The organism is Halopiger aswanensis (genome assembly GCF_003610195.1).
Lineage (GTDB): Archaea > Halobacteriota > Halobacteria > Halobacteriales > Natrialbaceae > Halopiger > Halopiger aswanensis.
Window position 1 is genome coordinate 1 of sequence record NZ_RAPO01000002.1, and the last position, 54,427, is coordinate 54,427.

A 54,427-nucleotide genomic window follows, 5' to 3' on the forward strand; every position below is an offset into this window, starting at 1 on the left:
CGAACGGGTCCAGGCGCTAACTGGACTACACATACACACGGTCAATCAACCGATATTGGCATGATCACGGTTCGATTCCGTGAATCGGCGTTAGGCGGCCACAGCGGCGAGGTTCCTCCCGTACCCATCCCGAACACGGAAGATAAGCTCGCCTGCGTATCGGCAACTACTGGAGTGGGCGACCCTCTGGGAACGTCGATTCGCCGCCCCACTCATACTTCATCTTAAGCCTCGTCGAGCGACAGCAGTGTCGCTCGGCGGGGCTTTTCGTCTTTTATACGCAGAGTACAGCGGCTGTTCGACCTGTATTATACAATAGGTGTACTCGCAACATCCGAGAGTTACAACTACTCGGTGTCGATCGAGTACCGAAAATGTCGCCCGGAACACTAACGTCCAGCCTCATCCCGTGGCGGCATGCCGCGTCAGCTGGCTAACCCTCGTGCCGGGCGGATGGCTGTGAGCCATCACCGGTCGGTGGAACGAAGTGATCGTTCCGGTGTATTGCGTGCCTGGGTTCGCCGTACTGTCATCGCACCCGAATGGGTTCACTCGGACGGGGACAAAGGCACGCACTCCTGCTAGGGCTGCACGTCGTTTAAACGTTTTCTGCGAGGGATGGCTTTCGTCCACGTTCGATACGGCGCATCTCACTTCGCAAGAGTGGCTTCGCCGAAAATAGTCCCACCGACTGATATTTGATACTGAGTCAAAGAACGGAGAAGAAAACCAGATTCGACTGCTACCGACAGTTAGTAGAAGTACTCGTCTTCCGGGAGTTGTACGTAGCGACCGTCACGGTACTGGAACTTGCGTTTCTTGTAGCTCGCAAGCAGTTTCGTCGCGCCCAGGCCGGCGGAGTAAGTGCGCGAGAACAGCGAGTCGTTACCGTTCTCACCTTGCATCTGGTTGATGATATTAAAGGCGTGGTCCCAGTCGTCGGGCTGGTACTCCTCGACGATGTCCGCAAAGGCGACGTTACGCAGGATTTCGTCGCCGATCGCGCGCTTCCAGATGTCGTTATAGTTCTCGAGCGAGTCGGTTCCTGCCAGTCGACCGGCGATCTTGCCCGTGCGGACGGCAACGTGGTAGCCGCCCTCGTGGAAGGCGGAGGTGGTACCCATTGCGCCGCCGGCGACGGCGATGTTCGCGCCGACGGGGGAGTCGATCGGGCGCGTCGAGGAGATCGGATAGGTTTCGGTTCCCTTAGATTTGCCGCGGTCCTCGACGATCGGGATGTCCGCCTCGATATCATACTCGTCGCCGTACTCGCGCTCGAGGAGGCGGCGGATGTACTCCGATCCTGAAGGAAGTTGGTCGTCGTCGCTGTCGAGCAGTTTGTAAGCGGCGGGGTTATCGACGTCCTCGAGTTCCATCCCGATGGGCATCGTCAGGCCGACGCGGGCGACCGTGTCGTCGTTGGGGAAGACCCAGGGGTAAGCGGTTTCGCCGGGCATGTAGCCCCACCAGAACTTGAGTCGGTCTTTGAACTCGTCGAACAGCTCGGGGGGGAAGTCCCGATACTCCTGGTAGGCAATGTGGTTCGCTTCGGGCGGCGAGAGGTAGTCGGAGACGCTCCGGCCGGGGGCCGTGAACTGATCGAGCGCATCGAGGGTGATTCGGCGCTGCGGGCCGTCCGCGAGGATGACGTACTGGGCCTCGAGTTGCTCGCCGTTCGAGAGCGTCAGCGTGTGGGTCGGCCCCTTCGGACTCGAGGCGCGGAGGTCGGTCTCGAGGTCCGTAACGCTCGTGCCGACGCGCAGGTCGGCACCGGCGTCTTCGGCGCGCTCGTAGAGCCAGTCGTCCATCCGGGCGCGGTGGAAGGTGTAGCCGAACTTCGGATAGGTAGCGTCCATCCCCGTCGTCGAAATCTCGACGGCGCTGTTGGGGCCGATGAACTCGGTGGCCTCGAGTTCCCGGAGGATGACGTCGTCGGGAATCTCCCGATAGTCAAAGTCCATGATGTCGATCCAGTAGTCGAGCATGCCGGCGGCGTCGGTGGAGTCAGGGCCGAGGTCCTCGCGGTCTTCCCGCGGGACGCCCTGTTCGAAGAGCACCGTCTCGGCGCCGTGGGCGGCTGCCCGCTCAGCTGCGGACGCACCCGCGGGGCCACCGCCGACGATCGCGACAGCAACGCGTTCCATACACCAGTGGCACTCAGTGGGGCGTATTAAACCGCATGAAATTCGCGGCGACGGAGAGTTTCGGCTGCTCGCGAGCGGGTCCCGAATCGACTGGTCGAACATTCGTCGATGCGCTATGATCGTTCCTCGAGAGCGCTCTGTCTGGACACTTGCGGACTCGAGTACGCTACCCTGCCGAACCGTCGTTGCAGTGCGACATCGGATCTGGGATGAACGTTTTTGACGGTTCCCCTCGAGACCACGACCGGGAACATGAGTGAACGCGACAGCGATGGCGACGGTGACGACGAAAGCGACGCCGACGTGCTCGTTCTCCGGCGGGGAACGCACGGCGTCCCGGTCGAACAGTACGCCGCGGCGATCCGCGAGCGGCTTCCCGATCGGACCGTGCGGCTCGCGCGAACGCCGGCCGAGGAGCGCGAGGCGATCCGCAACGCCCAGTACGTCACCGGAATGACCCTCGAGGAAGATCTCCTCGAGGGCGCAGAGCACCTCGAGGTGTTCGCCTGCGCGTACGCGGGCACCGGCCACCTGCCGATGGACCGACTCGAGGAGCGGGGCGTGACGGTAACGAACGCGTCGGGCGTGCACGGGCCGAACATCGGCGAACACGTGCTCGGCGCGATTCTCCACTTTACCCGCCGGTTCCACGTCGCGGAGCGCAGACAGCGCCGCCGGGAGTGGCGCCACTACCAGGCCCACGAACTCGCGGAGTCGACCGTAACGATCGTCGGCCTCGGCGCGATCGGGCAGGCAGTCGCGGAGCGCCTCGAGCCCTTCGACGTCGAGACGGTCGGCGTCCGCTACACGCCCGAGAAGGGCGGGCCGACGGACGAGGTGATCGGATTCGAGGGCGACGCGTTCGACGACGCACTGGCACGGACGGACTACCTCGTGTTGGCCTGCCCGCTGACCGAGACGACCCGCGGGCTGGTCGACCGCGAGGAATTCGTGACGATCGATCCCGAAGCGGTGCTGGTCAACGTCGCTCGGGGGCCGGTCGTCGATACCGACGCGCTCGTCGAGGCGCTGCGCGGGAATCAGATTCGCGGGGCCTCGCTGGACGTGACGGATCCCGAGCCCCTGCCGGAGGAGCACCCGCTCTGGAACTTCGGGAACGTCCAGATCACGCCGCACAACGCCGGACACACGCCGAAGTACTACGATCGGCTGGCTAATATCGTCGCCGAGAACGCCCGCCGGTTCGACGAGGGCGGGTCGGGCGCAGAGTTTGAGAATCAGGTCAGTTTCAGTTCCTGAGCGCGAGCGAGACCGGTACGCGACTGCGATCGGAGTACTAGGAGACGACACCGATCTCGCGTGTACCTTTTTGACGCCACACCGCCAAGCGCCGGTATGATTCAGGGACTCGATTCCGCTCGTGGATCGCTTCCGAACGATGCGACGCCGATGCACGGAGAGGGTCGTCGATGACGCTCTCGTTCGACGGGACGATCGTCGTCCCGGTTGGGGATCCCGACGATGGAGAGCGGACCGCGGCGGCGCTGGCCCCTTACCTCGAGCCGACGAGCACGGTTGTCATCATCAACGTGATCGAGAAGGCCGGGGGCGCGCCGGACAAGGCGTCGATGGAACAGCGCGAGGAGTACGCCGAAGAGATATTCGATCGCACGCGAGAACCGTTCGCGGAATCGCCGGCGTCCGTCGAGACGGCGATCCTGTACGGTACCGATGTTGTCGACCGTATCTTCGCAGAAGCGACGGATCGAAACGCTGACGCCGTCGTCTTCGTTCCACGGGAGGGGAGCCGCTTCGTCGAGTTGCTGACCGGGAGTGTAGCTCGTCGACTGGTGAAGGAGGCGTCGATGCCGGTCGTCGCGCTGCCTCGCGGCGTATCCGAAAACTAGCGGTAGAGTGCCGTCGATGGCTTCGGGTTACGCCACGGTTGCGCTCTCGAGTGACTCCGTCTGGGCCAGCAGTTCCGAACCGCGGTCGCGGAGGGAGACGGTGTTCGCGTCGATGTCGAAGTCGACGGCGCCGGCGTCCGCCAGTTTCGGAACGTGAACGTGGCGAAGCGAGATCTGGACGCGTCGACGCGTCCCGAGGAGCGCATCGCCCCACTCGGCGAGTCGGCTGCTCGGGTGCGCTGCGTCCCGGTCGCCGCCCTCGCGTTCGATCGTCAGGTGGTCGGCGAGTTCGGCGAGTGCAACCGGTGACTCGTTGTCGGCCAGATATCGGAGGACAGCACGGCGGTGTGGGTCGGCGAGTGCGCCGAACGACTCCGTCTCGCCTGTCTCGTCGGGTTCGGCGCCGTCGGAAACTGTAGTATCGGCGTCGGCGCCGGGTGTCGACAGGGATTCGGCGTCGGAAACCACGGGGATCATACCTGCTGTTGGGGGGGTTCGTACTTGTGCCCGCCGCCAAAGTGTGCAGGGTGGTCGACGGCGCCGATCGCTCGAGTCGGATTCGACGGTCACCGAACAGACAGCACAAAGAGGACGAATGCGCCCGAAACCGCAGCTGGCCGCGTTAGCCTCGAACGCGTTAGATGTAGCCGTTCTCGAGCAGCAGTTCGCCGTTCAGGACGCTGGCGCCGGCGGCGCCGCGGATCGTGTTGTGGGCCAGGCAGTTGTACTGCAGGCCGAACGGCGACTCCTGAAGGCCGCCGGCGGCGATGGCCATCCCGTCGCCGAGCGTGCGGTCCATCCGGGGCTGGGGCCGGTCCGGTTCCTCGAAGACGTGGATGAGCGGGTCGGGCGAGGACCGCAGATCCAGCGAGGGGTACTCGCGCATGGCCTCGGCGGCCGCGTCCGCGGTCAGGTCGTCCTCGGTTTCGACCCAGACGTTCTCGAGGTGGCCGTCGATGGTCGGGATGCGGTTACAGGAGGCCGAGACGGCCATGCTGTTGTGAGAGAGTTCGGCGCCGTCGAAGTCGCCGAGCAGCTTGCGCGACTCGGTCTCGAGTTTGTCCTCCTCGCTGCCGATGAAGGGGATGGCGTTGTCGATGATCTCCATCGAGGTGACGCCGTCGTAGCCCGCGCCGGAGACGGCCTGCAGGGTCGAGACGTGGACCTTCTCGAGGCCGTACTCCGCCAGCGCGGCCAGGGTCGGGACGAAGGTGATCGTCGAGCAGTTGGGGTTCTTTACCATCGCGCCGTCCCAGCCGCGCTCGTCGCGTTGGACCTCGAGCAGGTCGAGGTGGTCGGCGTTGACCTCCGGGATGACGAGCGGGATGTCGTCGTCCATCCGGCCGTTCGAGGAGTTCGAGGAGACGACGTAGCCGGCCTCGCAGAACGGCGGCTCGACCTCCGCGCCGACGCTCGAGGGGAGCGACGAGAAGATGAGGTCGACGTCGTTGGGGACGTCGTCCGGGTCGGTCTCCCGGACGGTCATCTCCGCGACGTCCTCGGGAATGGGACTGTCGACGCGCCACTTGGCGGCCTGTCTGTACGTCTTCCCGGCACTGGATTCGCTCGCGGTCAACGCGGCGATTTCGAAGTCCGGGTGGGGGTCGAGAAGCTGAATCAGTCGTTGTCCGACGGCACCGGTTGCGCCGAGTACGCCTACTCGTACTGCCATTTTCCCGTATTCCGAGTTGAGCCCGCAAAACCGTTTGGGTTTTCGTCTCATTCCCATGATCGAATATCAGGTTCGAGCTCGAACTCCCCGGACGGCGCCGCTGGCCGGCGTCACCGGAGCGTATAGAAGAAATTAAGAAAACGGAGCGCCACCGACGAACAAATGCATCACCGACAGGCCCAGTCCGGAACCGCCGTTGGACGGCCGGCTGACTGCCCTTCGAGACACAGCCGGGACTCGATCTCAACCTCGACTACAACCGATCGCCGATCGGCGGGGTGGTCCCGATGACGAGCGCGACCACGAGTTCGGCTGACTCGGGGCTGTTCGATACGCCCTTTAGTATCGGCGCGGCCGTCGTCGCCCTCCTGTGTTTCCTCGTCGGGATCTTCATGGCGTGGACCGGCTATCAGGGTGGTACGCTTCCGGTCGCCGGGACAGAACTGAACATCGTCACGGGCATGGCCGGCCTCATGATCACCGCGTTCTTCGGCGTGGTCGCGCTTTTCGCCGCGATCTACATGGAACCCGGCTTCGATCACTGATCCGTTCTCGACCGCTGCTCTTTCGGTCTCGCTCGCCGTTCCGTTTTTCTGCTCGGTTTCGACTCGGTTTCGACGCACTCGCCATCGTCATCTCTACCCGTTCGAGACGGTGATGGCCCACTAGTGGAAGTGAAAGCGTTCGAGCCGTGCTCGTGAGAAAGAACAAGCGACAAACGATCGGCTCACCAGTTGCTCGAGGTCGAACTGGTGATGCTGGTGAACTCGAGACAAGACAAAACGCTGCCTTACGCGGTCGCCTGCGAACCCTTCTTCCGCGTCACGTAGCCTGCAATACGGTTCCGAACGCCCTTGGACTCGACGTTCGTGAGTTTCTCGACGCTGTCCTTGTTCTGTTCGAAGTCGGTCGTGAACGCGTCCGGGTACCGCTCCAGGAGGAGGTTCCCGGTCTTCTTGACGTAGGCCGGTTTGATTGCCATGTGGGGAGGTTCCGTCCAGAGGCTCTTAATCCCTTTCTCTTGTTCGTCCGCGGAGCCCGCCCTCTCGACGGTCCACGGGAGTCGCGATATCCAGGACCCGTCTGCGGCCGTGACGCGTCCCTCTCGAGTCCGAACCCGACCGCTCGATGCGAGCCGTGCACTGACGTCGGCCGCCGACTCGGATAGTTTCTTGCCAACGCCCCGTTCGAACACAGCTACTGGTGTTCGAATTTAAATAGGATGGGCAGGGAAATGGGGGCGATGGTCTTACACTTCAAGGAAGCAACGAGCGTGTACAGGAAGACGCTCCCGTACGTCCTCCTGCAGTTCGGTATCGGTGTCGTGTTTGCACTCTTCGGGATCGTTTACCTCAGCCTCGTCGCGTGGCTGGGCGCCAGATTCCTGTGGGGCGACGGCGGCACGAGTCTGCTCATCGTTGCGCTGGTGATGCTGATCGCGCTGGCGTCTTTCGCGTACGTGTGGCGACTGATACAGAAGTACGCCCTCTACATGGTCAAGACCGGCCACATCGCCGTCATCGCACACATCGTCACGGAGGACGAAGTGCCGGAAAACCAGATCAAGTACGGGATGACGCAGGTCGGCGAGTACTTCAAATCCGCCAGCGGCCTGTGGGTCGCCAGCGAAGTGATCGACGCGGTGCTCAAACAGTTCAACAGGGCGGTCGCACGGCTCGAGAAGATGATTCCGGTCCCGATCCCCCAGCAGTTACAGACGCTGGTAACGATCGTCCAGAAGTCGATCGTTCTGGCGGTCCGCTACCTCGACAACGCGATCATCGCGTACATGTTCGTCGACCGTGACGAGAATCGCTGGAAATCGGCCCGCGACGGACTCGTCCTGTATGCCAAGACCTGGAAGATGGTGCTCGGTTCGACGCTGGTGATCGTCGTGGGGATGTACATCCTCTCGTTCGTCCTCCTGTCGCTGCTCGCGCCGGTCTCCGTCGCACTCGACTTCCTCCCGACCTCGCTCGAGATGATCTCGTGGCTGCTGGTCGGCGGGATGGTCGCCGTCGTCCACACCGGCGTCGTCAAGCCGTGGGTGAAGACGGTCGTCATCACGACCTTCCTCATCGAGCAGCGCGACGAGACGCCCGACAGCGAGACGATGGTCTGGATCGCCGAGCGCTCCGAGAAGTTCCGCGAAGTGGTGACGAAAGCCGAAAACAACGACCCGCTCGGCGACGAGCAGTCGGAGACCGGCGGCCGGACCGAGGTTCCCGAACCGACCAGCTAACGTCCCGGTCGAGCCGTCGAAATCGAATCGGCTCGAGGTCCCCAAGCTCCCTCCGTCACCAGTCTTACTCGGCGGTCACCAATCGGCACACTCGCGAACGCGCTCGAGCGCGGCGCGCTCCCGTGGACCGCCGGCGCGCTCGACGACCGATTCGCAGTACGCGAGCCGCTCGCGGAGCTGATCGTCGTCGTAGCCGACTACGCCGAGCCGGGAAGCGGCGACGGTAGCCTCGACGACGGCGCCGAACCCGCGGTTAATCGTCGGCACCGTCTCGCGCTCGATCGCGGACTCGAGCGGGCGGAGACGCCACGCCACCCACTCAGTTCCGTTCTCGGTTCCGCGGTCGATCGACTCGACGGCGACCCGCGTCCAGGCGGCCGCCGACTCGAGGACCGGCGCTTCGTGTTCGGAGATCGAGAGCGCGGCGTCGACGAAGGTGACGGGGTCGTCGACAAACTGGACGTAACCCTCGCCCTGGCGGCGGAAGTTGCGGCGGGTGCGGGTGTTGCCCCACGTTTTGGCGGTCGCCGTCGGCGGCTTCGAGGCCGCCCCGGAGTCGCTGTCACCGTCCTCGTCGCCGGTGAATACGCCGAGTGCGGCGGCGTTCCACAGGCCGTTGGGTCCGAGCGTCGTCACGACGGTTTCGGTGACGCCGGTGAGGTCGACGGGCCACCCCCCGGCTCCGTCTGCAGCGGCTCCGGCTCGCTCGTCGGGTCCGTTGCCGCTCATAGCTCGAGCACCCCGCGCTCGAGCGCGATGAACAGTCCGGCCGCAGTAATGTCGGCCGTCGTTCCGGGGTTGATTCCCCGGTCGACGAGTTCGTCCCCGAAGCTCTCGACGGCCTCGCGGTCGGTCTCGAGCGCCCGCCGCTCGTGCAGTTCCGCGGCGCGCTCTTTGACCTCCCCCGCCACGTCCTCGCCGTGTTTGTCCGCGACGAGCGTGTCGGGGCGCTCGGCGAGCAGGGTGAGGAAGACTGCCGCGGCCCGCTCGAGCGGCGGGCCCTCGGCCTCGGCCAGCCGTTCGGCTGCGCCGAAGGACCGCTCGAATCCCGTCACCCACTCCCGGGCGACGTCGTCGCCGGGGACGCTGCCCGCCATTATATCAAGCAGCGTCAGACCGCGCTCCTCTAAGGCCGGCACGGCGTCGGCACCGCGGCGGACGTCGAGCGGTTCCAGATCTTCGGGGGGATCGGCGACGAAGACGTCGACGTGTTCGAACGCGCGGTAGAAGGCGGCGGCGTCCGCGACGGTCGTGTCCTCGACGACGGCCTCGACGACCGGCTGGGAGAGGTCGTCGCCCGCAGCCTTCGTCAGGGGCACGAGCAGCAACAGTGCGCCGAACTGGGTGTTGCCCCCGCCCTGGGCTGACATTCCCTCGACGGCGCGCTCGAAGGCGGGCCCGACCGCCGCACCCTCGGCCGCCATCTCGAGGCCCCGCTGGGCGCCGACGGTTCCCGCGAGGAAGTGGTCGAACCGCAGGTCCGCGAGGTCGCGGTGGCGGTCGACGTTCCCCGGCTTGGGCGTGCCCGCGACCTCGAGCAGGAGCGCCAGTTGGGCGTGTTGGGCTGGCGTTCGCGTTCGCATGTGTCGTATACCCGCCACGTGGTGGCGCGGCGGCTTAGGGTTACGGTTCGACCGGGCGGGGCCCCGTCGTCGACGCCGCGTTCGGTTCCGGATCACTACCCCTAAACCGCCGCTGGCCCAAGTGCCGGCGATGAGTGATACGGCGGCGGACTCGGCGTGGCGCCTCCCCGACGACCGCGAGGCCGTCCGCGCGGCGCTGATCGAGTGGTACGAGGACGACCACCGCGACTACCCCTGGCGCCGAACCGACGACCCCTACGAGATCCTCGTCAGCGAGGTGATGAGCCAGCAGACGCAACTCGACCGCGTCGTCGCGGCCTGGGAGGAGTTCCTCGAGCGCTGGCCGACGACGGCCGACCTCGCCGACGCCGATCGAGCGGACGTCGTCGGCTTCTGGACGGACCACAGCCTCGGCTACAACAACCGGGCGAAGTACCTCCACGAGGCGGCCCGGCAGGTTGAGGACGAATACGACGGCGAGTTTCCGGAGACGCCCGACGAGCTGCAGGAGCTGATGGGCGTCGGTCCCTACACCGCGAACGCGGTCGCAAGTTTCGCCTTCAACAACGGCGACGCGGTCGTCGATACGAACGTCAAGCGAGTGCTCTACCGGGCGTTCGACGTGCCGGACGACGACGCGGCCTTCGAGGAGGCCGCGGGCGAACTCATGCCCGAGGGCCGATCGCGAGTCTGGAACAACGCGATCATGGAACTGGGCGGGGTCGCCTGCGAGCAGACGCCGAAGTGCGACGGCGCGGGCTGTCCCTGGCGCGAGTGGTGTGACGCGTACGCCAGCGGCGACTTCACGGCCCCCGACGTCCCCACGCAGCCCTCTTTCGAGGGGAGCCGCCGCCAGTTCCGCGGACGCGTCATCGGTACCCTGCGGGAGTACGACGAACTCGAGCTCGACACGCTCGGCCACCGAATCCGGGTCGACTACGCGCCGGACGGCGAGTACGGCCGCGAGTGGCTCGAGGGCCTGCTTTCCGACCTCGAGGACGACGGACTTGTCGAAACTGACGAGCGCGACGGGGAGTTCGTGGCGCGACTGCGCCGGTAGCTCGGTTGGGTCGAGAGTCCGGCCAGGACGACGATCGTGACCGATCACCGAACGTCCGAACTCGAAGCCCGCGAGAGCAGGTAGACCGCGACGAGCCCGAGTGCGATGTCCAGCCCGGCAAGAACGAGGACGCCGGGGACGACGCCGTTTAACGCCCCGTCGAACCAGGCCACCTCGACGACCGTCATCACGTCCCTGTCGAGCATGAGCGACCGGGCGGCGTCGACGCCGTAGGTGACGGGGTTGAACCGGGCGAACGTCTGGATCCAGCCGGGCAGCGTCTCGAGCGGGAGGAAGGCGCTCGAGAGGAACAGTAGCGGAAACTGGAGGAGGTTCGCGCCGATGATCGTCGACTCCTGATCGCGGGTGAGGATCGCCAGGGCGTTCGAGAACGCGATAAACCACAGCGAGAACAGGATGCCGACCCCGATGATCCCGAGCGCGCCGGTGAGTCCCGTCGCGATCTCCGCACCCAGCAGAACGCCGAGGCCGAGGATGATCGCGACCTGCACCGCGATCCGGAACACCTCGGCGGCCGTTTTCCCGACGAACACCGCGGTGCGGTTCATCGGGGAGACCAGCACCTTCTCGAACATGCCGTTCTCGATGTCGTTGACCAGCCCGATCCCGGAGGTGACCGCGGCGGCCAGCGCGACTTGGATCGCGATCGCGGGGACGAGGTACGTCTCGTAGCCGATCCCCGGAATGCCCCGGTTGACCGCGTCGCCGGCGACGTTGCCGAACACCTCGGTAAACAGGATGAGGAAGATGATCGGCTGGACGAGCGAGACCACGAGGACGAACGGGTTCCGGACCGCCTTGAGATTCCACCGCTTGAAGTTCACCCAGACGTCGCCGAGGAACGTGTTTGCGGTTCGGTCGACGGTGGCGGTGGCGCCGCCGGTCTCGGTTGCCCCAGCCGTCTCGGCGCCGCCGGGGGTCGCCGCCGCATCCCGCGAGTCCGCCCCGCCGGAGTCCGGCGGACTCATCGCGACACCTCCCCGCGGAGGATCTCAGACTCCGTGTCCGCCTCGAGCCCCTCCCCGGTGATCGCGAGGAACACGTCGTCGAGCGTCGGCGAGCGGACGTTGAAGCCGGTGACGGTCAACCCCGCGTCCCGGAGCGCGACCAGCAGATCCGTCCCGCGCTGGCGGGCCGCCTCGGCGGTCACGCTGACGCCCTCCTCGGTCACCGTCACGGTCGCGTCCTCGAAGCCGTCGAACTCGCGGGCGATCTCGGCGGCCCGGTCCCGCGCCGAGCGGCCGCCGTCCAGTTCGAGGTCGAGCACTTCGCCGCCCACCCGGCGCTTGAGCGCCGCCGGACTCCCGTCGGCGACGATTTCACCGTCTAAGATGACCGCCAGTCGGTCACAAAGCTGGTCGGCCTCCTCGAGGTACTGGGTCGTCAGGAAGATGGTCGTGCCCCGATCGTTGATGTCCCGGAAGTAGTCCCAGAGTCGGTTTCGCGCCTTCGGATCGAGCCCGGTCGTCGGCTCGTCGAGGAAGACCAGCGGCGGCCGGTGGACCAGCGCCGTCGCCGCGTCGAGGCGCTTTTTCATTCCGCCGGAGAACTCGTCGGCTCGCTTGTCGGCGACGTCGGTGAGGTCGACGAGATCCAGCAGTTCGGCGACGCGGTCGGCTCGCTCCCCGCGGGGGACGCCGTAGGCCTCGCAGGCGAACTTCAGGTTCTCTTCGGCGGTGAGTTCGGGATCGACGCTCGTCTCCTGGGCCATGTAGCCGATCGACTCCCGGATCTTTCGGGGCTCCGACTGCACGTCGAACCCGTTGACCCGAACCTCGCCGTCGGTCGGCGAGAGCAGCGTCGCGAACACCTTGATCGTCGTCGTCTTCCCCGCGCCGTTGGGCCCCAGAAAGCCGAAGAACTCGCCCTCGGGGACGGTCAGATCGACGCCGCTGACGGCCGCGGTCCCGTCCGCGTAGACCAGCCGCAGGTCGTCGACGTCGATCGCCGGCGGCTCTCGTCCTCGTTCCTGTCCCCGCGCGTCGGCCTCGAGGGCGGCGTCGGGCCGGTTTCTCGTCTCGTCGTCACCGCCTCGAGCGGCACCGTCCGGTCGATTCGATCCCATACCGTCTCTACGGGGCGTGTGGCAATAGACTTACAGCTTCGAATCGTTCAGGTTACTACGAAATTCGAAATTATGACCGATGGCCGACTTATGGTCGATGTTCGACGCCGTCAGAGTTCGTACTCGAGCGCCCAGTGGTGGAGGTGGCCGAACACCGGAAACAGTGCCGCGGCCCGCTCGGTCGGCTCGTACTCGACTCGGGGCGGAATCTCGTCGTAGGACTCCCGGTTCAGCAGGCCGGCGTCGGTCAACTCCTGCAGCCGCGCCGAGAGCGTGTTCGGCGCGATCTCGAGGTCGTCTTCGAGGTCGCTGAATCGCAGCGGGCCGTCGGCGAACGCGAACGCGCTCAGGACGGCCATCGCGTGGGCCTTCCCGAGCAGGTCCAGCAGTTCCGCAACCGTTCGTTCGACCTGCCGTCGTTTCGCCGGCTCGAGCGATTCGCGAAGTTCGACGGCCTCCTCCCGGGAAAACCGCGATTGCAGTTCGAGCGCGTCTGGCGGGTCGCTCATGTCGCGTCCCGCTACGGGCTCGAGAACGTAATACTTGCACGGTTGTATTATTGTCTGAGCGCCGCTCGCGGCGCCAATACTTCGATGATTCGAAGTTGCAAGTATATGCGTTCTCGAGGCGTAGAATCGGCCATGCGTCTCACCGTATTCGGCGCGTCCGGGCGGACGGGCGAACCCCTCGTCGAGCAGGCGATCGATCGCGGCCACGAGGTCGTCGCCTTCGTCCGGTCGCCGGAGAAGCTACAGGTGGAGTCGCCGTCGCTGACGGTCGTGACCGGCGACGCCTACACCGGCGCGGGCGTCCCGGCAGCTGTCGACGGCGCGGACGCCGTCGTCTCCGTTCTCGGCCAGACGAGCGCGGGCCCGGACGATCTGCTGACCGTCGCGGGAGACAACGTCGTCGACGCAATGGGCGAGGCGAACGTCGATCGGTTCGTCACCCTCGTCGGCGCCGGCGTTCGCGAGGAGGGCGAACGCGTCTCGCTGTCGGGAAAGGTGATGGGTGTCCTCCTGAAAGTCCTCGCTCGAGACGTCCTCGAAGACGCGGCCGAACACGTCGACCGCGTCCGCGCGACGGACCTCGACTGGACGGTCGTTCGCGCACCGCGGCTGACCGACGCCGAGGGGACGGGCGAGTACCGAGCCGGGAATCTCGATCTCGGCTTCGAGTCCATCCCGCGGGCCGACGTCGCCCGGTTCGTGCTCGACTGCCTCGAGGACGAGCAGTTCGTCCGAAAGATGCCGAAGGTGGGACCGCATGACGGCTGACGTGACCACGGTCGATTCCGCGGCGGACTCGAGGCGGTCGTTCCCGATCCGCGCGGCGATCGCGACCGTCCTGTCGGTCGTCGTGAACGTGGGCATCGTCGCCGCGGCCGGCGCGTTCGACGTCGCACCCGGGTTTCAGGCGCTTACCGTTCCGCCGGTCGCCTTCCTCTCGGCCGTCGGCGCGATCGGGGCCGTCCTCGTCTATCTGCTGCTTCGTCGGGTATCGTCCAGCCCCGATCGGACGTTCAGGCGAGTCGCAGTAGCCGTGCTGGTCCTCTCATTCCTCCCCGATATCGGGCTGCTGTTCGCCGACGAGACGGCGACGCCGCTCGGCGTGGGACTGCTGATGGCGATGCACGTCACGGTCGCGGCGATCTGCATCGGACTGCTTCCCGGGGGTGGTCCCCGACGATGAGCCACACCGTCCTCGTCACCGCGGCGAGCGGGACGGTCGGCCGACACGTCGTCGAAACGCTGCTCGAGAGCGACGCGGTCGTGAAGGCGGGCTCTCGGAATCCGCACAGGGCCGGCGAACGGCTATCGGGGCTCGAGGGACTCGACGGTGTCCTCCTCGAGCGTGGCGACGACCCGTTCGTCGAGTTCGATTTCGAGCGGCCAGAGACCTGGGGATCCGCGCTGGACGGCGTCGATTCCCTTTTTCTCGTCCGCCCACCCGGCGTCGCCGTGGACGACCTGACGGCGTTCGTCGACGCCGCGGTGCGGGTCGGCGCCGACCGGATCGTCTACCTCTCGACGCTCGGCGCCGATCGGAACGTCCTGCTGCCACACCACCGGATCGAACGCCACGTCGCTGCGTCGGGTGCAACGTATACCCTCCTCCGGGCGTCGTTTTTCATGCAGAACCTCCACGAGGTGCACGGTCGGGATATCGTCGAGCGCGACGAGATCTTCGTCCCGGCGGGCGCCGGCGGGACGAGTTTCGTCGACGCCAGAGACGTCGGCGAAATCGCCGCGCGCGTGCTCGCCGAGTCCGGGTCGGAATCTGGGTCGCGATCGGCCCACCGAAACGTCGCCTACGACGTAACGGGAGCGGACGCGCTCACTTACGACGAGGTCGCCGCCGCGTTCTCCCGCGTCTTGGATCGGCAAGTAACGTACGCGGATCCCTCGATTCCCACCTTCGTCGCCCGAATGCACGCTCGCGGGCACCCGATCGGATTCGTGCTCCTGATGGTCGGCATCTACACGACGGCGCGACTCGGCCTCGCCGATCGCGTGACCGACGACGCGGCGCGGCTCCTCGGTCGTCAGCCGAGAGGGATCGAGGAGTACGTCGCGGATTACGCCGACGAGTTCCGCTGAGACGAGACTGCGAGGGCCGAACGGGAAACGAGCGACGCGAGCGAACCGCCGCCGACCGTCACCGGTATATTTCACGCTCGCTCGCCTTAGTAAAGCTACGATGGACGGAGACGTTCACATCGCCGCCGTCTGTGGCAGCCTCCGCGACGCGAGCGCGACGCGTCTCGCCCTCGAGCGCGTCCTCGAGGCCGCGGCCGAGGGTGGCGCAACGACCGAACTGATCGACTTGCGAGAGTACGACCTGCCGACGTTCGATCCCGATCGGGATCGCGAGGACGCCGGCGACGCCGCGGCGCTCGCGACGCGACTCCGCGAGGCCGACGCGATCGTGCTGGGGACGCCGATGTACCACGGCTCCTACTCGTCGCCGCTGAAGGCCGCGCTCGACTACTGCGGGTTCGACGAGTTCCGGGACAAGACGGTCGGACTGCTCGCGGTCTCGGGCGGCGCCTTCCCGGTGACGGCCCTCGAGCACCTCCGATCGGTCTGCCGAGCGTTGAACGCGTGGGTCCTTCCCCACGAGGTCGCGATCCCGAAGTCCCACTCGGCGTTCGAGGACGGGGAGTTCGTCGATCCGAGCCTCGAGGAGCGGACCGCGACGCTCGGCCGCCGCGTGGTCCAGTACGCGACGATCGAACCGGACCCGGACTCCTTCGAGAGCGACCAGAACGTCGGTGCCGAGGGGAAATAGTCGGGGTCAGGGGCAGCGCTCGAGCAGTCGCTGGAACCGGCGCTGGTGGGCGAGGAACGCGAAGCACCCGAAGACCACGACGCCGATCTGGACCGCCTCGATTCGAACGATCAGCGTTGCGACTTCGACCGACAGCGGGGGCGACGTGATCGACCAGTCGACGAACCAGGCCGCCGAGAGCAGCGCCGACGCGCCGAGTGCCAGCAACACAGCCGGAACGATCGGCACGAACGAGCAGTGGCGGATCGAGCGCCGGCCGAACGCGCGCCGCTCGAACGTGAACTGGCAGGTGAGGAGGACGGTGAGCGTCCCCGTCGCGAGTGCGAGTCCAGCCTGGCCCCCGATGCGGTCCGCGACGAACAGCCAGAGGACCCAACACGCCGTCAGCAACGTCGCAGCACCGAGGCGGCGCGGTTCGAGCAGATCCTGTAGGTGGTTGACCGTCGCCCCGAAGATGCTCGCCCTGAGCAGGGCGCCACAGAAGAGGATCCCCAGACCGGCGAGTGCCGTCGAGGTCGTCCGAGAGCCGGCGACGAGGCCGAACCAGAGCCCGACGGCGAGCGTTTCCAGCGCCGCAGCCGACAGCGCTGCGGTGATCCCCACGACGCGCTGGCGGGTGGTCCGGCCGAGCACGCCGGGCTGGCGAATGACGCTCATACTCAGCCACTCAGCGACGTCGGGTTTCGTTATGCGACTCATTACTGGACCGAACGGTCAGCGTTCACGAATTTATAGGGCAGAAATACGACGTTTACGCGACCAGTTTGTCCCACGCGGCGAGCGATTGAGTGACTGACGGCGATGGTCTCGTCACGCCGACACACCATTCGATTAGAATATTCGACTGAGCTGCTCGCTCGTTTAGCAGAACTGGTGGCGCTTCCATCCCGAGTACGCCGTGATCGGTCGTACACGGTCTTTCATGCCTCGGTACGTGTTGATCCGCCAGCTGGCGATACTGTACCGGCGAGCGTTCGGTGGGCGACAGTATCGCCGTCCCGGCTCGTTATCGATCGGTTACGACCGTCGCTCGTTCGCGTAGCGCGCTCGTAACTGCTCGTTAGGCACTCAAAATCGTTGAAACGTTGGGTAGAATTATGTACGGCGGTGTGGTCGTGGATGATTATGCCCGAAACGGAACAACAAGACAAGTCGCTGTCGGAGATCGTCGTCAAGGAAGCAGTCGGGAAGGGGCTGGACTCTCCCCTCCGAGACTCTATTCTCGAGGCCGTCGAGGAGGCTGACGGCGGCCGAGGTGGCGGTCGATTCCCGCTTGCCGGCGCCGTCTTCGGTCTGGGTGCGGCGCTCGGCTTCCTCGCGGGGCGGCAGTCGACGGAGTTCGAGGAGTCGCCGCTCGAGGACATCGAGGAGCCCGAAATCATCGAAGACGTGACGGAACGAGCCGAGTCCCAGATGGTGAGCGACGAAACCGAGACCGAAGCGGAGACCGAAAGCGAGGAGATGGAGGGCGGCTCTCGCCTGCCGCAGCTGCTGCTCGCGCTGGGCGTCATCGCCGGCGCCGTCTTCCTGCGCCGTCGGATGGGCGGCGAGGAAGAAGAGGAGTGGGAGCCGATCGAGGAGTTCGAACCGGCGACAAGCGGCGAGGAAGACGAATCCGAGGCGGAAAGCGAGGAAGCGGAAGCCGAGGAGGAAGAGAACGAGACCGAAGAAGCCGAAGAGGAGTAACGCGACACCGCTTTCGTTCTCGGTCTCTCGCTCGCGCAGTTACGGCCGTTCTTTTGGACGCGACAGTTCGTCGGTGACGAAGGAGCTAAGGGGGCGACGCCGACAGTGTGAACGCAATGGAGACGACCCACCGCGTCTTCGTCGGTGATGCGCGCGATCTGTCGGCCGTCGACGACGAGTCAGTCGAACTCGTCGTCACCTCGCCGCCGTATCCCATGATCGAGATGTGGGACGACCTCTTCGCGGAGCTCGATCCCGCCGTCGAGGACGCTCTCGAGGCCGGCGACGGCCGCCGGGCCTTCGAGGCGATGCACGCCCAACTCGACCGGGTCTGGGACGAACTCGAGCGCGTCCTCGTCGACGGCGGCATCGCCTGCGTCAACGTCGGCGACGCGACCCGCTCGGTTGACGGCAGTTTCCGCGTCTACCCGAACCACGCGCGGGTGCTCGAGGCCTTCGAGTCCCGCGGGTTCGATCCGCTACCCGACGTGCTCTGGCGCAAACCGGCCAACAGCGCGGCCAAGTTCATGGGCAGCGGGATGATCCCGCCGAACGCCTACGTTACGCTGGAACACGAGTACATCCTGGTGTTCCGCAAGGGCGGGGAGAGCCGCGAGTTCGAGCCCGGCGCCGATCGGCGCTACGAGGCCGCCTACTTCTGGGAGGAGCGCAACCGCTGGTTCTCCGACGTCTGGACCGAGGTGCGAGGCGAACTGCAGGCCCTCGAGTCGCCCGACGACGACCTCCGGGAGCGGTCGGCGGCCTACCCCCTCGAGATTCCCTACCGGCTGATCTGCATGTACTCGGCGTACGGCGACACCGTGCTCGATCCGTTCTGGGGGACCGGCACGACGACCTTGGCGGCGCTATGTGCGGGTCGCGACTCGATCGGCTACGAACTCGAGGAGGCCTTCCTCGAGGTGTTCGAGCAGCAACTCGACGACGTCCCGGGGCTGTCGCGGTCCGTCGGCCGAACGCGCTTGGAGCGCCACCGCGAGTTCGTCAGCCAGCGCCGCGCGGAGGGTTCCACTTTCGACTACGACGCCGAACACTACGACACGCCGGTCGTGACGAAGATGGAGCGGAATATCCGACTCCGCGAGATCACCGACCTCGAGGCGCTCGCGGTCGACGACGGGAGCGACTATCGCGCGACCCACGAACCGCTGTCGCTGGATTGAGTCGTCTGCCGTCCCGAGTCCCTGTAGGGAACGCCGTCGCTAGCTGGCGGTCGCTATCGAGGGCTCGCGCCGATGATTCACTCAGTCGAGAATCCGTGAATCCGGTGTCGGATCGAACGGTGCGTCGGAGGGACGCTCCGTAACGGTCACGTCGATCCCGTTCGCGTTCCCGATCTCGACTTCGACTCGATACGTCCGATACGTAAACTCGACCCTCGAAGCGGCGCCATCGAACTGGCCGCCATTGCTGCACAGCGAGTCCGCCAGCGTATCAAGCGCGTCAGGATCGAGTACGTCGTACAACGGTGGCTCGAGGTCCGCGGGATCGACACCCTCTGCTGCTGCGATCGCTTCTACAACGCGGACACTCGGTTGCTCCCCCGGTTCCATACGACGTGCTGTTGGCCGTCGACACATAAACCCAGTGATGGTTTTCTGACGCGCGTCTGCCGTGCGTCAGACGTGCGGCTGACGAACGTGTCGCGATAGTATCGAGTGGCGAGTGTCCTCGAGAATGGCCGTGACTGCTCGAAACCGCTATCTCTAGCTGTCAGCAGCGACACGTAGCGCTACGACTCGCCGTGATCGTCACAACAACTGAGGAAGATGGCATGCCCGGGGAGGGCTCCGAACCCTCGATCTCCGCATGTCCCAGGTTCGAGGCTCGGCGGTCCTCGTGGGGGACACGGAGGCTTCCAAGGCGTACCGCACCGAATCTCTGAACCCTATGAGTGCGGCGCTATGTCCAGCTAAGCCACCCGGGCTCATTTCCCGGTAGTGGCGTCGTTCTCTTTAACCTTCTCATTCGAATTCGGCATGCAACGTGGACCCACGGATTTATCACAGGGCCATACGAACTACCGCGACATGAGCGTTCCCGGTATCGTCCAATCTACTCTCGGCGACGAGGAAATCGCGGCGCGAGTCTCTCTCGGCAGCGAAGACGAACTCTTCATCACCTCCTCGAGTACCCTCGTCTACCGGTCCGACGGACTCCTGCGCGACGAATCGGTCGACGAATACCCTCACGAAGCCGACCGCCTCACGCTCTCGGAAGGGCGGCGCAAGACCAAGTTCTCCCTCGAGTATCCCCTCGAGGGAACGAAGGAATTCACGGTGCCGTCGGGCAAGACCGACGCGGTGTTGCACCCGGTTCTCGCCGGCGTCCTGAACGGTAACGACATCACCGAACCCGGCGAAACCGTCGCCAAGACCTACCGCTTCAGCGAACTGACGCTGATCGTCACGAGCGAGCGGCTGGTCAAACACATCGGCAGCGCCGTCTGGGACGAGGACTACGAGGAGTACCACTACGAGGACGTGACGAACCTCTCCTTCGAGGACGGCAGCGTCGCAACCCAGATCGTCCTCGAGGTCGACGGCCGCCCCCAGCGGATCAAAGCACCCAACGAGGAGGCCAACGACCTCCGCGAGCGCCTCCAGCGCGCGCTCTTTGATTACCACGACGTCGGCTCGCTCGAGGAACTCAACGAGTCGATCGGACTCGACGACGCGGAGGACGATCGCGGCGACAGCGGGGGGACGATGGAATTCGGCTCCGGCGTGGATCCGCTCAACGCAGACCCGCCGGAACTCGACGATCAAGAGGGGGGCCGCACGGCGACCGGCGATGCGGGTGCGGACGAAGCCGTCGTCGACGCCGCTGCGAGTTCCGAAACGAAAACGAACGCGAACGCACGCGGGGACGCGGACACGGACGCAAGCGCAACCGAGTCGAGCGTCCCTGACTCGATCGACGTCCGGTCTGACCGACGGGACGACGCGAGCGGCGCCACTGCGGCTGAATCGGCCTCTGAGACCAGTACCCCGTCCGAAGCGGTCGACGACGATGCCGATCCGTTCGTGGAGGCAACGGAGTCGCTCAACGACGATGCGGCGACCGATGCGACTGCCACGCAGCGTCGCCAGACCCAATCCGCCGAAACCGCCGACACTGCCACCAGCGCCGACTCCGCCGCGCAGTCGTGGGCGTCCGACGAGTCGACAGCTGAGGCCCCGGCCGACAACCCGGCATCGACCGCGGCGGATCCGGAAGTCCTCGAGCGCCTCGAGGCGCTCGAGACGGCCGTCGAGCGGCAAAACGACGTCATCGAACAGCAGCAACGGACGATCGAGCAGTTGATCGAAGAGTTGCGGCAGGGCCGATAGTCCCGGGAGTCGAGGCGTCGATCATCGACTCCAGGTAGAAGTGCCAGTGTCGATTACAACGGCCTCACGCCGCGGTTCGTTCCTCTCTCGACGATCCACAGTTTGCACCTCGTTATCGAGTGCATGGCCGATTTTCTACCGCAGTCCGGTTCGACTTCACACGCTACGTTCGGGAATCGACTGCTAGTCACTCGCGTCCCGTTACCTTCCGGATGCACGAGGAGCCGAACGGGCCTATCTCGCCCGCCTCGAGATCGATGAAGTAGCCGGTCGAAAGCCCCGACCCGCAGCGCTGGCAGGTAAAGTCGCCTTCCTTGGTGATCACGTCTCGGTCGAAACTGACGTACTGGCGGCTCTTCGGCCGGACGATACCGTCCTCGCGGTCGATGATGCCCCGCAGTTCGGCCTCGTCGAGGATCGTTCGGGTCACCGTCGGATCGGCCGTGATCGCTTCGATCCGATCGACGACGTCGGCCAGCGAGAGCGACTCGTGCTCGAGCCGCTCGAGGAGCGCGAGGCCGAGTTCGACGCGGTCGTCGAGCTCGCCGTATCGGCTACTCGCACTCGCGTCCGTCGATTCGTTCGTGGCCGCGCTCGCGTCCGTCCTCGTCTCGTCAGTGGTGTTCGCGGTTGCGTCTTCCGCCCCGTCGACGCGGTCGCCGTCACGATCCATCGATGAGTGGTGTCGTGCCGTGCCGAATAAACGTTGCGTCGTCCGGCAGTTCCGAGCGGAAACCGGAGACACAAAGGCTTCAATACTCGCGTGAGAACTCGAGGCGATGTCGACGTTGCCCGGCTCGTCTTCCCCGCTGCGCGCTCGGGTTCTCCTCGGGCTGCTCGCGGTCGCCGCGATCGTCACCGCGGGCGTGCTCGTCTCCCCCTCGAGGGCGCTCGCGACCCTCGAGTCGCTGGCAGCCGATCCGCTCTTGTTCGGGCTCGTCGTCGCCGCCGTCTACCTCGTGCGGCCGCTGCTCGCCTGGCCGACCACGCCGCTGTCGGTCGTCGTCGGCTACGGCTACGGCATCGCTCTCGGCGTGCCGATCGCGCTCGGGGGAATTCTCGTGACCGTGCTTCCGGTCTTTTTGGTCGTTCGACTGCTCTCGGAACCGGACAACGGCACCACGGAAGCCGGTGCCAACACGGACGCGGGACGAGAGGCTGTCGGGGCCGGCACGCTCGAGCGGGCGCTCCGCCGGACCGACGCTGCCGTCGATCAGTACTACGAGACAGCGGGGCCGACCCGCGGCGTGATCGTATCGCGGTTGGCGCCGATCCCTTCGGACGCGGCGACGTGTGCCGCCGCGACGAGCGACGTCCGACTCCACCAGTTTCTCCTCGGGACGGCGATCGGCGAACTCCCCTGGACGATCGCCGCGGTCGTCGTCGGCGCCTCGGCGGCGACGATCACGACGGCCGGCCTCGGCGATCTCGGCCTCCAGCTTTCGATCGGCTGCGGAGCCGCGGCGCTCCTCCTGCTCGCGGGGCCGCTCTATCGCATCGTCCGGACTCGAGTCGGCACTACCGATGCGGGATCCGGCCGAGCGAACGGCTAATCGGTTGGAACCCGCTTCTGTCCGGTCGCTACCGGAGAAGTCGTGCCGTTACGTCGAGTCCGACCCCGACTGCGATCCGGCCCGGGAATCGGTTCCGGGGCCCGTGGTGGTTCCGTTGCCATCGTCGTCGGTTTCGTCCCCGTTACTGCCCTCGCCGCCGGACGAGTCGCTCGAGCGTCGTCCGCCGGATCGGGACTGTCGTCGGTCGCTCGCCGCGTACCGCTCGCGGTCCTTCGCGTTTTCCTTCTCGAGGAAGCTCGGCCGTCGAACGCGGTCGGTACTGTCCGAGGGGAGCGTGTCGATTCGGATCCCCTGCAGGGACTGGGGGAGACCCGTCTTATCGTCGAGATCGAGTTGCTCGTCGTCGCTCGCCTCGGCCGCGCCGGCCGGGTCCGCCCAGAGGTCGAGTTCGTTCTTCTCCGTGACGAGTTGCGTCCAGATTTCCCGCGGGCTTCCCTCTCCCTCGAGTTGGCGGACGTGCTGGCGCCCCTTCTGGTAGGCGAGTTCGGCGAAGCTCCGGTCGTAGTTCGTGTCGGTCGCCGCGCTGATCCGCTCGAGTTCGCCGGGGTGGTCCCTGCCGAGCGCTTCGGCGACGCCGAGCGCGAACGCCCGCCAGAGGACTTCGTCGCGGTCCTCGAGGGTCTCCCAGTCCGTCCCGAAGGTACGTTCGTACATGGTCAGGACTGGATCTTCTCGTTCGGATCGACGCGCAGGCCGCGCTCGGTGAACTCGATCGGGCGGATGTCGCAGTCGATCTCCGTCCCGCGCATCTTGATGATCTGGACGCCGCGGGTCATCCCACCGGACTCGAGGTAGTTGTGCATGAAGATGACCCCGTGGGAGAGGTAGTGGCCGTCCGAGTAGGAGGTCGGATCGGTCATCTCCGAGATCAGCAGAACGGTGGCGTCGGCGCGCTTGAGCTTCGTCAGGAACGTGACGAGGTCGCCGACCTCGTCGGAGAAGTAGTACTCGAGCAGCATCGTCGAGTCGATGACGATCCGGTCGATTCCCTTCGACTCGATGAACGAGACGAGTTTGTTCGAGAGGTTTTCGACGCTGCCCGGTCCGTCGCTGCTACCGCGACCGGACGAGGAGGCGAAGAACCGTTTCGTCTCGCTCTCGAAGACGTCCATGAACTTCATCTGGCCGGAGCTTACCGCCTTGTCGAACCCGAACTCGAAGTTCGTCATGTCGCTGACGAGCTCCTGTTCGGACTCGTGCATGCTCACGTACAGCGCGGTTTCGCCCTCGAAGACGCCCTTGGTGAGAAACTGCGAGCAGAACGTCGTCTTGCCGCTCCCGGGCGGTCCGCTGACGATGTACAGGCGGTCCCGTAACAGGCCGCCGTCCACCAACTCGTCGAAGCCCGGAACGCCCGTGGAGAGTCGCATCGTCGAACACAGGGTTCGTGTCGGATAAATAGATTCTGGCAGGTCCCCGGCCCGTATTAAGCGCTCTGGCCGTTGACTCACCCGATCTTGCCGCCTCTCGCTCGAGACGGTGCTCGATCACGGCACCGATTACCAGAACGTATCCGCACAGTCGTAGATGACGCCGTGTTGCGGGCAGACGTACTTGCAGTGGCGTTTGTACATCGGCTGCTCGCAGTGGGGACACGGCCTGCCGCCGACCTCGTCACCGTCACCGGTCCCTGCGCTGCCGTCCGTCATACTCTCGCGTTGGATAGCCAGCAGGTAAGTGCTTCGCGTCCGCGAATCACGAGCAGCGCCGCCGAACACCAGTGCAGCGAGAGAAAACGGAGAGAAATCGCCGCTAGCGACGATGTCGAACGCCGATCAGCTTAACACTCGCTCCAGCCACAGGACTCGCAGGTCTTGCAGCCTTCGGAGTAGTACAGCGACAGCGAGCCGCAGTCGGGACACTCGGGCGACTCGCCGGCGTCGATGAGGTCCTGGGTCGCATCGTCGTCGGCGCTGGACCCGCTCTTGGCGGCCGCGCCGCCGTCGGTCTTGGGCCCGTCGTAGGTCGCTTCCGCGTCCGCGTCGGTCGACTCCTCGAGCGTCGCCTGCGTCGGGTACGGCTTGTCGATCTCGTCCTCGAGGTAGCGCCGCATCGCGGTGCCGATGGCGTCCGGGATGGACTGGATCTGTTCGCCCTTGTCCCAGGCGACCTTCGGCGAGCGAGTACCGCAGAGTTCGTCGACGATCTCCTCGGGGTCGACGCCCGAGCGCAGCGAGGTCGAGATGACTTTCGCCAGCGCCTCGGTGAAGGAGTTCGTGAAGCCGCCGGAGTGGCCGATGTTGGCGAACAGCTCGAACGGCTGGCCGGTCTCGGGGTCCTCGTTGATCGTCACGTAGACCTTCCCGTAGCCGGTGTCGATGCGCTGGCTGACGCCCTGAAGAGCGTCGGGGCGCTCGCGCTTTTCGGTGAAGTCGACCTGAATCGGTTCCTCCGCGTCGTCGGCGAACGAGCCGACGTCCTCCGCGAGAACGTCCTGCACGTCTTCGTTCTCGAGGAACTGCTCCAAGCCGCCGAAGACGTCCTCGATCTGCTCGACGAGCGCCTCCGCGGCTTCGGTCTCGTCGGCGAAGTCGGTGTTCTTCGCGCGGGTCGTCAGCACCTGCTTGCTGCGGGTGCCGTCGCGGTAGTAGGTGACGCCCTTGCCGCCGTGCTCGTAGATGTACTCGAAGACGTCCTTGGCGTCCTCGAGCGTGGAGTCGTTGGGGGCGTTGACGGTCTTCGAGATGGCGGAGTCGACGCCCTGCTGGCAGGCAACCTGCACGCCGGCGTGGTCCTTCGCCGAGAGGTCGCCGGTGGTGACGAACAGTTCGCCGATGGCGTCGGGCACCGTCGAGAGCCCCTCGACGCCGTTGAACTGGTTGGTCGCCATCTGCTCCTGGGCCTCCTCCTTGACGGCCTCGACGTCGATGTCGTTGTCCTCGAGGACGCGCAGGAAGTAGTCGTCGAACTCGACGAGCATCTCGTCGCCCTGGACGTCGTCGGAGACGTTCTTGTAGTAGGCGACGTTGTAGATCGGCTCACAGCCGCCGGTGGTGTTGCCGACCATGCTCGTCGTGCCGGTCGGGGCGATGGTCGTCGTGTTGTGGTTCCGGATCGGGAACCCGTCCTCCCAGTCCTCGGCGTCGAGCCCGGTCTGGTGTTCGAACCACTCGCGGTACTCGGTCGGGTTCGCGTACTTGGACTTGTTCCACTCGTCGAAGCTGCCGCGTTCCTCGGCGAGTTCGTGGGAGGTCCACTTCGAGGTGTGGTTGATGTGGGTCATCAGCTGGCGGGCGACCTCGTTGGAGGCCTCGCTGCCGTACTCCATGCCCAGCTGGATGTACAGCTGCGCCAGACCCATGATGCCCAGCCCGATCTTGCGCATCTCTCGGACCTTCTCCTCGATCTTCTCGACCGGGAAGTCCGACATGGTGACGACGTTCTCGAGGAACCGGGTGCCCATCTCGATGCGGCGGTTGAACTCCTCGAAGTCGACGGCCTCCTCGAGGAAGGCGTCGACCGCGTCCTCGAGGGTGTCGTACTCGTCGCCGTGCTCGTCGTACCAGACGCGCCAGTCCGGCGCCTCCAGGTCCGCGAGCGTCGAGAGGTTGATGTGCCCGAGGTTACAGGCCTCGTACTCTTCGAGGGGCTGCTCGCCACAGGGGTTCGTCGCGAGGATGCGGTGGTCGGGGTGTTTCTCGACGTCGAAGGAGTGTTGTTTGTTGACGCGCTCGAGGTAGATGACGCCGGGTTCGCCGTTCTCGTGGGCGCCCTCGACGATGTCGTCCCAGAGTTCCTCGGCCGGGATCGACAGCTCCTCGCCGACCTCGACGTACTCGCCGAGGCCGAACATCTCGTAGAGTTCCTTGGTCTCCTCGGTGGCGATGTGGGGCTCGCCCGTGCGCGGGTTCGTGAAGGTGAACTCCTCGTCGTTCTGCAGGGCCTCCATGAAGTCGTCGGTGATGCCGACGGAGATGTTGAAATTCGAGAGGTGGCCCTCGACGGCGTTACGGAGGTGCTTCGGCACGCGGCCCTCGTCGTCGATGAGTTCGCGAGCTTCCTCGAGAGCTTCCTGGAAGGAGGTGTGCGTGTAGTCGTCGGGGTCGTTCAGGCGCAGCGTCTCGGCCAGCGAGACGTCCTTGTTCTTGGCGTGGATGAACTGGATGACGTCGGGGTGAGAGACGCGCATGACGCCCATCTGGGCGCCCCGACGGGCGCCGCCCTGGGCGATCGTCTCGCACATCTGGTCGTACGTGCGCATGAACGTGATCGGGCCCGATGCGATACCGCCGGTCGAGCCGACTGCGTCGCCGTAGGGGCGCAGACGCCAGAAGGCGTATCCCATGCCGCCGCCGCTCTGGAAGACCTGTGCGGCCTCCTTGGCGGTCTGGTGGATGTCGTCGATGTCGTCCTCGGGGGAGTCGACGAAACACGCCGAGAGCTGCTGCAGCTCGTCGCCGGCGTTCATCAGGGTCGGCGAGTTCGGCATGAAATCGAGGTTCTCCATCATGCCCTGGAACTCGTCGGCGACCTCCTCGACGTGGTCGCGGATCTCGTCGGGGAGTTCGGGGACGACGGTGTCGTAGGCGAACTTGTTGACGTTGTAGATAGACAGCGTGGTCTCGTCGTCGTCCTCGGCCGTCGTCCCGGCGCCGAACACTTCCGCGGCGAGTTCGTCGCGTCGGGGGTGGTCGGGCTTGAGCTGGTCGGGCGTGACCGTAATCTCGACGTCCTGCTTGCGCGCCTCGAAGACGGCCTCCGCGAGCGCGATGTTCTTTCCGACGCGCTCGAAGAGATCCTCCTGCTCCTCGATCAGGTCGCCGTCCGCGTTCTTTCGGAGGTAGCGGGCGGGGAGAATGTTGTGATAGGCGTTGCCGGTCAGTCGATCCTCGAGCGTGTCGCCTTCGGTTCGCTTGATCGGCAGGGTCAGTTCTTCCGCGGTGAGTTCGTGCTCGCTCATGCGCGCACCACCTCGTCGCTATACCGCCGCCGCGCGTCGATTCTGGCGTAAATCCGAGTCCTGGCTCTCATCATTCGTGACGAAGGTTCAGTATTCATGCCTCCCTCATAAATGGTAGTGTTGTTGCGCTACTTTTCTTGAAGTAGTGCAATTATAGTTGTATAGATGTGTCTGTACTGTCTGATTTCGTTCCGACACGACCGCTGAAACGGCCGCGAGTGCGCCTATCAATGGCTACGGGAGCCTCCGTCTTAACGATTTTCAGACCGACCTGAAAGTAGAGCCGATCGACGTAATTACCCGCTCCTATCGGGCGATTTCCTCTTTCGCTCGCCATCGGATTCGTCGACCGAACTGATCGTTCACGAATACCTGTCTGTCACGCTATCCAGAAAGATTACGTCCCTGCAGCACGGGGTCTCGCGTATGCCCGAACCATTCACTGGGTCGACCGTCCTCCTCGCCCTCGCAGCGCTCGCCGCCTTCGCGGTCGCCGTCATCGCGATCCGCATCGCGATCAAACTCGCCGTTCGCGTCGGTATCGTCGCTGCTGTCGTCCTCGCGGCGCTGTACGCAACCGGCTCGCTCGGCGTCATTCCCGGCGTCTAAACGCCTGCGATCTCACTCCCGTCAGAACAGTCATCTCGAGTCCGTTCGATCGCCCTCAATTGCTACCGCCGCCTTATGTTTTCGAGCGAGGAGTCAAACCCTGCCGAGTAGCGATCAGCACTGCGCGAGGAAGTTCTCGATCACGTCGTGACCGACGGCAGTGAGCACGCTCTCGGGGTGGAACTGCACCGCTTCGATCGGATGCTCGCGGTGGCGTACGCCCATCACGAGCGTCTCATCCCCGTGGTCGGCCGTCGCCGTCACCTCGAAGCAGTCGGGTACCTCGGTCGCGATCAGCGAGTGGTAGCGACCCGCTCGGAAGCCCTGCTCGAGCCCCTCGAAGACACCCGCCTCGTCGTGGTCGACCGACGAGGCCTTGCCGTGGATCGGTTCAGGGGCGCGGCCGATCGTGCCGCCGTACTCGTGGACGGCGGCCTCGAGGCCGAGACAGACGCCCAGCGTCGGCACCTCGGGGCTGACCTCCCGAAGTACGGCCATCGTGACGCCGACGTCCCGGTCGTTCTTCGGGTGGCCGGGGCCGGGACTGACGATGATCGCGTCCGGGTCGACCGCGCGGACGTCCTCGAGCGAGGCGGTGTTTTTCAGCACCTCGGTCTCGGTCCCGGGAAGCTGGCTGACGTACTCGACGAGGTTGTACGTGAACGAATCGTAGTTGTCGACGAAGAGGACGCGGGTCGTCTCCGCGTCGGCCGTTGAGTCGTCGCCGCTCGAGTCGTCCGCGGTCGTGTCGTCTCGTTCCTGCGTCGCGCTCATTGGCTCACCTCCGTGGTTTCGCGGCGCTCGTCCGGTCCGCTACCGCTCCCGTCGGCCGGCAGTTCGATCTCCTCGAGAGCGGCCAGAACGCCGCCCATCTTCTTCTCGGTTTCCTCGTACTCCGACTCGGGGTCGCTGTCGGCGACGAGGCCGGCGCCGGCCTGTACCGTAATGCGATCTTGGTCTCCTTCGTCCTCGACAGTTGCAGTCCGAATCACGATCGCGAAGTCCGCGTCGCCCGTCCAGGAGTAGTAGCCGACGCCGCCGCCGTAGAGCCCGCGGGGCTGGGCCTCGAGGTCGTCGATGATCTCCATCGCCCGAATTTTGGGTGCCCCGGATAGCGTCCCGGCGGGGAACGACGCGCGCGTCGCGTCGAAGGCGTCGGAATCCGCCGCGAGGCGGCCCGTCACCGTCGACTCGATGTGCTGGACGTGGCTGTACTTGAGGACGTTCATGAACTCGTCGACCCGCACCGAGCCCGCCTCCGACACGCGGCGCACGTCGTTGCGCGCCAGATCGACCAACATTGTGTGCTCGGCCCGCTCCTTCTCGTCGGCTAGCATCTCCCCTGCGAGGCGGCGATCCTCGACCGGACTCGAGCCGCGGTCGCAGGTGCCGGCGATCGGGTTCGACATGACCTCGCGCCCGCGCACGGAGATCAGCGTCTCCGGGCTCGCGCCGACGACGGTCAGGTCGTCGTGCTCGAGCAGGTACATGTACGGCGACGGATTCACGTCCCGCATCGCCTCGTAGAAGCCGAGCGGATCGACGTCGCCGTAGAGTTCGCGCTTCCGGGAGACCACCCCCTGATAAATGTCGCCGTCGAGGACGTGTTCTTTCGCCTTCCGCACGCTCTCTTCGTAGTCTGCCTTGGGGCCAGCGGTCTCCGATTCCTTGACGAAACCGCCGGTTTCGGGGTGCTCCGCGTCGCGCAGCGTGTCGGCGACCGCGGCGGCTTCCGCCTCGAGTTCGTCGTAGACCGCGTCCGGGTCGTCACCGGACTCGAGAATCGGCGTGAAGACCAGCGAGACGGTGCCGTCCCGTTCGTCGAACGCGAGCGTCTTCGTCGTCAGGACGAACTCTGCGTCCGGGAACCGCGACTCGGGTCGCTCGAGGCCGACCTCCTCGAGCCAGAGGTCGTAGACGGCGTCGTAGGCGAGGAAGCCGACGAGCCCGCCCTCCAGATGCTGGCGGTCGTGCTCGGGAAAGTTCGCCAGTTCGACGTCGGGCATGGCGGCCCGGAGCGCGTCGACGGTGTCGCCGTCGGCAGCGGTGTCGACGCCGGTCAGTGCAGCGTCCTCGGTCAGCGTCTCGACCTCGGCCTCGCCGGATTCGACCGTCACGACGGCCTCGGGGTCGTAGCCGACGTAGGAGTATCGTGCGTGGCGGTCGGCCTCCGCTGAACTCGGTCGGAAGGCGCCGTCGGGGTCGCTCGAGGCGGTCTTCTCGGCGCTCTCGAGCAGGAAGGCGTAGGGCGATCGGTCGCGATTGCTGCCCGCCGAGCGGCCGGTCAGCGCGGCGTAGGCCGCCAGCGGCGTCGTCTCGACCTCGAGGGTTGCGACGGTGCGGACGACCGTCGGCCCGTCGTTCCGAGCGGCGTGCTCGCGGAAGGCCTCGCGCTCGAGGTCGAAGGTCGGTACGTCGGTCGCGTCGGTGTCGGTAGCTGAATCGTGCATGCGGGTCAGGGCTCCGGGTGCGGTTCCGATTCCGAGTTCGATTTCGCCGACCGCGTCGCGTTCTTGGCCCCGTGCACGAACGATCGGACGGCTTCGGGGTCCTTGACGCCGCCCTCGGCCTCGACGCCGCTGGCCACGTCGACCGCAAACGGTTCGACCGTTCGCACGGCCTCGGCGACGTTCTCGGGGGTGAGTCCGCCCGCGAGGATCAGCGGCGACTCGAGGTCGGCGGCGGCCGCTTTCGTTCGCTCCCAGTCGTGGGTCTCGCCGGTGCCGCCCCCGCCCTCCTCGTCGACCGTATCGACGAGCAGCCCGTCGACGATCTCGTCGTAGCGCTTGACGTCCGCGACCTCGTCGGAATCGATCGCGAGCAATACGTCGGCGTCGGTATCCGATTTCAGGCGCTCGAGCAGGTCCCGATCCGCGTCGCCGTGGAGCTGGATCGCGTCGGGGCCGACGTCTGCGACCAGTTCCACCGCGCGGTCGGGGTCCGAGGCCATCGTCACCAGCACGGTCGTCGCGAACGGCGGCGCGCTCGCAACGAGGTCGCGAGCGCGCTCGACCGACACCTCGCGGGGCGTGTCGACCGGCACGTCGCAGATGATGCCGACGGCGTCGGCGCCGGCGTCGACGGCCGTCTCGAGGTCGGCCTCGTTCGTGAGGCCGCAGACCTTCACGCGCGTCGCGGGCATCGATTCAGGCCTCCGGTTCCGCTTCCGGCTCGGGCTCGGGCTCGGTCCCGTGCCGGAGATCCTCGAGCTTCGCCGCCGCGTCGCCCGATTCGATCGCCTCGAGTGCAGCGTCGGCACCCGCCTCGAGCGAGTCGGCCTCGTCGGCGACGTAGATGGCCGCCCCGGCGTTCGCGAGGATGACGTCCTGCTTCGCACCCGTTACGTCGCCCTCGACGATGCCGCGCATGTCGTCGGCGTTCTCCTCGGGGGACCCGCCGGCGATGTCCGCGATGTCGTGTTCCGCGAGTCCGAGGTCCGCGGGCTCGACCGTGTACTCCTCGACGGCCTCGCCGTCGACCTCCGCGACGCGGGTCTCGCCGTGGATGGCGATCTCGTCGGTGCCCGAACCGTGGACGACCAGCGCGCGCTCGACGTCCATCCGCGAGAGGGCGTCCGCCAGAACGGGGACGAGGTCGGGATCGTAGACGCCGACGACCTGCGCGTCCGCGCCGGCGGGATTCGTCAGCGGGCCGAGCACGTTGAAGATCGTCCGCATGCCGAGTTCCTTGCGCGGGCCGATGACGGCCTTCATCGCCGGGTGGAACACCGGCGCGAGCATGAACCCGATGCCGTCGTCCTCGATTGCCTCCTCGACGGCCGGCGGCTCGGCCTCGACGTTGACGCCGACCTCCTCGAGCACGTCCGCGCTGCCGGACGAGGAGGAGACGGAGTAGTTGCCGTGCTTGGCGACCGGCACGCCGGCGCCGGCGGCGACGATCGCGCTCGTCGTCGAGACGTTGATCGTGTCGTAGTCGTCTCCGCCCGTGCCGCAGGTGTCGACCAGCGGCTCGCGGTCGGGCGAAATCGTCCGCGCGGCCTCGCGCATGCCCTGTGCGAAGCCGGCGATCTCGGCCTCCGTCTCGCCTTTCGCCCGCAGCGCGGCCAGCAGCGCGCCGATCTGCGCTTCGGTCGCTCCCTCGAAAACAGCCGTGGAGGCCGCTCGAGCGTCTTCCTGTGTCAGATCCTCGCCCTCGGTCACGCGTTCGACGTACTCCTTCATAGTGGACACCAATGTACGTAGTTGTCTTACAATGCTCAAATCAGTACATCAACTTAAGCGTATCGGAGGTGAGGGTGCGTGGGGCCGACTCGCGTACGGCGTCCGATTCGAAACCTTCAATTATGGTGGCCAGCAACCAATGAGTGCAGACGACGTGGCGACGCGCGCCACGAGGTAAGCAAAACCAGGCGGGTTGGTGGTCTAGTCTGGTTATGACACCTCCTTGACATGGAGGAGGCCGGCAGTTCAAATCTGCCCCAACCCATTTTTGACGACACAATACCGACGAGCGAAGCGAGGAGTTCGTGTCGTCCAAAATTGTTACGAGTAGTTTGAACCAGCCGAGACGCGCGCAGCCATGCGAGCACGTCTCGGCGTAGTTCAAATCTGTCCCAACCCATTTTTCGAGCGACATAACAGGAGAGGATAACGACGGACGTGTCGCTCGAAGGGTCGTTCTCGGACCCTAGCCTGGACTGCCACAATTACTATCTTAGTCGCCCGCACTGGTACGTCCATGCTCGAGAACGTTCTCCTCGCGTTAATATTTGCAAGCGCGGGGATCGGCTTTCTACTCGGGCACGTCGCTTGGAGACGGACCGAGGTTCCGGGCGGACGCACGTATGCCGTCCACATGGTCGTACACGGACTGTGGTCGCTGTTCTACGGCGGTCAGCTCGCCAGCGACTCTGCGACGGGGATGGCGGTGTTCGACGCGGCGACGGCGACCGCCTCCGTCTTCGCGGCGTTCACGTGGCTCGTCTTCGTCCTCGAGTACACCGGCCGGACCGAGTGGCTGTCGCCTCGTCGGCTCGCCCCGATGTTCGCACAGCCCGCCGCGTACGCCGCGCTGTACGTTACCAATCCCGTCCACGGACTCGTCTACGACGCCGTGACCGTCGAGCGAGGCTGGGGGGTTTCGTACGTCGTCGTCGAGGGATCGTCGCTGTTCTACTTGCAGATCCTCGTCATCTACACGGTACTGGCCGTCGGAGTCGCCCTGCTCGGCTCGTTCGTCCTCCGCTCGCGGAACCTCTACCGGCGGCAGACGGCGACCATCCTCATCGCGGCGCTGGTGGTCATCGCCGGCAATCTCCTGTGGGTCGCGAGCCTCGAGGGCGGGGAAAACGGGCTTGACCTGACGCCGCTTTTCTTCGGCGTGAACGGGATCGTCATCGGGTGGGCGCTGTTCCGGTACGACTTCCTCAACCTGGTACCGGTCGCCGCGGACACGCTGATCGAAGCGATGGACGATCCGGTGCTCGTCTTCGACGACGAGCGGCGACTGATCGACTACAACCGGAGTGCCCAGGCCGTCTTCTCGCTCGAGGACGACGACTTCGAGGAGCCGATCGAGCCACTCCTCGCGGACGTCGACGCGGAGACGGAACGATCGGTTCGGGTCACCGGCGGATCGATCGAGCGAAACGACGGGGACGACGCGATCGAACCGGAGCGCGGAGACGCCGTCTACCAGCCGAGCCGAACGGCGCTCACGGACCACCGTGACGTGACCCGCGGTGAACTGATCGTGTTCCGGGATGTCACCGCCCAGAAACGACGCGAGGCCGATCTCGAGGAGCTACAGGCGGGCACGCGGGACCTCATGGAAGCGGAAACGAGAGAGGCGGTCGCCGCGGCGACGATGGAGAAGGCCCGATCGATCCTCGGTGACCCGTTCGTCGGCGTGCTTCTGTACGACGACGAGCGGGAGGAACTGGTCTCGGCGAGCCTTTCCGACGAAACGTATCTGGAACTCGAGGACAAGGAGATGTGCGTCGACGGCGGGATCGTCTGGGAGACGTACGAGCGCGGGGAGACGAGGATCCTCGGGCGCGACGCACTCGGGCGCGGACAGTACGCGCACCTCCCACTCGAGGCAGTGTTGCTGTACCCGCTGGCCGACCACGGCGTCATCGGTGTAGGGATCGAAGAGGGAGCCGACGTGGCGTTTTCCGACGACGACGTCCGCTTGATCGAGATCCTGGGACTGACTGCCGAAGCGGCGATGGACAGAGCTGCGCGCGAGGAGGAACTCGAGGCCCGCCGCGCCGAACTGGCAGAGCGCAACGAACGACTCGACGAGTTCGCGAACGTCGTCTCCCACGACCTTCGGAACCCGCTGAACACCGCCGACGGCTACCTCGAGTTGGCTCGGTCGGCGTCGACGGGCGGGGACGAACACTTCGATCGAATCGAGAGCGCGCACGCCCGCATGAAGAGACTGATCGACGACGTGTTGACCCTCGCCAGGCAGGGTACCGACGTAACCGATCCCGATCCGGTGGCGGTTGCGGACGCCGCCCGGGCCGCCTGGGGGACGGCCGGAGCGCAGGAGGGACACCTCGAAGTCGAGATCGACGCCGTCGTCCGCGCCGACGAACAGCGGCTTCGGACCGTCTTCGAGAACCTCTTTCGAAACGCCCGTGAACATGCCGGCGAGCAGGCGACGGTCACGGTCGGTGCAGACGAGGACCGACTCTTCGTCGCAGACGACGGGCCGGGAATCGACCCCGACCGGTGCGAGGAGGTCTTCGAGCGTGGGTACTCGACGCGGGCCGACGGGACCGGATTCGGACTCAGCATCGTCGAGCGGATCGCGACCGCCCACGGCTGGACGATCTCGGTTGGCGAGAGCGCGGCAGGCGGTGCCGTGTTCACGTTCCACGGGGTGGAGTTCGAGGACTGACCGACGGCTGCCGGCGGATTGCCATTCCGTCCCACGGACTCGAGAGACCGAACGGTAGAAATGCACGAATCGACTGGACCGGTGTATGGAGGTCGTAAGCCGGTTGCTGGCGCTGCTCGTGTTGTTGCTGCTCGGGGCCGGCCTGCGCACGACCGGCATCCTGAACACGAGGCGGACGGCCACGCTGAACGCCGTCGCGTACTACGTGGCCCTGCCGGCGCTGATCTTCGTCTCGACGTACGACCGCGATATCGGCGAACTGCTGTCGCCGGCGCTGCTCGGCGGCTTGCTCTTCGTCCTCTTTGCGACGGCCGGGATCGCCTGGCTCGTCCACCGCAATCGGTCGTCGACGCCGCGACGCAGCGTCGCGATCGTCCAGTCGTACCACTCGAACCTCGGCTACCTCGGACTCCCGTTGGTGGCCGCGACATTCAACGACGACGTGACCGCGATCGCCAGCGTCGTCCTCGGCGTCGTCACGCTGACGCAGTTACCGCTGACGATCGTCGTCCTCTCGACGCTCAATGGCGCCGGCGCCGCGATCGGGGACGAGATCCGCGGGCTCGCGACCAACCCCGTCTTGGCGGCGCTGGTCGGCGGACTCGCGGTCGGTTCCGTCGGCATCTCGATTCCCGGTCCGGCCGCGACCGGGCTGGACGTGCTCGGGATGCTGTCGCTGCCGCTGGCGCTGCTCTGCGTCGGCGCGTCGCTGCAGGTCGATCTCCCGTCGGTCGACCTCGGCGCAACCGGGTCCGTGATCGCGCTCAAGATCGTCTGTATGCCCGCCATCGCGTGGCTCGTCTTCTCCGTACTCGCCGTCGATGCGACGACGCTCACGGCAACCGTCGTGATGCTCGGAACGCCGTCGGCGGTCTCGACGTTCGTCTTCGCGACCGAACTCGGCGGCGATAAGGAGTTCGCGTCGCTGAACGTCTTTCTGACGACGCTGGTCTCGATCGCGACGCTGTTCGTACTGATTACGTTCGTGGGCTAACGAGCGAACTGGTGGGGTTCTTCGGGCTCGAGGTCGGATTCCAAAGACCGTTGCCGATCGGTACTACTCCCGCGATCCGGAGACGAAACCCGTGAGAAGAGCCCACTGACTGGAGTCGCGTCTATGAGAAGAATCGCTTGAGACGACTGAGAATGCCGCCCTCGCCCTGCTCGTCATCGGTCCCGTCGTCCGTGCCGCTCGAGTCGCCGGTTCCACCGGTGTCCGTCCCGGTATTCCCGTCGATCGACCCGGCGAGCGGCCCGGCGGTGGAACTCGTTGCGGGTCCGCTGACCTCCGCTGCGCCGGTCTCTAAGTCGTCCATCGAGAGGTCGACGTCGTCGATTTCGGGCGTCGATTCGCGCCCGTCGCCGGCTTCGGCGGCTCGAACGTCGGCGCCGGTGACGTCGCCGCGTTCGATACGGGCGGCGAGGTCTTCCTCGGCGCCGTTCTCGGTATCTGCCGCAGCCCCGTCCTGCGGCTGCGGATCGTCGGTCTCGAGTTCGGTCGATTCGTCGTCGCCGTTGTCCCCGTTCTCTTCGGACGACGGCTCCACGTCCTGAACCGGCGTTGCACTCGAGTCGTCGCCGGCCGTTGTCGATTCGGATTTCACATCCGCTTCATCGCTGGCGCCTGTCTCTGCGGTCGTTCCTTCGGGCTCAGACGCAGGATCCGGAACCGCAGTTCCGGTCTCGATCTGTGGCGCCGGGACGTCGTCCTCGTCGAATTCGGCTGTAACCGACTCGAGAGGATCCGAGTCGGATTCGACGGTCGTGGTGGTTGCAGCGGCGCCGCTCGAGTTCGAACCGGCGTCCGCGGCATCGGTCGTCGAGTCGTCGTCAGCGTCGGCCTTCGACCCAGTATCGGTGTCGTCGAGCGACGCGAGAATGTCGTCGACGCTCTTGTCCGAGACGACGCGGCGAGGGCCGCCGCCGGGCTCGAGACTGTCGGTCTCGTCGACGTGGCCCCGCTCGTCCTCGTCCTCGCCCCCGTCGCCGTCGGGGGCCGGTTCGTCGTCCCCCGACGGGCGTGATTGCTCGTTGCTCATTGTGGGGCTCTGGCGGTGCCGAGACCATAATCTTTCTCCCGTCGGCGCGTGAAAACGAGTCGACGTATTTCGCGGGATCGGCGGTCACTCGGCCAGGGCCGGCCGCGCCCGAACGACGTTGAGGACGGCGCCCAGCAGCAGGATGATCCCGGCGAAGTAGAGCCAGGTGACGAACAGCAACACGGCGCCGACGGCGCCGTAGGCCTGGTACTGCCCGGCGTTAGCCGCGTAGATCTGGAAGCCGATCTGGAGGATCGTCCAGCCGACAGCCGCGAAGACCGTCCCCGGCCAGATCTCGCCGATTGCGACCGGGACCGGCGGCAACACGTAGTAGATCGGCAGAAAAACCAACACGAGTCCGAGCAATAGCGTCACCCAGCTCAGCGTGTCGGCGAAGGGAACGGCGTCGGCCGCGATGCTGAGAACGGCACCGATCGCGAGCATCAACGCGAGCGCGCCCGTCCCCGCGAAGATCACGGTGAGACCGTCGCGGATCTGGTCGAGCAGCGAGTCGTCCGCGACCTCGTCGTAGACCATATCGAAGGCGAGACTGAGGCCGCGAAAGACCTTGAGCGCACCCCAGGTCGCGACGACGAGCGCGACGACGGTCGCCTCAGCGCGCCCCGATTCGGCCGAGAGAGCATTGATGACGAGCGTTTCGCCGGCCTCCGGCAGGAAATCGCCGGCGACCAGAATCAGGCGTTCGGCCGCGTTCTCGCCGCCGACCAGCGACCCGACGACGAGCGCGAGCAACACCATCGGAATCAGCGAGACGAACGCGTAGTAGGCGAAACCCGCCGCGAGAAAGGTGATCTCGCGGTCGCTCGCCGTCCGGTAGATCGCGGTGAGTGTCTCCCTCGCGTCCATGTCGATGTCCCCGACTACGGAGGGCAGCCCAAAGAACCTCGGACTCGTTCGCAGCGAGTGTACCCGGAGCGATCGGTAGTCCCTCACCAGGTGAGACAGAAGTTGTGCGACGCATAGACCGCGCCGTCGTCGCCGACGTAGACGCCGACGCCGCCTCGGTCCCAGCCGTGGTCGCCGTGTTCCTCGAGGATGGCCTCCCGATGGGCGGTGGAGTTCATCCACTGGTTGACCAGCCCGGTCGCGAGCCGTTCGGCGGTCCGGTACTCGACGACTTCGTTGCCGCCGGGTCGCTCGACCGGTCTGTCGACCCACGTCAGCGCGATGTTCTCGCCGTAGGCGCGACAGTAGTCGTCGACCTCAGTAAAGCGGTCGTGCGGCCCCTGGCCATCGGGATTCGTGTGTGCGAAGTAGTCCCGCTGGGCCATGTCGGCGCTGTGAGCGCGCGCGACCGAGGCGACGGTCCCGTCCCACGCCAGCGGCTCGAGGCCGTGTTCGGCCCGGCGTTCGTTGACCTCGGCGTGGACGAAGTCCTCGACGGTCACCGAGTCGATCGTCTCGACGTCGGTTTCGTAACTCGAGCGGCCGGGATCGTCGGCGTCCGTTACCTCGGGGTTGCGCTCGCCGGCCGGCGGCGGCTCGGAACTGGGGCTCGGCGCGGAATCGAAGCCGCCCTCGATCCGAATGTCGTCGGGGTCCTCGAGATCCTCGAGGGTAATCGGCGAGACGAGCAGTGTTCCAACCGCGAGCGCCCCGATCAGCAGGATGACGACGGCGAGGTTAAACAGAGCCCGGAGGACCGCGCGATCAGCACCGGCGCCGTTGCTCCGATCGGTGTCCGCCCCGCTCGTCCGGGTTGACGGGTCTCGCCGGTCCATCGTACCTACGTGAGGCCATCACGAAGCGGCATAAGGGAGCCGCGGTCGGTTGCAGCACGTGATAAGCACGTTGCAGTGTGTTCCGCGTCGTGGCGCTTGGGCTACGCCTCTCCGGTGCCGAAGATCGTCTCGTGGATCCCGATCACGAGCCCCGGAACGACGGCCATGAAGAGGTGTTCCTCGAGCGGGATGCCGGCGATCTCGATACCCGTACGCAGTTTGATGTCGAAGACGCCGACGGCGAGGGTGTAGCGATCCCAGACGTACGCGATCGGGTACAGCGCGAGGATCGTGACCGCAGCCCGCCGGAGCGCGTTGGCCCGACGCAACAGGAGGGCGGCGACGGTCCCCCAGAACAGTTCGGTCGCGAGGTAGGTGTAGCGGCCGAAGACGCTGATATCGACCATCACGCGCCCAGCTTCAACGCCGACACCAAAAATCCCCCTACTAATCGCCGCTTGGATAAAACGGGCAGCACGTTAAATACCTCGGCGACAGTACGTCTATCCAGAAGGATGAATATCGCTGATATCGCCACCCAGGAGTACATCGAAGTCGACGTCGGCACGCGCATGGGGAAAGTCCGTTCTATGTTCGAGGACGGCAACCCCAAAGGAATCATCGTCACCAACGACGGGGAATACGAGGGCGTCATCAGCGAGCGGGAGGTCCTCCAGTCGCACGTCGAGGACGACGCCAAGGTGAAGGCGCTGACGAAGCCGAGCCGGAACGCGCCGGCCCCGCAGGTCGACCGCGAGGAAGACGTCCGCGAGACCGCACGCGTGCTGGTCGAGAGCAACGCGAAGGTCGCGCCGGTCTTCGAGAACGGCGACCTCTGGGGCGTCATCACCGACGACGCCATCCTCGAGGCCGTGATCGAGAACCTCGATACGCTGACCGTCGAGGACATCTACACGGCCGATCCGGTCACGATCGAGGAGGACGACGGCATCGGCCGCGCGATCAACTACCTCCGGGAGAACGGCATCTCTCGGCTGCCGGTCCTCAACGAGAACGGCTACCTCTCCGGCGTCGTGACGACCCACGATATCGCCGACTTCGTCATCCGCGAGAGCAACTCGACGACGACCGGCGACCGCGTGGGCGACAGCCAGCGGATGCTCGACGTGCCGGTCTACGACATCATGAACAGCCCCGTCGAGACCATCAACCTCGACGCCACCGCGAAGGACGCCGTCGAGGTCATGCTCGAGAAGGACTACGCGGGGCTGATCGTCACGCCGGAGGACGACGATCGCATCGTCATCGGCGTCATCACCAAGACGGACGTCCTCCGGGCGCTGACGTTCACCGAGGAGGAGCGCATGGACGTCCAGATCACCAACATCTCGATGCTCGACACCATCTCCCGCGAGGGCGTCGTCGAGGGCATCGAGGAGGTCGCGGACAAGTACCAGGACATGCAGGTCCACCACGCCCACGTCCGCTTCAAGGAACACAAGGAGAAACTCCGCGGGACCCCGCTGGTCCACTGCCAGATCCGCCTGCGCACGAACAAGGACCAGGTCGCCGGCACCGGCGAAGGCTACGGCGCCGAGAACGCGTTCCGGGTGGCACTCGAGAAACTCGAGCGCAACGTCTTAGAGATGAAAGGCGTCGCCAGCGACGAGGAGTACCGCGGCCAACTCCTCCGGAAGCTGAACGAACTGTAACGGTTCGACCCCGCGGCCGGTCGCTACCGGCCGCTAAATAGCAACGACAGCAGTTTTCGCTCGGCCGACCGCAGGTGCTCGTGGAAGGTCGTCGCCGAAACGTCCATTTCGGCGGCGAGTTCTTCCCCGGTCGTCTTCCGCGGCCAGTCGTAAAACCCGTTCACGTACGCCAGCAGCAGCGCCTCGTGCTGGCGGGATGTCAGCATTCCCATGACCGTCTCGTAGAGCTCCCGCTGCTGAAACAGCGGGACGGCGTAGGACTTCTGGCGCCGAGCGACGATCTCCACGTCCGGATACGCCGCCTGAAACTCCTCGATCACGTCCGAGGCGGAGTAGATCGACGGAATCTCGGCGACGATGCGAGCAGTGCCGTCGTGACTGCTCAACTCCGTTGGAATCGCTCCGGCGTCGGTTAACCCGACCGTGAAGAATTCGCCCGCCTCCTCGATTCGAACTTCGATGATGGCGTCCTCGCCGCCGCTCACGATGCGCCCCTCGATCCCCTCGTAGTCTTCGATCACCTCGAGAAACCGTTCCGGCGGTGCGCCGGAAACGCGATGGAAGATCGTATAGGCGCCCTCGCTGCGCGGCAGCAGCTGGATGAGCGTCACGTCGCCGCCGGTTTCGTCGGACATGGCGACGAGCGGATATCGAGCATCGGTAACCGTGAACTCGACTTCGACGACCGTATCGTCGGGGTTGTTTCCCTGTGACACGGTTACACACCACTAGGTAACGGAGCGACTTACAGATTGGCGTGCCGTCCGGGACGAATCGGCGCCCGGTTCAGAGTTGTGGACTTTCCTCGCCGCCCTCGAGGCCGCGGTCCGTGATCCGGAACTGGACGGACTCGCCGGCGGGTTTCGATCGGTGTTTCTCGAGGGTCGCGCGCCGGTTGCCGCCGCGGAACCGCTCGAGGCGGAGCACGACGCCGGTCCAGTGCTCCAAGGTGTTCCCGCCCAGCGGCCGCGTCCGGTCCGAATCGGGGTCGGAGAACACCTGGTTCGTCAGGACGACCGCGAGGTCGTACTTGCGCGCGAGCGAGAGCAGGTGGGTCACTTGCCGGGCGACCGTCCGCAGCGCCTCGCCCTCGTCGCCGGCGCCGGTACGCTCGAGGCGGTAGAAACCGGTCGCGCTGTCTACGACGATCAGGTCCGCGCGCTCGGCGAACTCTTCGGCGTCGCGGACCGCTTCGGCCTGTTCCTCGAAGTCGAGCGCGTCCTCGATGACGATCCTCGAGGCGACGGTTTCGACGTCGGGGTTGGTATCGCCGGCGCCCGAATCCGCTCCGTCGGACCGCGCGGCCGTCGACTCGTCCTCGACGCGAGCCGAGAGCAGTTGTTCGAACCGGTCGACCGAGACGCCCTCGGTGTCGATGTAGACCGCCGTCCCGTCGGCGACGGCCGTCTCGACGGCCGCCGAGAGCGCGAGGTTCGTCTTCCCCGCGGCCGGCGGGCCGTACACCTGCGTGACGGTCCCGCGTTCGAACCCCCCACCGAGCAGCTCGTCGACCGGGCCACAGCCGGTCGGAATCGCCTCCTCGTTCACGGGCGTGCTTGGGCCGGTCGGCGCAAAAACCCCCCGAAACCCGCCGGCGCCGCGCAAAACGCCCGCCGCCGTCGGGACGACCGGGGCTCGAGACGATCCGGTTGCCCCGGCCTCGGCCCCGGGCCGAACACGTACACGTTTATTCGCCGCGACCACGAAGGCCGACCCGTGATCGTCGTCGCAACGTCGGACTTCGAGGTGTACCACGGCGTCGTCAACGAGCTTCGCGACCGCGGCACCGAGTTCACGACCGTCGAGCCGGACGCGGAGCTCCCCGAGCGGACCGCGGTCGTCGTCACCGGCGCCGACCACGCCGACGACTTCGCCGACGTCACCACGATCGTCGCCGATCCCGACGATCCGCGGCGGGCCGTCGATCAGGCGCTGACCGCGGTCCGGGGCGACGGCGGCCGGACGATCATCGGCGTCGATCCGGGGCGCAAACCCGGCATCGCCGTCCTCGCGGGCGAGATGGTCGTCGCCGCCTTCCAGGTGCCCCTGGCCGACGCCGTCGAGGTGATCGAGCGCGAGGCCAGCGAAGCCGCCGATCCGGTCGTCCGCATCGGCGACGGCTCCCGGCTCCAGAGCGCCACGCTCGTCAACGACCTCGAGGACGTCCGCGTCGAACTCGTCGACGAGACCGGGACGACGCCCTACCTCGGCACGGGCGCGCGCGGAATGGAAGACGTGCTTGCGGCAGTCAACATCGCGCGCCTCGAGGGCGAGGTGGTCGACACGCGAGAGATCGAACCGACCGCGGGGGAACTCCAGCGGATCAAGGACCGCTCGCGCGAGGAGAGCGAGCACAACCGCGCGATCGACGAGGTGTTGGCCCGCCGGGTCGCGGTCGGTGAGTTGACGATCGACGAGGCGCTGGCCGAACACCGGGGCGACGCGGATTCGGCGGACGGAGCCGATACGGATGGCGACGCCGCCACCGAGGGCAACGCCGACGCCGATGCCGACGAGTAGTGGCCGCTCCGCTCTGCTCGATCGGCGACATCCTTTGAGACCTGAATCCTCGAGACGAGTACCGCGAGTCGTCGCTCTGCAACGAGATCGGAAAGCGCTACATCACGCTGCTGAACGAGGCCGGCGTGAATCGCGGACCGCCGCCCGCTCACTCGAGAACCGCCGGGACAGTTAACAGGACGTCGTCGTGTTCGTCTTGATCCCGCTGTCAGTAAACGAGACGACCGTCCGTGACTCCTCGCAGGGCGATCCCGATCGCGAGATCGACGACGTGTTTCTGACCCCGTCGGTCTCGAGCGTCGTCTCGTAGGTCCCCGGCTCGCCGATGATGATCTCGAGGGCCGTCTCGGCGGGCAGTTCGTTCGTCCCCTCGAGCACGGTCGTCTCGTCGCGATCGATCCGGATCGAGAGGTCGCGACCGCGATCCGATTCGTTCTCGATCGTGAGACGGTGATAGATGGTCTCGTCATCGATAGCTGCCGTCACGTCGGCAGCTTCCTCGTCGTCTGTCACGTTTTCGTCCTCGTCCTCATCCTCGTCCTCGTCCTCGTCTTCGGAGTCGTCGAGCACCGTCGTCGCAATCAGCACGAACGGGTCAGTTTCGAGCGTCTCGAAGGTCAGTTCCGTGTCGTCCTCGAGCACGTTGTTCGCCTCGGTTTCAGTCTTGTTTTCAGCGTTTGCTCCGGTCTGTCCCGCTGTCTCCGTCGATTCGTTCCCCCCGGTATCGCCGCCGCCGTTCGACGAGTCATCAGCGGCACCGAGACAGCCTGCGAGGAGCCCGAGTCCGACGCCGGATGCGATCCGAACGAGCGTGCGACGGTCCATATTCGGTGGGGCCACATCGAGGGTCAAACCACTTTTTCATCGATCCGTGACCGTCAGTCCCGCCGATACGCAGGACCGTTCGGTCCCGATTCATCGGTTCGGCTGTCTCGAGGCCCTGCTCTACGATCATCTGCGGACAACGTATTGGCACCCGTGAGAGACCGGTTCGGCGACCGTTTTGGGTCTCCTTACCGCACTGGCAGCCGGCTATCTTTCATCCGGGTCACATGACCGGACGGAGACCCGATCTGCGCGCAAAGTTTCGACTACAGCGTCGCAATCGAGTGTTTGGCTTGCAAACGATAGCCCTCGTTTATTCCCGTTTCCAGTGAACGCCCGGTGCCCGTTGCGGGCAGATACACCTACCCATGTTTGGACGGAAGATCGGTCAGCGGCTACTCACAGTGATGGTCGTCGCCGGACTGCTGGCGATGACCGTCGGAATCGGCGCGGTAACAGCACAGGAAAGCGACGCGGTCGAAGAGTCGGTCGAGACCGGCGATGAAACCGAGAGCGTCTCGATCCAAAACGAGAGTACGCAAACGGTCGAGGAGAGCGTGACGGAGACCGAAACGTCGTTCGCGACGGACGGAACCGACGACTCGTCTGACGGCGATGGCAGCATCGTCGACTTCGACGATGACTTCGCGAGCGGCGGCTTCGCCACCGATATCGTCGATCAGACGCTCGGAAACGTCGGCAGCATGTTCGAATAACCGGTCTCGTTTCGATTCGTCTCGACGGGAACGCCCGTCGCAGTCCATTTTTCACGCTGTCGACCGACGCTCGCGGCTTCGGTCGTGCAACGGACGGCAAAAAACAGGATACCGAAAGAGGTGGATAGCTGATCGAACGACGATCGCGTAACGGTTCAGTTACGCTGCAGTCCAGAGGTTCGTCGCGGCGACGGAACCGAACTGGATGTTCTCGTTCTCCTGCATGGTCACCTGTGCAGCGTCGGCGCTGTCACCGTTTTCGGCCACGGCGATGGCGGCCTGCTGCTCGTTGACGTTCTCCTGCGTGATGAACTGCACCTGGGCGAGCTGGGCGCTCGCGTGCTGCTGGGCGTCGTTCGTCTGCAGCGCGTCGGTGTCGTACGAGAGGCCTTCGATGCCGTCGACGTCTTCGCCGCCCACGGTCACGCTCGTGGTCGAAGTCACGACCGCGTTCTCGTACTGGTGGCTCGGGCCGGCGTAGACGTTCAGCGCGTCCGCGAAGCCGACCTGCGAGTTGATGTTGGACTGGTAGGCCAACTGGACGGCGGTGGCGTCGCTCTCGTTGGTCGCGAGCGCCAGCGCCGTGTTCTGCAGGTTGACGTTCATCTGTTCGGCGGTCTGGTTCTGGGCCACCTCGGAGGTCGCCGTCTGGACCTTCTCGCCGCTCTTCTTGTGGTGGTCTCCCTCCTTGTCGGCGAGCAGCGTCTCGACCGAGCGCTCGGTGTCGAGGACCTGGGTGTCGTCGTCGAGTCCCGCGGTCGCGACGTTCATGCCGCCGAGCGACTGGATGACGTTTTCGGCAGTCGCGCTGCCGAGCTGCTCGTTGAGGTTCGTCTGTTCCGTGATCTGGATGGCGGTCGCGACGCTGCCGTTGCCGACGGCGATTGCGACGGCGCCGTCCTGCTGGTTGATGTTCTCCTGGGTGACCGCCTGACCCTGCTGGACCGCCGCCGACGCGGCCTGGTCCTCGAACTGGCCGTTACCCACGTAGACGTTCGTCGCGTTCGCAACGCCCCGCTGCAGGTTCTCGTTGGACTGCTGGGACTGCTGGAGGGCGGTCGCTTCGCTGTTGTTCTCCGCGATCGCGAACGCGATGTTCTGTTCGTTGTAGTTGAGCTGGCCGACTTCCTGGACCTGCGTCACTTCGGCTTCAGCCGTCTGGTCGGCGTCGTCGGCGTCGAGTGCCGCCTTATCGCCCTTCTTGTCGGCGATGCCCCAGCCGTCGAACGACTTGCCGTCGCCGTCGCCGATGAGGATCGTGACCTCACCGACGTCCTCGAACTGCGTCTGGACCGCGTGGGCGCTGTCCGCGGCGACGTCAGCGTTCTGCTGGTTGTCGTTGTACTGCGAGGCCTCCTGCACCGCCGTGGCCTCGCCGCCGTCGATCGAGATCGACGTCGCGTTCTCCTGCTGGTTGATGTTGACCTGATCGACGTCCTGGTACTGCGAGACCTCGACGTCGTTCAGCTCGTCGCCGGACGCGTGCGCGTCGATGTATTCCTCGAGGGTCATATCCCCGAGGTCGGCGCCGAAGACCAGGTACAGGCCTTCGTCGTCCTCGAGCACGTGGTGCGTGCCGGCGTTCGCGTTGCCCTCAGTCTCGGCTTCTTCGGCGGCGGCGGCCGCCGGTAGACCGACCGAGAGCATCGCTACGGCGACTATACATGCCATAAGAACCGTCGTACACTGTGAACGTATCGTCGTCGTGTTTGTCATGATTCGTTTGACGTGAACCGTGAGAGTCTTCCTTTCTGTAACTCCACGGCGTAAACCGTCGTATCCCGATGACAGACTTTGTTATCTGTCAGTTTCGGCAAATATGAAGCGACCTACCGTCTCGAAGGCCGATACTTACGGCGAGAAACGGGTTGCTTCGCTTGCAGGCGGTTCGATCTGATGGTGTGCTAACGCACCTCAGTCGCTAGTCAGCCGTCACTGGCGCTCTCGAGGCCTCGAAATCGCCGGCTACGTATCGAAAGGAGTGACTGTTTCACGGGACAAAGGCCGAGGTTACCGGAAACTGCTCCCAAACCGCCGCGGGTCATACTCGGTATTTCGGGGACGGCGCCGCGTAATTCTGTTGGCACAACGAGGAGCGAACAGTTTGCTAAGCCAATTGTATCGATCGGAGTGTACGGTTGCGGTGAGTAAAAGCAAAACCAACAGATTGAGATTGATGGTTCCAGCGCTTCTAATGCGAGTCTTCCCCTGAAACTGTGGTCCGGGTTGAAGTAGAACTCCGTGATGAGCAGCGATTGGGCAACGCGTCACAGCGGGGATGCGTCGGGAGTCGGTTGGTACCTCCCGCGACGAGCGGCGGTCTCGCGGTATGGGGTCGACGTTCCGTTGCGGAGCTGGTACTCCCGTGTGATGCGTGCCTCGTAAACAGCTAAAAACTCAACTATGAAGCGCGCACTCGCAATCACACTGACGGTAGCAATCTTCGGCGCCCTTGCAGTCATGGGGGCGACCGGAGCGGTTATGGCACAGGAAGACGGAAACGCGACGAACGTCTCCGATCTCATCGACCAGACTCAGGACGTCGACGCGGATCAGGACCTCGAGTCGGGTGACGCGAACGTCGACGTGAATGTCGACCAGACGAACAACAACGCGCAGACGGCCAGCGCGACGTCCGGTGACGCGGTCGCTGGTAGCTCCGGTGGCGGTGCCGGTGCCGCGGCCGCTGCGGACCACTACAAGGGCGGCGGTGGCGCTGTCGCTACTGATGCCGGCGCCAGTACTGGTTCGACGGCGTTCTCCACCGCTGAAGTCGCTCAGAACCAGGACGTCGATCAGACCAACGCTGCGCAGGTCGACGCTACTGCCGACACCAGCATTGAGGCTGAGCAGAACGTCGAACCCGAGCAAGAGGCTGACGTCGAAGACAACACGTTCAACGAGCCCGGTGACGACCTCGACGAGGACACTCTGGCAAGCATCGACGCTAACCTGCAGGAACTCGTCGACGAGTTCGTCAGTTCCTAATTCAGTATATACTGAATTTAATTCGCCTACCTACTTTTATTGCGCCAATTATAGCGCGTCAACTGCTGTTGTTTCTGCCTGGATAATCACGTCTCGAATCGCCAAATTAGCCTCTCGAGCCACGGCCTTCGCGTCTTCGTACTCGACACTGACATCGTAGACCTCGCCGTCGACGTCGCTCGCGATTTTCACGGTCACTTCGTAGGTCTCGCCGTCGATTTCGAGATCGACCGTTATCGAACACCCGCTGTACAATCCACCGATGCGTCCCCCACATCCTGCACTCCTAACGTCCTCGTCTCCTCAAGCATTACCAGTCATACGTCGAGCGACGCGCTGCCGATCCTCGGGCTTGCAGATGACCTTCACGAGGTGGCCCGGGCGGTACTTCTTCATCGTCGCCGGGAGAACGAAACGTCACGCGCGTCCGCGAGCGTCTCCGGCAGATCGCCAGCATCCCCGGCGTCGCGTCGTCAAGATTCGTCTCGAGGACGGCGATGTCGTTTTTCACGAGCGACCTGTCGCCCTCGCCGACCAGCACCCGGAACACGTTCGGATGCGGATCGAGGTCGTAGCCGCCGGCGCCGTAGCCCGACGCCGCGACCTCGAGCGCCCCGGTCGCCGTCTCGATCGAAGGTGTAGCGTTAGGAACGATGAAATATTCATGGGTGGAAACGGATCAACGGTTGTAGTGGTTCTAATACGAGTATTGCCCTGAAACTGTAGTCCGGGTTGAAGTAGGACTCCGTGATGAGCAGCGACTGGGCAACGCGTCACAGCGGGGATGCGTCGGGAGTCGGTTGGTACCTCCCGCGACGAGCCGCGGCCCCGCCGAACGGGGTCAACGTTCCGTTGTGGAGCGGTACCCCCGTGTGGTGTATGCCTTATAAACATCAACTATGAAGCGCGCACTCGCAATTACATTGACGGTAGCGATCTTCGGCGCCCTCGCAGTCATGGGGGCCACCGGAGCAGTTGTGGCACAGGAGACGGCGTTCTCCACCGCTGAGGTCGCGCAGAACCAGGACGTCGATCAGACCAACGTTGCTGACGTCGACGCTACTGCCGACACCAGCATCGACGCCGAGCAGACCGTCGAACCCGAACAGGAGGCTGACGTCGAAGACAACACGTTCAACGAGCCCGGTGACGACCTCGAGGAGGAGACGCTGGCAAACATTGACGCTAACATAGAGGAACTCCTCGATATCATCCGTAACGGTTAGTGGCTAATAACGGGGTGGGATTCATTTATCCACTCTTATTACACTAAAAATTACGAACAGTAGCAACTGTTCGCCCAAATATTGGTTTGAGAAATCACAGTATCCCAACTGCTGCCGTTTCTGCCTGGCAGATTACATCTTGGATTGCCAAGTCAGTCTCTTGAGCCACGGCCTTCGCGTCCTCGTACTCGGTATTGATGTCGTAACCTCGGCTCCGCTCGCGATTTTCACGGGTGCCTCGTACGTCTCTCCTCGAGTTTCAACTCCATCGTCTCGAACTCCCGCTATGTAATCCACTGATGTGTCACTCCCAGATCCCGCCCCCAACGTCCCGGTCTCCTCGGTGTGCGCTCGAGCGACGCGCTGCAGTCTTCGAGCTTGGAAGTGACCCTCACGAGGTAGCCCGAGCGGGACCTCTTTTTATCACTACAGGATGGATGTCACGCGCGCTCGCATCCGAGAACGCCTCCAGGCGCCCAGTACCTCCGCACCGCGCCATCGAGGTTCGGTTCGAGGACGGCAACGTCGTCCTTCATGAGTATCCTCTCCTCGGCTGACGAGCGCCGGGAGTACGTTCGAGTGTGGATCGAGGCCGTCGCCCCGGCGCCGTAGCTAGATACCTCGAACTCAAGCGCAGGGAGTTCGCCGGCTCGATCAAAGATGTAGCATTAGGAACAATAAAATTTCCCATCAAAGGTAACAGATCAACAGCTGTAGCACTCCTAGGTCACGTATATCCCTGAAACTGTGGTCCGGGTTGAAGTAGGACTCCGTGATGAGCAGCGACTGGGCAACGCGTCACAGCGGGAATGCGTCGGGAGTCGGTTGGGACCTCCCGTGACGAGCGGCGACCCCACCGAACGGGGCCGACGTTCCGTTACGGAGCTGGTACCCCCGTGTGATGCGTGCCTCATAAACAGCAACAGCAAACACTCAACTATGAAGCGCGCACTCGCGATTACACTGACGGTAGCAATCTTCGGCGCCCTCGCAGTCATGGGGGCGACCGGAGCGGTTATGGCACAGGAAGACGGAAACGAGACGAACGTCACCGACCTCATCAACCAGGCCCAAGATGTCGATGCGGATCAGGACATCGAGTCGGGCGACGCGAACGTCGACGTGAGCGTTGACCAGACGAACAACAACGCGCAGACGGCCAGCGCGACGTCCGGTGACGCGTTCGCCGCTGACGGCTCCGGTGGCGGTGCTGGCGCTGCGGCCACTTCGGATCACGCCAAGCAGAAGGGTGGCGGCGCTGCGGCTGCCGCTGACGGTGGCGGCGCTGGTGCGACGGCGTTCTCCACCGCTGAGGTCGCGCAGAACCAAGACGTCGATCAGACCAACGCTGCTGACGTCGACGCTACTGCCGACACCAGCATTGACGCCAACCAGACCGTCGAACCCGAGCAGGAGGCTGACGTCGAAGACAATACGTTCAACGAGCCCGGTGACGACCTCGACGAAGACACTCTGGCAAACATCGACGCTAACCTGGAGGAACTCCTCGATATCTTCGACGGGAGTGTAGTGTCTAACAGCTAGGTAGAATCCATTTCTCCCCTTTTATTGCACTACTCATTACGAAGAGTGGCAACTATTCACCCAAAATAGTGACTTGGGAAATTACAGTACCCCAACTGCTGCCGTTTCTGTCTGGATGATTACATCCCGAATCGCCAAGCCAGTCTCTCGAGCAACGGTCTTCGCGTCGTCGTACTCGGCACTGACGTCGTAGACCTCGCCGTCGGAATCCCTCGCGATTTTCACGGTGACCTCATACGTCTCGCCGTTAAGTTCCAACTCCACCGTCTCGAACTCCCGTTTGGCAATCCACCGATGCGTCGCTCCCGCATCCCGCACCCCTAACGTCCCCGTCTCCTCGGCGAGCGCTCGAGCGACGCGCTGCCGATCTTCGGGTTTGCAGATGACCTTCACCAGATGCCCCGGCCGGGATTTCTTCATCGTCGCCGGCAGAATCGAAACGTCACGTGCGCCCGCGTCCACGAGGGTTTCTTGCAGTCCGCCCAGGACCTCCGGCGTCGCGTCGTCCAAGTTCGTCTCGAGGACGGCGATATCGTCTTTCACGAGCGACCCCTCACCTTTCCCGACCAGCGCCCGGAGCACGTTCGGGTGCGGATCGAGGTCGTAGCCGCCGGCGCCGTAGCCCGACGCCTCGAGCTCGAGCGAGGGGAGTTCCTCGACGCCGTCGGCGAAGTGCGCGAGGATCGCCGCGCCGGTCGGGGTCAGGAGTTCGCGGTCGACGGGGCCGCCGCGCAGCGACCAGTCCGCGTTTTGGGCGATCTCGACCACCGCGGGCGTGGGGACGGGGTACTCGCCGTGGCTCATCCCGACGGTGCCGCCGCCGGTCGCCAGCGGCGTCGTGACGATGCGATCGGGCTCGAGGTCGTTGACTAACGCCGCCGCGCCGACGATGTCCGCGATCGCGTCGTCGGCTCCGACCTCGTGGAAGTGAATGTCCTCGAGCGACTCGCCGTGGACGCTGGCCTCGGCCTCGCCGAGACGCTTAAAGATCGCGAGCGCGTCGTCTTCGACGGCAGCGGGGAGGTCCATCTCCGCGACGATGTCACGGACTTCCTGATAACTGCGGTGTGGCCCGTGGCCTTCGGCGTGGACGTGGTCGTGGTTGTGATCGTGCTCATGGTCGTCGTCCGCGTGGTCGTGCCCGTGATCGCCGTGATCCTCGTGACTATGATCGTGACCGCGGTCGTGATCGTGTCCGTGTCCGTGTTCGTGTCCCTGGCCGCTCGAGTCGCCGTCGCCGGTCAGCAGCACGTCGACCGTCGTCGACGCGATCCCGCACTTGACCGTCTCGTCGATCCGGTACTCGAGTTCGAGCGCGGCTTCGACCGGCTCGAGGGCGTCGGGGTCGGCCCCGGCGTCGAGCAGCGCGGCGAGGAGCATGTCGCCGCTGGCACCCATCCGGCCGTCGAACGCGAGGACGTTCGCGCCAGTGTTCGTGGTCATACGTACGCCGGGGAGGTGAACGGCAAAAAAGCCATCTGCTCGCCGATCCGGTCCCGCCAAAACCGTCCGATGCCGTCACATCTATGTAGTCACCTCCCTAAGTCAGATGTGGTAGCATCTAGCACAACTAGAGCTAGCAAAAAACCTATCCGATCACGAATCGGAGTGACTGACATCGCCGTCCATCCCGAATCATGAACGAAGTTCAACTGGAGGTTGCCAAAGCGTACCCGAACGACTCGGGTCGTGGTATCGCCCGACTCGACCCGGACACGCTGTTGCATTTGAAGCTGAGTCCGGGCGACATCATCGAGATCGAAGGTGCGGACACCACCGCCGCGAAGGTGTGGCGCGCCGACCGGCAGGACTGGAACACGGACACCGTCCGCATCGACGGCTTCACCCGACAGAACGCCGACGTGGGCATCGGCGAGCGCGTGACGATCCGGAAGGCCGAAGCGACGAAAGCCGACAAGCTCACCCTCGCGCCGCCGGAGGAGGCGTCGGTCCAGTTCGGCTCCGACGCCGCCGGCATGGTCAAACGGCAGATCCTGAAGCGACCGGTCGTCGGTCGCGACATCGTCCCCGTAATGAGCTCGACGAATCACCCCTTCATGCGATCGCCGGGGCAGGCCATCCCGCTGATCGCCGTCGAGACGGAACCGGAAGGGGTGGTCCTCATCACTGAGGACACCGACGTCGAACTCCGCGAGGAGCCGATCTCCGGCTTCGAGAAGACCGGCGGCGGCATCACCTACGAGGATATCGGCGGACTCCAAAGCGAGATCCAGCGGGTCCGGGAGATGGTCGAACTTCCGATGAAACATCCGCAGATCTTCAAGAAGCTCGGCATCGAGCCGCCGCAGGGCGTCCTCCTGCACGGCCCGCCGGGCACCGGGAAGACGCTGCTCGCGAAGGCCGTCGCCAACGAGACCTCCGCGAGTTTCTTCTCCATCGCGGGCCCGGAGATCATCTCCAAGTACTACGGCGAGTCCGAACAACAGTTACGCGAGATCTTCGAGGACGCGACGGAGGAGTCGCCGTCGATCATCTTCATCGACGAACTCGACTCGATCGCCCCCAAGCGCGAGGACGTCACCGGCGAGGTCGAGCGCCGCGTCGTCGCCCAACTGCTGACCATGATGGACGGCCTCGAGTCGCGCGGGCAGGTCATCGTCATCGCCGCCACGAACCGCGTCGACTCGGTCGACCCCGCCCTCCGTCGCCCCGGCCGATTCGACCGCGAGATCGAGATCGGCGTTCCCGACGAGACCGGCCGCGAGGAGATCCTGCAGATCCACACCCGCGGGATGCCGCTCAGCGACGACGTCAACCTCGGCCATCTGGCCGACGAGACCCACGGCTTCGTCGGCGCCGACATCGAGAGCCTGACGAAGGAAGCCGCGATGAAGGCCCTGCGGCGGTACCTCCCCGAGATCGATCTCGACGAGGAGGACATCCCGCCGAGCCTGATCGACCGGATGATCGTCAAGCGCGAGGACTTCCGCGGCGCCCTGAATGAGGTGGAGCCGTCGGCGATGCGGGAGGTCCTCGTCGAACTCCCGAAGATCTCCTGGGACGACGTCGGCGGCCTCCACGAGGCCAAAGAGCAAGTCCAGGAATCCGTCGAGTGGCCCCTCTCGAGCCCCGAACGGTTCGACCGGCTGGGCGTCGACCCGCCGGCCGGCGTCCTGCTGTACGGGCCGCCCGGCACCGGCAAGACGCTGATGGCGAAGGCCGTCGCCAACGAGACGAACGCGAACTTCATCTCGGTGCGCGGCCCGCAACTGCTCAGCAAGTGGGTCGGCGAATCGGAGAAGGCCATCCGGCAGACCTTCCGCAAGGCCCGCCAGGTCTCGCCGACGGTGATCTTCTTCGACGAGTTAGACGCCCTCGCCCCCGGCCGCGGCGGCGGCGAAACCGGGTCGAACGTCTCCGAGCGGGTCGTCAACCAGCTGCTGACCGAACTCGACGGCCTCGAGGACATGGAGGACGTGATGGTCATCGGCGCGACCAACCGCCCGGACATGATCGACCCCGCACTGCTGCGCTCGGGTCGGTTCGACCGCCTCGTGATGATCGGCGAACCCGACGTCGAGGGCCGCGAGCGCATCCTCGAGATCCACACGCAGGACACGCCGCTGGCCGCGGACGTCTCCCTGCGCGAGATCGCCGAGATCACGGACGGCTACGTCGGCAGCGACCTCGAGTCGATCGCCCGCGAGGCGGCTATCGAGGCGCTGCGCGAGGACGAGGAAGCGGACGTCGTCGAGATGCGCCACTTCCGACAGGCCATGGAGAACGTCCGGCCGACGATCACCGAGGACATCCTCGACTACTACGAGCGCATCGAGGACGAGTTCCAGGGCGGCTCGGGCGGCCCGGAGCCAACCGGTCGCCGCGGCAGCCGGATCGGCTTCCAGTAACCGCGGCGCACCGGGTGGCCTCCACCCGCACCTGCGGTACCTGACGCCGCTCGTGGACGGCGGGCGGTTTCGGATCGGTCTTTTATGCACCGTTTTCGTTCGTATTCGGTCACCTGTAGCGACAGTTCGCCCTCGAATGAGAATGTTGATAGTGTTGGATCGGCGAGGACAACCATCGAATGCCGGTCGAGCAACTGGAACTGCTACTGACCGATCCCGCGATGCAGGAAGCGCTCGCGGTCGTCGTCGAACGATCCGAGGACGGGGACGGCACCGAGGAACTCGAGTGGCGCGACGTAAAGGACACCCTCTCGAGCGAGCAGTGGGGGCGACTCCTCGAGCACGAGGT

54 protein-coding genes, 2 tRNA genes, 1 rRNA gene and 1 pseudogene (1 of these 58 cut by a window edge) are annotated in these 54,427 nt (G+C 65.2%); 26 read left to right on the plus strand and 32 right to left on the minus strand.

Annotated features, from left to right (window positions below):
- Positions 1-90: 90 nt before the first annotated feature.
- Positions 91-212: ribosomal RNA gene (gene rrf / locus ATJ93_RS07055) — 5S ribosomal RNA — on the plus strand.
- A 540-nt stretch (positions 213-752) separates the two neighbouring features.
- Here the strand turns inward: rrf and ATJ93_RS07060 are convergent.
- The gene (locus ATJ93_RS07060) at positions 753-2,144 is read right to left on the minus strand and encodes an NAD(P)/FAD-dependent oxidoreductase (protein WP_120243957.1); all 1,392 of its coding nucleotides are present in this window, start codon (positions 2,142-2,144) and stop codon (positions 753-755) included.
- A 252-nt stretch (positions 2,145-2,396) separates the two neighbouring features.
- Between ATJ93_RS07060 and ATJ93_RS07065 the strand changes: the two genes are divergently transcribed.
- The gene (locus ATJ93_RS07065; RefSeq protein WP_120245208.1) at positions 2,397-3,404 is read left to right on the plus strand and encodes a D-2-hydroxyacid dehydrogenase; all 1,008 of its coding nucleotides are present in this window, start codon (positions 2,397-2,399) and stop codon (positions 3,402-3,404) included.
- A gap of 170 nt (positions 3,405-3,574) precedes the next feature.
- Complete coding sequence (locus ATJ93_RS07070; protein ID WP_120243958.1) at positions 3,575-4,012, plus strand: universal stress protein; 438 nt, start codon at positions 3,575-3,577, stop codon at positions 4,010-4,012.
- A 27-nt stretch (positions 4,013-4,039) separates the two neighbouring features.
- Here ATJ93_RS07070 and ATJ93_RS07075 read toward each other — a convergent pair whose 3' ends face one another.
- The gene (locus ATJ93_RS07075; protein WP_120243959.1) at positions 4,040-4,489 is read right to left on the minus strand and encodes a DUF7344 domain-containing protein; all 450 of its coding nucleotides are present in this window, start codon (positions 4,487-4,489) and stop codon (positions 4,040-4,042) included.
- A gap of 160 nt (positions 4,490-4,649) precedes the next feature.
- Positions 4,650-5,684 carry an aspartate-semialdehyde dehydrogenase gene (asd, locus tag ATJ93_RS07080; RefSeq protein ID WP_120243960.1) on the minus strand — a complete coding sequence of 345 codons (1,035 nt, stop codon included), beginning with the start codon at positions 5,682-5,684 and terminating at the stop codon, positions 4,650-4,652.
- A gap of 287 nt (positions 5,685-5,971) precedes the next feature.
- Between asd and ATJ93_RS07085 the strand changes: the two genes are divergently transcribed.
- Positions 5,972-6,229: a hypothetical protein gene (locus ATJ93_RS07085; RefSeq protein ID WP_120243961.1), complete on the plus strand. Its 258-nt coding sequence runs from the start codon at positions 5,972-5,974 to the stop codon at positions 6,227-6,229.
- A gap of 245 nt (positions 6,230-6,474) precedes the next feature.
- Here ATJ93_RS07085 and ATJ93_RS07090 read toward each other — a convergent pair whose 3' ends face one another.
- Positions 6,475-6,666 (minus strand): 30S ribosomal protein S17e, encoded by a 192-nt coding sequence (locus tag ATJ93_RS07090; RefSeq protein ID WP_013878641.1) that lies wholly within the window; start codon positions 6,664-6,666, stop codon positions 6,475-6,477.
- Between the two features lie 261 nt (positions 6,667-6,927).
- Between ATJ93_RS07090 and ATJ93_RS07095 the strand changes: the two genes are divergently transcribed.
- Positions 6,928-7,926: a hypothetical protein gene (locus ATJ93_RS07095; protein WP_120243962.1), complete on the plus strand. Its 999-nt coding sequence runs from the start codon at positions 6,928-6,930 to the stop codon at positions 7,924-7,926.
- Between the two features lie 75 nt (positions 7,927-8,001).
- On the opposite strand, the gene ATJ93_RS07100 is transcribed toward ATJ93_RS07095, so the two are convergent.
- Positions 8,002-8,655, minus strand: a complete 654-nt coding sequence (locus ATJ93_RS07100) for a DUF447 domain-containing protein (protein ID WP_120243963.1) — start codon at positions 8,653-8,655, stop codon at positions 8,002-8,004.
- Complete coding sequence (locus ATJ93_RS07105; RefSeq protein ID WP_120243964.1) at positions 8,652-9,509, minus strand: triphosphoribosyl-dephospho-CoA synthase; 858 nt, start codon at positions 9,507-9,509, stop codon at positions 8,652-8,654. The genes ATJ93_RS07100 and ATJ93_RS07105 overlap by 4 nt, the downstream gene beginning before the upstream one ends.
- Before the next feature lie 130 nt (positions 9,510-9,639).
- Between ATJ93_RS07105 and ATJ93_RS07110 the strand changes: the two genes are divergently transcribed.
- Positions 9,640-10,569 (plus strand): HhH-GPD family protein, encoded by a 930-nt coding sequence (locus tag ATJ93_RS07110; protein WP_120243965.1) that lies wholly within the window; start codon positions 9,640-9,642, stop codon positions 10,567-10,569.
- A gap of 44 nt (positions 10,570-10,613) precedes the next feature.
- Here the strand turns inward: ATJ93_RS07110 and ATJ93_RS07115 are convergent, their stop codons facing one another.
- The 3 genes from ATJ93_RS07115 to ATJ93_RS07125 form a co-directional block, all read right to left on the minus strand.
- On the minus strand, positions 10,614-11,558 hold the full coding sequence (locus ATJ93_RS07115) for an ABC transporter permease (protein ID WP_120243966.1): 945 nt from the start codon (positions 11,556-11,558) through the stop codon (positions 10,614-10,616).
- Positions 11,555-12,655: an ABC transporter ATP-binding protein gene (locus ATJ93_RS07120; RefSeq protein ID WP_120243967.1), complete on the minus strand. Its 1,101-nt coding sequence runs from the start codon at positions 12,653-12,655 to the stop codon at positions 11,555-11,557. The genes ATJ93_RS07115 and ATJ93_RS07120 overlap by 4 nt, the downstream gene beginning before the upstream one ends.
- A gap of 110 nt (positions 12,656-12,765) precedes the next feature.
- Positions 12,766-13,164 (minus strand): winged helix-turn-helix transcriptional regulator, encoded by a 399-nt coding sequence (locus tag ATJ93_RS07125; RefSeq protein WP_120243968.1) that lies wholly within the window; start codon positions 13,162-13,164, stop codon positions 12,766-12,768.
- Positions 13,165-13,296: 132 nt separating this feature from the next.
- On the opposite strand from ATJ93_RS07125, the gene ATJ93_RS07130 reads away from it, so the two are divergent.
- From ATJ93_RS07130 to ATJ93_RS07145, 4 genes are all read left to right on the plus strand, one after another.
- On the plus strand, positions 13,297-13,932 hold the full coding sequence (locus ATJ93_RS07130; RefSeq protein WP_120243969.1) for an NAD(P)-dependent oxidoreductase: 636 nt from the start codon (positions 13,297-13,299) through the stop codon (positions 13,930-13,932).
- Positions 13,922-14,347 (plus strand): DUF6069 family protein, encoded by a 426-nt coding sequence (locus ATJ93_RS07135; protein WP_245977527.1) that lies wholly within the window; start codon positions 13,922-13,924, stop codon positions 14,345-14,347. The genes ATJ93_RS07130 and ATJ93_RS07135 overlap by 11 nt, the downstream gene beginning before the upstream one ends.
- On the plus strand, positions 14,344-15,255 hold the full coding sequence (locus ATJ93_RS07140; protein ID WP_120243970.1) for an SDR family oxidoreductase: 912 nt from the start codon (positions 14,344-14,346) through the stop codon (positions 15,253-15,255). The genes ATJ93_RS07135 and ATJ93_RS07140 overlap by 4 nt, the downstream gene beginning before the upstream one ends.
- Before the next feature lie 100 nt (positions 15,256-15,355).
- Positions 15,356-15,946: an NADPH-dependent FMN reductase gene (locus tag ATJ93_RS07145; protein ID WP_120243971.1), complete on the plus strand. Its 591-nt coding sequence runs from the start codon at positions 15,356-15,358 to the stop codon at positions 15,944-15,946.
- A gap of 6 nt (positions 15,947-15,952) precedes the next feature.
- Here the strand turns inward: ATJ93_RS07145 and ATJ93_RS07150 are convergent, their stop codons facing one another.
- The gene (locus ATJ93_RS07150) at positions 15,953-16,603 is read right to left on the minus strand and encodes a hypothetical protein (RefSeq protein ID WP_120245210.1); all 651 of its coding nucleotides are present in this window, start codon (positions 16,601-16,603) and stop codon (positions 15,953-15,955) included.
- 468 nt (positions 16,604-17,071) lie between these two features.
- On the opposite strand from ATJ93_RS07150, the gene ATJ93_RS07155 reads away from it, so the two are divergent.
- On the plus strand, positions 17,072-17,632 hold the full coding sequence (locus ATJ93_RS07155; protein WP_120245211.1) for a hypothetical protein: 561 nt from the start codon (positions 17,072-17,074) through the stop codon (positions 17,630-17,632).
- Between the two features lie 116 nt (positions 17,633-17,748).
- Positions 17,749-18,813, plus strand: coding sequence for a DNA-methyltransferase (locus tag ATJ93_RS07160; protein ID WP_120243972.1), 1,065 nt, complete (start codon positions 17,749-17,751; stop codon positions 18,811-18,813).
- A gap of 81 nt (positions 18,814-18,894) precedes the next feature.
- On the opposite strand, the gene ATJ93_RS07165 is transcribed toward ATJ93_RS07160, so the two are convergent.
- Both ATJ93_RS07165 and ATJ93_RS07170 read right to left on the minus strand, forming a co-directional pair.
- The gene (locus ATJ93_RS07165) at positions 18,895-19,203 is read right to left on the minus strand and encodes a HalOD1 output domain-containing protein (protein ID WP_120243973.1); all 309 of its coding nucleotides are present in this window, start codon (positions 19,201-19,203) and stop codon (positions 18,895-18,897) included.
- A 222-nt stretch (positions 19,204-19,425) separates the two neighbouring features.
- A tRNA-Met gene (locus ATJ93_RS07170) sits at positions 19,426-19,577 on the minus strand.
- Between the two features lie 103 nt (positions 19,578-19,680).
- On the opposite strand from ATJ93_RS07170, the gene ATJ93_RS07175 reads away from it, so the two are divergent.
- A complete protein-coding gene (locus ATJ93_RS07175; RefSeq protein WP_120243974.1) occupies positions 19,681-20,982 on the plus strand; it encodes a DUF7115 domain-containing protein in 1,302 nt (433 codons plus the stop codon).
- 187 nt (positions 20,983-21,169) lie between these two features.
- Here ATJ93_RS07175 and ATJ93_RS07180 read toward each other — a convergent pair whose 3' ends face one another.
- On the minus strand, positions 21,170-21,655 hold the full coding sequence (locus ATJ93_RS07180) for a DUF5830 family protein (RefSeq protein WP_120243975.1): 486 nt from the start codon (positions 21,653-21,655) through the stop codon (positions 21,170-21,172).
- A gap of 106 nt (positions 21,656-21,761) precedes the next feature.
- On the opposite strand from ATJ93_RS07180, the gene ATJ93_RS07185 reads away from it, so the two are divergent.
- Positions 21,762-22,535 carry a TVP38/TMEM64 family protein gene (locus tag ATJ93_RS07185; RefSeq protein ID WP_120243976.1) on the plus strand — a complete coding sequence of 258 codons (774 nt, stop codon included), beginning with the start codon at positions 21,762-21,764 and terminating at the stop codon, positions 22,533-22,535.
- A gap of 48 nt (positions 22,536-22,583) precedes the next feature.
- On the opposite strand, the gene ATJ93_RS07190 is transcribed toward ATJ93_RS07185, so the two are convergent.
- The 4 genes from ATJ93_RS07190 to ATJ93_RS07200 all read right to left on the minus strand — a co-directional run bounded on the left by ATJ93_RS07190 (position 22,584) and on the right by ATJ93_RS07200 (position 27,456).
- Positions 22,584-23,210 (minus strand): hypothetical protein, encoded by a 627-nt coding sequence (locus tag ATJ93_RS07190; RefSeq protein WP_120243977.1) that lies wholly within the window; start codon positions 23,208-23,210, stop codon positions 22,584-22,586.
- Between the two features lie 2 nt (positions 23,211-23,212).
- On the minus strand, positions 23,213-23,926 hold the full coding sequence (locus ATJ93_RS07195) for an RAD55 family ATPase (RefSeq protein WP_120243978.1): 714 nt from the start codon (positions 23,924-23,926) through the stop codon (positions 23,213-23,215).
- Positions 23,927-24,055: 129 nt separating this feature from the next.
- Positions 24,056-24,205, minus strand: coding sequence for an HVO_2523 family zinc finger protein (locus ATJ93_RS23565; protein ID WP_170155537.1), 150 nt, complete (start codon positions 24,203-24,205; stop codon positions 24,056-24,058).
- 131 nt (positions 24,206-24,336) lie between these two features.
- Positions 24,337-27,456, minus strand: a complete 3,120-nt coding sequence (locus tag ATJ93_RS07200; protein WP_120243979.1) for an adenosylcobalamin-dependent ribonucleoside-diphosphate reductase — start codon at positions 27,454-27,456, stop codon at positions 24,337-24,339.
- 426 nt (positions 27,457-27,882) lie between these two features.
- On the opposite strand from ATJ93_RS07200, the gene ATJ93_RS07205 reads away from it, so the two are divergent.
- Positions 27,883-28,065, plus strand: a complete 183-nt coding sequence (locus ATJ93_RS07205; protein WP_013878622.1) for a hypothetical protein — start codon at positions 27,883-27,885, stop codon at positions 28,063-28,065.
- 114 nt (positions 28,066-28,179) lie between these two features.
- On the opposite strand, the gene trpG is transcribed toward ATJ93_RS07205, so the two are convergent.
- From trpG to trpD, 4 genes are read right to left on the minus strand one after another with little or no spacing between them, the layout of a single operon-like run.
- Positions 28,180-28,839 carry an anthranilate synthase component II gene (gene trpG, locus ATJ93_RS07210; protein WP_120243980.1) on the minus strand — a complete coding sequence of 220 codons (660 nt, stop codon included), beginning with the start codon at positions 28,837-28,839 and terminating at the stop codon, positions 28,180-28,182.
- Positions 28,836-30,515, minus strand: a complete 1,680-nt coding sequence (gene trpE, locus ATJ93_RS07215) for an anthranilate synthase component I (protein WP_120243981.1) — start codon at positions 30,513-30,515, stop codon at positions 28,836-28,838. The genes trpG and trpE overlap by 4 nt, the downstream gene beginning before the upstream one ends.
- 5 nt (positions 30,516-30,520) lie before the next feature.
- The gene (locus ATJ93_RS07220) at positions 30,521-31,207 is read right to left on the minus strand and encodes a phosphoribosylanthranilate isomerase (protein ID WP_120243982.1); all 687 of its coding nucleotides are present in this window, start codon (positions 31,205-31,207) and stop codon (positions 30,521-30,523) included.
- Positions 31,208-31,211: 4 nt separating this feature from the next.
- Positions 31,212-32,246 (minus strand): anthranilate phosphoribosyltransferase, encoded by a 1,035-nt coding sequence (gene trpD, locus ATJ93_RS07225; RefSeq protein WP_120243983.1) that lies wholly within the window; start codon positions 32,244-32,246, stop codon positions 31,212-31,214.
- A 190-nt stretch (positions 32,247-32,436) separates the two neighbouring features.
- Between trpD and ATJ93_RS07230 the strand changes: the two genes are divergently transcribed.
- The 3 genes from ATJ93_RS07230 to ATJ93_RS07240 all read left to right on the plus strand — a co-directional run bounded on the left by ATJ93_RS07230 (position 32,437) and on the right by ATJ93_RS07240 (position 35,929).
- Positions 32,437-32,511 (plus strand) — tRNA-Val (locus ATJ93_RS07230).
- Positions 32,512-32,763: 252 nt separating this feature from the next.
- Positions 32,764-34,935, plus strand: a complete 2,172-nt coding sequence (locus ATJ93_RS07235) for a histidine kinase N-terminal 7TM domain-containing protein (protein ID WP_120243984.1) — start codon at positions 32,764-32,766, stop codon at positions 34,933-34,935.
- Positions 34,936-35,020: 85 nt separating this feature from the next.
- The gene (locus ATJ93_RS07240) at positions 35,021-35,929 is read left to right on the plus strand and encodes an AEC family transporter (RefSeq protein ID WP_120243985.1); all 909 of its coding nucleotides are present in this window, start codon (positions 35,021-35,023) and stop codon (positions 35,927-35,929) included.
- Between the two features lie 121 nt (positions 35,930-36,050).
- On the opposite strand, the gene ATJ93_RS07245 is transcribed toward ATJ93_RS07240, so the two are convergent.
- The 4 genes from ATJ93_RS07245 to ATJ93_RS07260 all read right to left on the minus strand — a co-directional run bounded on the left by ATJ93_RS07245 (position 36,051) and on the right by ATJ93_RS07260 (position 39,123).
- Complete coding sequence (locus tag ATJ93_RS07245) at positions 36,051-36,974, minus strand: prolipoprotein diacylglyceryl transferase (RefSeq protein ID WP_120243986.1); 924 nt, start codon at positions 36,972-36,974, stop codon at positions 36,051-36,053.
- An 84-nt stretch (positions 36,975-37,058) separates the two neighbouring features.
- Positions 37,059-37,841, minus strand: a complete 783-nt coding sequence (locus tag ATJ93_RS07250) for a YihY/virulence factor BrkB family protein (RefSeq protein WP_120243987.1) — start codon at positions 37,839-37,841, stop codon at positions 37,059-37,061.
- A gap of 83 nt (positions 37,842-37,924) precedes the next feature.
- The gene (locus ATJ93_RS07255; protein ID WP_120243988.1) at positions 37,925-38,716 is read right to left on the minus strand and encodes a CAP domain-containing protein; all 792 of its coding nucleotides are present in this window, start codon (positions 38,714-38,716) and stop codon (positions 37,925-37,927) included.
- 101 nt (positions 38,717-38,817) lie between these two features.
- Positions 38,818-39,123 (minus strand): lycopene cyclase domain-containing protein, encoded by a 306-nt coding sequence (locus ATJ93_RS07260; RefSeq protein WP_120243989.1) that lies wholly within the window; start codon positions 39,121-39,123, stop codon positions 38,818-38,820.
- A 108-nt stretch (positions 39,124-39,231) separates the two neighbouring features.
- Here ATJ93_RS07260 and ATJ93_RS07265 point away from each other — a divergent pair, with 108 nt between their 5' ends.
- Positions 39,232-40,389, plus strand: a complete 1,158-nt coding sequence (locus ATJ93_RS07265) for a CBS domain-containing protein (RefSeq protein ID WP_120243990.1) — start codon at positions 39,232-39,234, stop codon at positions 40,387-40,389.
- Between the two features lie 23 nt (positions 40,390-40,412).
- On the opposite strand, the gene ATJ93_RS07270 is transcribed toward ATJ93_RS07265, so the two are convergent.
- Together ATJ93_RS07270 and radB are read right to left on the minus strand one after the other, a co-directional pair.
- Positions 40,413-41,105 carry a bacterio-opsin activator domain-containing protein gene (locus ATJ93_RS07270; protein WP_120243991.1) on the minus strand — a complete coding sequence of 231 codons (693 nt, stop codon included), beginning with the start codon at positions 41,103-41,105 and terminating at the stop codon, positions 40,413-40,415.
- 70 nt (positions 41,106-41,175) lie between these two features.
- The gene (gene radB / locus ATJ93_RS07275) at positions 41,176-41,937 is read right to left on the minus strand and encodes a DNA repair and recombination protein RadB (RefSeq protein ID WP_120243992.1); all 762 of its coding nucleotides are present in this window, start codon (positions 41,935-41,937) and stop codon (positions 41,176-41,178) included.
- A gap of 168 nt (positions 41,938-42,105) precedes the next feature.
- On the opposite strand from radB, the gene ATJ93_RS07280 reads away from it, so the two are divergent.
- Entirely contained in the window at positions 42,106-42,909 is an 804-nt protein-coding gene (locus ATJ93_RS07280; protein ID WP_120243993.1) for a hypothetical protein, read from the plus strand.
- A gap of 171 nt (positions 42,910-43,080) precedes the next feature.
- Here the strand turns inward: ATJ93_RS07280 and ATJ93_RS07285 are convergent, their stop codons facing one another.
- A complete protein-coding gene (locus ATJ93_RS07285) occupies positions 43,081-43,734 on the minus strand; it encodes a hypothetical protein (protein ID WP_120243994.1) in 654 nt (217 codons plus the stop codon).
- A gap of 368 nt (positions 43,735-44,102) precedes the next feature.
- Here ATJ93_RS07285 and ATJ93_RS07290 point away from each other — a divergent pair, with 368 nt between their 5' ends.
- Positions 44,103-44,450, plus strand: a complete 348-nt coding sequence (locus ATJ93_RS07290; RefSeq protein ID WP_147376634.1) for a hypothetical protein — start codon at positions 44,103-44,105, stop codon at positions 44,448-44,450.
- A 159-nt stretch (positions 44,451-44,609) separates the two neighbouring features.
- Here ATJ93_RS07290 and ATJ93_RS07295 read toward each other — a convergent pair whose 3' ends face one another.
- Positions 44,610-46,097, minus strand: a complete 1,488-nt coding sequence (locus ATJ93_RS07295) for a hypothetical protein (protein WP_120243996.1) — start codon at positions 46,095-46,097, stop codon at positions 44,610-44,612.
- Positions 46,098-46,931: 834 nt separating this feature from the next.
- On the opposite strand from ATJ93_RS07295, the gene ATJ93_RS07300 reads away from it, so the two are divergent.
- The gene (locus ATJ93_RS07300; protein WP_245977528.1) at positions 46,932-47,438 is read left to right on the plus strand and encodes a hypothetical protein; all 507 of its coding nucleotides are present in this window, start codon (positions 46,932-46,934) and stop codon (positions 47,436-47,438) included.
- A 48-nt stretch (positions 47,439-47,486) separates the two neighbouring features.
- Here ATJ93_RS07300 and larC (ATJ93_RS24330) read toward each other — a convergent pair.
- Both larC (ATJ93_RS24330) and larC (ATJ93_RS24335) read right to left on the minus strand, forming a co-directional pair.
- Positions 47,487-47,834 (minus strand): annotated as a pseudogene (gene larC / locus ATJ93_RS24330) (nickel insertion protein).
- The gene (gene larC / locus ATJ93_RS24335; protein WP_342768865.1) at positions 47,749-48,093 is read right to left on the minus strand and encodes a nickel insertion protein; all 345 of its coding nucleotides are present in this window, start codon (positions 48,091-48,093) and stop codon (positions 47,749-47,751) included. Before larC (ATJ93_RS24335) ends, larC (ATJ93_RS24330) begins: the two are co-directional and overlap by 86 nt.
- A 244-nt stretch (positions 48,094-48,337) precedes the next feature.
- On the opposite strand from larC (ATJ93_RS24335), the gene ATJ93_RS07310 reads away from it, so the two are divergent.
- Positions 48,338-48,664, plus strand: coding sequence for a hypothetical protein (locus ATJ93_RS07310; protein ID WP_245977529.1), 327 nt, complete (start codon positions 48,338-48,340; stop codon positions 48,662-48,664).
- Positions 48,665-49,603: 939 nt separating this feature from the next.
- Positions 49,604-50,209: a hypothetical protein gene (locus tag ATJ93_RS07315; protein ID WP_120243997.1), complete on the plus strand. Its 606-nt coding sequence runs from the start codon at positions 49,604-49,606 to the stop codon at positions 50,207-50,209.
- A gap of 81 nt (positions 50,210-50,290) precedes the next feature.
- On the opposite strand, the gene larC (ATJ93_RS07320) is transcribed toward ATJ93_RS07315, so the two are convergent.
- Complete coding sequence (gene larC / locus ATJ93_RS07320; protein ID WP_120243998.1) at positions 50,291-51,652, minus strand: nickel pincer cofactor biosynthesis protein LarC; 1,362 nt, start codon at positions 51,650-51,652, stop codon at positions 50,291-50,293.
- 194 nt (positions 51,653-51,846) lie between these two features.
- On the opposite strand from larC (ATJ93_RS07320), the gene ATJ93_RS07325 reads away from it, so the two are divergent.
- Positions 51,847-54,078, plus strand: a complete 2,232-nt coding sequence (locus ATJ93_RS07325) for a CDC48 family AAA ATPase (protein ID WP_120243999.1) — start codon at positions 51,847-51,849, stop codon at positions 54,076-54,078.
- Positions 54,079-54,257: 179 nt separating this feature from the next.
- Positions 54,258-54,427, plus strand: the beginning of a protein-coding gene (locus tag ATJ93_RS07330; protein ID WP_120244000.1) for a DUF106 domain-containing protein. The gene runs 844 nt beyond the window's last position; 170 of the gene's 1,014 nt are visible here — the first part of the coding sequence; it begins with the start codon at positions 54,258-54,260; its stop codon lies off the right edge, out of view.

What these genes read in the sequence shown, in the direction of transcription:
- ATJ93_RS07115 (WP_120243966.1), bottom strand. Translation starts at nt 11,558, where the DNA reads ATGAGTCCGCCGGACTCCGGCGGGGCGGACTCGCGGGATGCGGCGGCG.
- trpG (WP_120243980.1), bottom strand. Translation starts at nt 28,839, where the DNA reads ATGAGCGCGACGCAGGAACGAGACGACACGACCGCGGACGACTCGAGC.
- ATJ93_RS07300 (WP_245977528.1), top strand. Translation starts at nt 46,932, where the DNA reads ATGGCACAGGAAGACGGAAACGCGACGAACGTCTCCGATCTCATCGAC.
- ATJ93_RS07195 (WP_120243978.1), bottom strand. Translation starts at nt 23,926, where the DNA reads ATGCGACTCTCCACGGGCGTTCCGGGCTTCGACGAGTTGGTGGACGGC.
- ATJ93_RS07240 (WP_120243985.1), top strand. Translation starts at nt 35,021, where the DNA reads ATGGAGGTCGTAAGCCGGTTGCTGGCGCTGCTCGTGTTGTTGCTGCTC.
- ATJ93_RS07160 (WP_120243972.1), top strand. Translation starts at nt 17,749, where the DNA reads ATGGAGACGACCCACCGCGTCTTCGTCGGTGATGCGCGCGATCTGTCG.
- ATJ93_RS07290 (WP_147376634.1), top strand. Translation starts at nt 44,103, where the DNA reads ATGTTTGGACGGAAGATCGGTCAGCGGCTACTCACAGTGATGGTCGTC.
- ATJ93_RS07155 (WP_120245211.1), top strand. Translation starts at nt 17,072, where the DNA reads ATGCCCGAAACGGAACAACAAGACAAGTCGCTGTCGGAGATCGTCGTC.
- ATJ93_RS07070 (WP_120243958.1), top strand. Translation starts at nt 3,575, where the DNA reads ATGACGCTCTCGTTCGACGGGACGATCGTCGTCCCGGTTGGGGATCCC.
- ATJ93_RS07260 (WP_120243989.1), bottom strand. Translation starts at nt 39,123, where the DNA reads ATGGTCGATATCAGCGTCTTCGGCCGCTACACCTACCTCGCGACCGAA.
- ATJ93_RS07060 (WP_120243957.1), bottom strand. Translation starts at nt 2,144, where the DNA reads ATGGAACGCGTTGCTGTCGCGATCGTCGGCGGTGGCCCCGCGGGTGCG.
- ATJ93_RS07175 (WP_120243974.1), top strand. Translation starts at nt 19,681, where the DNA reads ATGAGCGTTCCCGGTATCGTCCAATCTACTCTCGGCGACGAGGAAATC.
- ATJ93_RS07125 (WP_120243968.1), bottom strand. Translation starts at nt 13,164, where the DNA reads ATGAGCGACCCGCCAGACGCGCTCGAACTGCAATCGCGGTTTTCCCGG.
- ATJ93_RS07120 (WP_120243967.1), bottom strand. Translation starts at nt 12,655, where the DNA reads ATGGGATCGAATCGACCGGACGGTGCCGCTCGAGGCGGTGACGACGAG.
- ATJ93_RS07315 (WP_120243997.1), top strand. Translation starts at nt 49,604, where the DNA reads ATGAAGCGCGCACTCGCGATTACACTGACGGTAGCAATCTTCGGCGCC.
- asd (WP_120243960.1), bottom strand. Translation starts at nt 5,684, where the DNA reads ATGGCAGTACGAGTAGGCGTACTCGGCGCAACCGGTGCCGTCGGACAA.
- ATJ93_RS07325 (WP_120243999.1), top strand. Translation starts at nt 51,847, where the DNA reads ATGAACGAAGTTCAACTGGAGGTTGCCAAAGCGTACCCGAACGACTCG.
- ATJ93_RS07110 (WP_120243965.1), top strand. Translation starts at nt 9,640, where the DNA reads ATGAGTGATACGGCGGCGGACTCGGCGTGGCGCCTCCCCGACGACCGC.
- ATJ93_RS07235 (WP_120243984.1), top strand. Translation starts at nt 32,764, where the DNA reads ATGCTCGAGAACGTTCTCCTCGCGTTAATATTTGCAAGCGCGGGGATC.
- ATJ93_RS07095 (WP_120243962.1), top strand. Translation starts at nt 6,928, where the DNA reads ATGGTCTTACACTTCAAGGAAGCAACGAGCGTGTACAGGAAGACGCTC.
- ATJ93_RS07085 (WP_120243961.1), top strand. Translation starts at nt 5,972, where the DNA reads ATGACGAGCGCGACCACGAGTTCGGCTGACTCGGGGCTGTTCGATACG.
- ATJ93_RS07145 (WP_120243971.1), top strand. Translation starts at nt 15,356, where the DNA reads ATGGACGGAGACGTTCACATCGCCGCCGTCTGTGGCAGCCTCCGCGAC.
- ATJ93_RS07310 (WP_245977529.1), top strand. Translation starts at nt 48,338, where the DNA reads ATGAAGCGCGCACTCGCAATTACATTGACGGTAGCGATCTTCGGCGCC.
- trpE (WP_120243981.1), bottom strand. Translation starts at nt 30,515, where the DNA reads ATGCACGATTCAGCTACCGACACCGACGCGACCGACGTACCGACCTTC.
- ATJ93_RS07130 (WP_120243969.1), top strand. Translation starts at nt 13,297, where the DNA reads ATGCGTCTCACCGTATTCGGCGCGTCCGGGCGGACGGGCGAACCCCTC.
- ATJ93_RS07100 (WP_120243963.1), bottom strand. Translation starts at nt 8,655, where the DNA reads ATGAGCGGCAACGGACCCGACGAGCGAGCCGGAGCCGCTGCAGACGGA.
- ATJ93_RS07190 (WP_120243977.1), bottom strand. Translation starts at nt 23,210, where the DNA reads ATGTACGAACGTACCTTCGGGACGGACTGGGAGACCCTCGAGGACCGC.
- ATJ93_RS07285 (WP_120243994.1), bottom strand. Translation starts at nt 43,734, where the DNA reads ATGGACCGTCGCACGCTCGTTCGGATCGCATCCGGCGTCGGACTCGGG.
- ATJ93_RS07250 (WP_120243987.1), bottom strand. Translation starts at nt 37,841, where the DNA reads ATGGACGCGAGGGAGACACTCACCGCGATCTACCGGACGGCGAGCGAC.
- larC (WP_120243998.1), bottom strand. Translation starts at nt 51,652, where the DNA reads ATGACCACGAACACTGGCGCGAACGTCCTCGCGTTCGACGGCCGGATG.
- ATJ93_RS07245 (WP_120243986.1), bottom strand. Translation starts at nt 36,974, where the DNA reads ATGAGCAACGAGCAATCACGCCCGTCGGGGGACGACGAACCGGCCCCC.
- ATJ93_RS07265 (WP_120243990.1), top strand. Translation starts at nt 39,232, where the DNA reads ATGAATATCGCTGATATCGCCACCCAGGAGTACATCGAAGTCGACGTC.
- ATJ93_RS07135 (WP_245977527.1), top strand. Translation starts at nt 13,922, where the DNA reads ATGACGGCTGACGTGACCACGGTCGATTCCGCGGCGGACTCGAGGCGG.
- ATJ93_RS07140 (WP_120243970.1), top strand. Translation starts at nt 14,344, where the DNA reads ATGAGCCACACCGTCCTCGTCACCGCGGCGAGCGGGACGGTCGGCCGA.
- ATJ93_RS07185 (WP_120243976.1), top strand. Translation starts at nt 21,762, where the DNA reads ATGTCGACGTTGCCCGGCTCGTCTTCCCCGCTGCGCGCTCGGGTTCTC.
- ATJ93_RS07150 (WP_120245210.1), bottom strand. Translation starts at nt 16,603, where the DNA reads ATGAGCGTCATTCGCCAGCCCGGCGTGCTCGGCCGGACCACCCGCCAG.
- ATJ93_RS07200 (WP_120243979.1), bottom strand. Translation starts at nt 27,456, where the DNA reads ATGAGCGAGCACGAACTCACCGCGGAAGAACTGACCCTGCCGATCAAG.
- ATJ93_RS07220 (WP_120243982.1), bottom strand. Translation starts at nt 31,207, where the DNA reads ATGCCCGCGACGCGCGTGAAGGTCTGCGGCCTCACGAACGAGGCCGAC.
- ATJ93_RS07295 (WP_120243996.1), bottom strand. Translation starts at nt 46,097, where the DNA reads ATGCTCTCGGTCGGTCTACCGGCGGCCGCCGCCGCCGAAGAAGCCGAG.
- ATJ93_RS07255 (WP_120243988.1), bottom strand. Translation starts at nt 38,716, where the DNA reads ATGGACCGGCGAGACCCGTCAACCCGGACGAGCGGGGCGGACACCGAT.
- ATJ93_RS07205 (WP_013878622.1), top strand. Translation starts at nt 27,883, where the DNA reads ATGCCCGAACCATTCACTGGGTCGACCGTCCTCCTCGCCCTCGCAGCG.
- ATJ93_RS07090 (WP_013878641.1), bottom strand. Translation starts at nt 6,666, where the DNA reads ATGGCAATCAAACCGGCCTACGTCAAGAAGACCGGGAACCTCCTCCTG.
- ATJ93_RS07165 (WP_120243973.1), bottom strand. Translation starts at nt 19,203, where the DNA reads ATGGAACCGGGGGAGCAACCGAGTGTCCGCGTTGTAGAAGCGATCGCA.
- ATJ93_RS07065 (WP_120245208.1), top strand. Translation starts at nt 2,397, where the DNA reads ATGAGTGAACGCGACAGCGATGGCGACGGTGACGACGAAAGCGACGCC.
- ATJ93_RS07105 (WP_120243964.1), bottom strand. Translation starts at nt 9,509, where the DNA reads ATGCGAACGCGAACGCCAGCCCAACACGCCCAACTGGCGCTCCTGCTC.
- ATJ93_RS07075 (WP_120243959.1), bottom strand. Translation starts at nt 4,489, where the DNA reads ATGATCCCCGTGGTTTCCGACGCCGAATCCCTGTCGACACCCGGCGCC.
- ATJ93_RS07180 (WP_120243975.1), bottom strand. Translation starts at nt 21,655, where the DNA reads ATGGATCGTGACGGCGACCGCGTCGACGGGGCGGAAGACGCAACCGCG.
- ATJ93_RS23565 (WP_170155537.1), bottom strand. Translation starts at nt 24,205, where the DNA reads ATGACGGACGGCAGCGCAGGGACCGGTGACGGTGACGAGGTCGGCGGC.
- trpD (WP_120243983.1), bottom strand. Translation starts at nt 32,246, where the DNA reads ATGAAGGAGTACGTCGAACGCGTGACCGAGGGCGAGGATCTGACACAG.